This is a genomic window from Micromonospora sp. LOL_025, from assembly GCF_048060285.1.
Lineage (GTDB): Bacteria > Actinomycetota > Actinomycetes > Mycobacteriales > Micromonosporaceae > Micromonospora.
This window is the reverse complement of sequence record NZ_JBHMIR010000003.1, coordinates 115,344-170,012: the sequence shown is the minus strand read 5'-3', so window position 1 is coordinate 170,012 and position 54,669 is coordinate 115,344. Positions and strand designations below refer to the sequence as shown.

Here is a 54,669-nt window from a genome sequence, read left to right as displayed (position 1 = left end):
GTGACCAGCCGGGCGACCACGTTGACCGCGAACAGCGCGACCGCGAGAACCCCGGTCGCGCGCCACCGCTCACTCATCGCACGCCTCCCGCCGTACCGCCCGCTCCAGCGGCGGGCTTCCTGGCAGGAATGTCTACCACCGGAACCTGTGCGCCGTCAGTCCCCCGACCGGACCGGTGGCGGTGCCAGGATCTGCCGGAAACCCATCACCGCGAAGGTCATCGCGCCGGCCACGATCATCGCCAGGCCGACCCAGTTGTCGCCGGTGACGAGCAGGTCCCCCTCGGCGGTGCGGACCGCCGCCACCGCCATCAGGACGAACCAGGGCGTCGCGGGCAGCGCCACGGCCCACCGGCGACCGACGGCCTCGTGCGCGAACCAGCTCAGGGCGATGTTCGCGCCGATGGCGACGAGCACCGAGACGCCGATCAGCTGCCCGCCGACCCGGAGCGTGGCCAGCAGCAGCTCCAGCACCGCGGTGAGGATCCCACCGAGGACGGCGACCAGCCCGCCGGCCATCCGCAGGGCGAGGTCGAGCAGCCGCCGGGACCGCCCGGACGGTGGCGGCGGGGCGGTCTCCTGCGGGGCGGCCGACATCGACGCGACGGGCAGGGTCACCGGATACCGGCCGCCGTGACCGGGGACCGGTCCGGGCCGTCGGCGACGTCGAGGCCGGCGAAGAGGTCGTCCTCCCAGCCGTGCGGGCCGCTGCCCGGCCCCCGCTCGCCCACCGCGAGGGTGTAGTACTCCACGCCCATGAACTCGCTGCCGAAGTTGCCGGCGATCGAGTAGAGCCAGGAGGCGTCGGGGATCTGGGTGGCGTGCGCCCGCATCGCCGCCTCCTTGGCGGCGTGCTGATCGGTGGCGTCGATCCGGACGGCGATCTGCGCGTCCGGGGTGCCGAAGGGCAGCTCCGAGATGTCCTGGATGCCGGCGAAGGGATTGTCCGCCGACTCGGCGAAGTGGGTCAGGCCGGCCTCCAGCACGCTGAGCGGCATCGCCGTCCAGTAGACCTTCGCCGGGGCGAAGCCCTCCGCGCCGGCCAGCTCGTACGCGCGCATCGCCACCCGGTGCGCCTGGATGTGGTCCGGGTGCCCGTAGAAGCCGTTGTCGTCGTACGTGACCATGACCTGCGGGCGTACCTCCCGCATGATCTCCACCAGGTGCCCGGCGGCCTCGTCGAGGTCGGCCTGCCAGAAGGCGCGGGGGTGCTCGTTGGTGGCGAGGCCCATCATGCCGGAGTCGCGGTAACGGCCGGCACCGCCGAGGAAGCGGTGGTCGGTGACGCCGAGCGCGGCGCAGGCGGCGTTCAGCTCGGCGATCCGCCAGCCGCCGAGCTGGTCGGCCTCGGCCGCGGCGAGCTGGGCGAGCGCCGGCACGTGGATCTCGCCCTCCTCGCCGAGGGTGCAGGTCACCAGGGTGACGTGGGCGCCGTCGGCGGCGTAGTGCGCCATCGTCGAGCCGGTGCCGATGGACTCGTCGTCGGGGTGCGCGTGGACCAGCAGGAGGCGGCGGTCAGGCAGCGTCGTCACGCCGGTCACTCTATCCGGCGGTTCTCCTCCGCCGGCCCCGACGCGTCCGCGCAGGTCGGCCACATCACCCCCGGTCACCGCTCTACGATCTGGACTGTGGACTTTCCGGAGCTGGCCGCCCGCACCCGCCGGTTCAGCCGCGGAGCGCCGCGGGCGGTCACCGTGGCCGACGACGGCTCCCGGGTGGTCTTCCTGCGGTCGGCCGGCCCGGAGGACCCGGCCGACGCGCTCTGGCTGCTCGACGTGGCGACCGGCGAGGAGCGGCTCGTCGCCGACCCGGCGGCGCTGCTCGGGGCCGACGCCGACGCCGGCGCGCTGAGCCCGGGCGAGCGCGCGCTGCGCGAGCGGCTGCGCCTGAGCGCCTCCGGCATCGGCTCCTACACGCTGGACGGCGCCGGCCGGGTGGCGGTCTTCGCGCTGGCCGGGCGGCTGTTCCGGGCCGACCTGGTGCACGGCGACGTGGTCGAGGTGGCCACCGTCGGCCCGGTGCTCGACCCCCGGCCCGATCCCACGGGGCAGCGCCTGGCGTACGTCACCGACGCCGCCGAGGGGGTCCGCCGGGGGCAACTACGGGTGGTCGAACACGACGGCACGGACACCCTGCTGGCCGGCGAGGACTCCGGGGTGACCTGGGGGCTGGCCGAGCACATCGCGGCCGAGGAGTTCCACCGGTTCCGCGGCTACTGGTGGGCGCCGGACGGTCGCTCGGTGCTGGCCGCCCGGGTGGACGAGTCCCGCGTGCAGCGCTGGCACCTGCACGACCCGGCCGACCCGGCCAGCCCGCCGACCACCGTCGCGTACCCCCGGGCCGGCACCGCGAACGCCGAGGTCAGCCTGCACCTGCTGGACCTCGGCGACGGCTGGGTCGACGTGCACTGGGACCGGGAGACCTACCCGTACCTGACGGCCGTGCACTGGGCCGAGGGGGGCCCGCTGATCACCGTGCTGCGCCGTTCCCAGCAGCACGGCCTGGTGCTGGCGATCGACCCGCGCACCGGCGAGACCCAGGTGCACGCCGAGCTGGCCGACCCCCGCTGGGTGGAGCCGATTCCCGGCACCCCGGCGCACCTGCCCGACGGCCGGGTGCTCGTCGGCGGCGAACTCGCCCACGACGGGTACGACGCCCGCTGCCTCTTCGCCGACGGCACCCTGCTCACCCCGCCGTCGCTCTACGTACGGCGGGTGGTGGGGCGGCTGCCCGGCGGCAGCGGCCCAGCCGACCTGCTGGTGGAGGCGAGCGACGGCGAGCCGAGCGAGCGGCACCTGTTCCGGGTACGCACCACCATCGGCGGCGGCGTGGACGCGCGCCGGATCACCACCGACCCGGGCTGGCACACCGCCGCGGTGGGCGGGGACGTGCTGGTGGTGGGGAGCGCCTCGCTCGACCACGCGGGCACCCGGTGGACGGTGTGGCGGGGCGAGCAGGAGGTGGCCGTGCTGCGCTCGCTCGCCGCCACCCCGCCGTACGCGCCGCTGCCGCTGCTGGAGCGGGTCACCGACCGGCGGCTGCCGACGGCCGTGCTCTACCCGGACAACCACGTCACCGGCCGGCGGCTGCCGGTGCTGCTGGACGTCTACGGCGGGCCGGGGCACCAGGAGGTGCTCGCGGCCCGCGGGGCGTGGCTGGAACGGCAGTGGTGGGCCGACGCCGGCTTCGCGGTCGTCACCATCGACAACCGGGGCACGCCGGGCGTGGCCCCCTCCTTCGAGAAGGCGATCCACCGGCGGGTGGCCGACGTCGTCCTGATCGACCAGGTGGACGCGCTCACCGCGTTGGCCGGCAAGCACCCCGACCTGGACCTGGAGCGGGTGGCGGTGCGCGGCTGGTCGTTCGGCGGCTGGCTGGCCGGTCTGGCGGTGCTGCGGCACCCGGAGCTGTTCCGGTGCGGCATCGTGGGGGCGCCGGTCACCGACTGGGCGTTGTACGACACGGCCTACACGGAGCGCTACCTGGGCCTGCCGGACGACGGCACGGACATCTACGCGCACCACTCGCTGGTGGAGCTGGCCGGGGAGCCGGTGCAGCGGCCGGACGAGGCCCGTCCGCTGCTGCTGGTGCACGGCCTGGTCGACGACAACGTGGTGGCCGCGCACACGCTGCGGCTGTCGGCGGCACTGCTGGCGACCGGCCGGCCGCACTCGGTGCTCCCGCTGACCGGAGCCACCCACATGGCCGCCGGCGGCACCGCCGAACGGCTGCTCAGGCTCGAACTCGACTTCGTCCGCCGCCACCTCTAGGCGCGCCCGACCTGGCCGTCCCCGCTGCGGGCCGGCCGGAGAACCGATCTCCACCCCGGGCGCCGGCACCCGGTCGGGGAGCCGCCGAGGTGGCGCCGCCGGGCAGGTCGCGGGTGGGCAGCCCACGGACACGGCGACCCCCGGCCGACGACGTTGTCGACCGGGGGTCGGTCCGTGCGTGTCACCGCTGGGGTGTCATCGCGTCACGGGTGGTGTCACTGCTTGACGTAGGCGTCCACGAAGCTCGGCCAGCCGAAGATGCTGCCGATGAAGACGCCGCCGGCCTTCTCGCCGTGCGCGATGGAGACCACCTCGACGTAGAGCGGCACCGCCGGCGCCGTCTCCTTCATCAGCCGCTCGTCGATCTTGCTCCACTCGTCGGCCTGCTTGGCCGGGTCGAGCGCGAGGATCCGGTCGAACTCCGCGTTGAGCCCCTCGTTGTTGAGCTGCGAGGTGTTGCTGTTGCCCTCGGCCTTGATGCTGCGGCCGTCGAAGAGCACCGGCAGGATCGACGCGCCGCTGGGCCAGTCGGCCGCCCACGAGTCGACCCAGAGGTCGTACGGGTTGTCCTTCTTCTTCACCGTGTCGAGGTAGCCGTCCTCGGGGATCGTCTTGATCGTGACGGTGAAGCCGGCCTTCTCCAGGGCGTTCTTGATCTGCGTGGCCCGCTCCTGGGAGCTGGTCACGTCGGAGGTGAGCAGCACCAGGTTCTGCGTCTTGCCGGCGAGCAGCTCCTTGGCCTTCTCCGGGTTGCCGCTGTCGCCGGCCGGGTACGCGTCGAACTGCTTGTAGCCGAGCGTGGTGGGCGGCAGCAGCGTCGTCATCGGCACGGCGCCGTAGGGGCCGCCGAGGTTCTTGGTGATGCTGGCGCGGTCGATCGCGTGGTTGATCGCCTGCCGCACCGACAGGTCGGTGACCCGGGCGGTGTTGATGCTCAGGCGGTACGCGTTCGGCGTGGCCGCGACGATCATCCGCTCCTTGAGCTTGGGGTCGCCGGTGACCTTGGCGATCAGCTCCGGCGGGACACCGCCGGTGGCGACCGCCGCGGCGTCGTTGCCGGTGCCGGCGAGCACCCGGTTGGTCTGGGCGGCCTGGTCCGCGCCCAGCGACCAGACGAACTTGTCCGGGTACTGGTGGCGCACGGCGTCGGTGGCCGGGTCCCAGTGCTCGTTGCGCTCGAGCACGATCTCGACGCCCGGGGTGTGCTTGGTGAACTTGTACGGGCCCGACGAGAAAGGCTGGTTGTCCAGGTTGACGCCGGTGTCCTTGTCGGCCGGCAGCGGCGCGGTGGCCGGCAGCGAGACGGCGAACGGCAGGTCACAGCGGGGCTTGTTGAACTCGAAGCGCAGGGTCCGCTCGTCCGGCGTGGTCAGCCCCGGCGGCAGCGAGGTCTTGTTGGCCTTGAAGTCCCACTTGGTGTCGTACTGCGGGCTGTCGACCAGCCACTCCTGGAGGTAGGTCGGGCCGCCGGTGAGGTCCGGGTCGAAGGACCGGGCGATGCCGTACGCGATCTCCTTGCTGGTGATCGGCCGGCCGTCCTCGAACTTCACCCCCTGCTTGACCTTGAACTCCCAGACCTTGCAGTCGTTGTTGACGTTGGTGCCGGGGGTCTCGGCCAGGTCACCGACCAGGGTGACGTTGCCCTTGCCGTCGTCCTTGAACGTGGTGAGGAAGCGGGCGTAGAGCTGGCTCCCCATCAGGCCGGCGAACGAGTAGATCCGCTGCGGGTCCATGTGGGAGATCTTGTTCTCCCGCAGGATGTAGAACGTGCCGCCCTTGGCCGCGCCGGGCACCTCCGGCGCCGGGCCGAGGGAGTCCTTGGGGTCGGTGGCGATGGCACCGGTGCGCGGCTTGGTGGTGTCCACCCCGCCGGTGTCGTCACCGGTGTTCTCGCTGCACGCACCGAGGGAAACCATCAGTGCGATCGCACCGCCCAGGGCGGTGACGCGTCTTGCTCGCATACTCACTCCTCCGGATCGCCGATGAAGGAAAGCTTCGCCTAGCCTTCAATGACGGTAAATTTCGAGCAGATAACGGGGCTACAACGATCGGCACTCCGCACGCCGCGGGTCAGCCGAGGCGGACCCGGGGGTCGACGAACGCGTAGAGCAGGTCGACGACCATGTTGGCGACGACCACGAACAGCGCGGCGATGAGCACGGTCCCCATGATCGTCGGCAGGTCGCCCTGGCGGACCGCCTCCACCGCCGTACGACCGAGTCCCTGGATGCCGAAGGTGGTCTCGGTGATCACCGTGCCGCCGAGCGCCGCGCCCACGTCGAGACCGGCGATGGTGACGATCGGCGTGATCGCCGCGCGCAGCGCGTGCTTGCCGTAGACCTGCCGCTTCGGCATGCCCTTGGCCCGGGCGGTACGCACGTAGTCCTCGGAGAGCGTCTCCAGCATCTGCGCCCGGGACAGCCGGGCGTAGATCGCGGAGAAGAGCAGCGCCAGGGTGATCCAGGCCAGCACCAGCCCCCGCGCCCACTCCACGGGATTCTCGAACAGCGACGTGTAGCGCGGTGTGGGCAGGATCCGCAGGGTGTAGACGAAGATCAGCAACAGGACCGCGCCGACGAAGTAGAGCTGGAGCGAGGCGAAGGTCAGCGTGAGGCCGATCGAGATCCGGTCCAGCAGCGAGCCGCGCCGCAGGGCCGAGACCATGCCGAGCCCGACCCCGATGGCGAGCCACAGCACCGCCGCGGGCAGGACGATGCTCAACGTCACCGGCAGCACCCGGGCGAAGGTGTCGGTGACCGCCTCGCTGTTGACGTACGAGTAGCCGAGGCAGGGCGCCGCGCACTCGCCGCCCTGCGCGCTGCCCAGGTCGCGGCCGACGAAGATGCCCTTCATGTAGTCGGCGTACTGCTGCACCTTCGGCTCGTTGAGCCCCAGCTCCGTCCGCACCCGCTCCAGACGCTCGGCGTTGCAGTTCTTCGGGCACATGCCGGTCACCGGGTCGGCGGGCAGCGCGAAGAACAGCAGGAAGCTGACCACGCTCACCGCGAACAGCACCGAGATCGCCAGCAGCACCCGCTTCAGCAGGAAGCGCACCATGCGCAGTACCCCTTACCGAGACGACTTCGGGTCGAGCGCGTCACGCAACGCGTCGCCGAAGAGGTTGAACGCCAGCACGAGCGCGAAGATCGTGATGCCGGGGAAGAAGACGTAGGCCGGGTCGGTCTGGAGGTAGTCGATGCTCCGGTAGATCATCCGGCCGAAGCTGGGCACCGACTCGGGCAGCCCGACGCCGAGGAAGGACAGCGCCGCCTCGCTGGTCACGTACGACGGCACCAGCAGCGAGAACGACACCAGGATCGGGGCCCAGATGTTCGGCAGCAGCTGCCGGAAGAGCATGTGCCCCAGCCCCGCGCCGCTGGCCTTGGCCGCCTCCACGAACTCGCGTTCGCGCAGCGACACCACCTGCCCCCGGACCAGCCGGGCCGTGCTGGTCCAGCCGAACGCGGTGAAGACCACGATCAGCGTGGTGACCGCGAACCAGGTCGGCACCTCGTCGCGTGGGCCGTAGAAGCGCAGCGAGAACGTCGGCACCACGGCCAGCGCGAAGATCAGGAACGGCATCGCCAGCGCCACGTCGGTGATCCAGCTGATCACCGCGTCCACCACCCCGCCGAGGTAGCCGGCGAGGATCCCGAGGACCACGCCGATCGTGGTGGTGATCAGGGCCGCGCCGAGCGCGATCAGCAGCGAGGTGCGGATGCCGTAGATCATCCGCATGAAGATGTCCCGGCCCAGGCCGGGCTCCAGGCCGAACCAGTGGTCGCCGCTGACCCCGCCGACGTATCCGAGCGGCATCCCGGTGCTGTCCAGCAGCTCGCCGAACTGCTCGTTCGGCGTCACCCCGTAGAGCCGCTGGACCAGGGGCGCGCCCACCGCCAGCAGCACGAAGAAGACCAGCACCACGCCGCTCACCAGCGCGGTGCGGTCGCTGCGCAGCCGGCTGCGGACGAGCTGGCCCGGCGAGCGGCCGACCAGCGTCTTCTGCTCGCCGGCGTCGCCGCCGGATTCGATCTCGGCCAGCGCCGTGCCCTCGACCGGGGACAGGCTCACTTCGACACCTCCTCGGCGGTCGTGCCGACCCCGGCCGTCCCGGGGTCCGCCGGCCGCGCGTCGTCACCGGCCGGTCCCGTGGCGGCGCCGACCGGCCCCGTCTCGGGGAAGTGGCAGGCGGTGGCCTGGTCGCCGCCGCGCGGCACCAGCGCCGGCTCCTCGGTGGCGCACCGCTCCTGCGCCTTCCAGCACCGGGTGCGGAAGCGGCAACCCGACGGCGGGTCCAGCGGCGTCGGGACGTCCCCGGAGAGCCGGATCCGGCCCGCCGCGCCGAGCTGGGTGACGTCGGGGATGGCCGAGAGCAGGGCCCGGGTGTACGGGTGCTGCGGGCGTTCGTAGATGTCGTCCCGGTCGCCGATCTCGACGACCTTGCCCAGGTACATGACGGCGACCCGCTGGCAGAAGTGCCGCACCACGGCCAGGTCGTGCGCGATGAAGACGAACGCCAGGCCGAGGTCGCGTTGCAGGTCGCGCAGCAGGTTGACCACCTGCGCCTGGATCGACACGTCCAGGGCGGAGACCGGCTCGTCGGCGACGATCAGCTTGGGTTGCAGGGCGAGCGCGCGGGCGATGCCGATGCGCTGCCGCTGGCCGCCGGAGAACTCGTGCGGGTAGCGGTTGTAGTGCTCCGGGTTCAGCCCGACCAGCTCCAGCAGCTCCTGGACCCGATTCTTCACCCCGCCCGGCGGGTCGATCCCGTTGACCTGCAACGGCATCGCCACGATCCGGCCCACGGTGTGCCGGGGGTTCAGCGACGCGTACGGGTCCTGGAAGATGATCTGGAGGTCCTGCCGCAGCGCCCGCAGCTCGCGGCGGCCCGCGTGGGTGATGTCCCGCCCGGCGAACTCGATGCTGCCCGCCGTGGGCTCCAGCAGGCGCACCAGCATCCGCCCGGTGGTCGTCTTGCCGCAACCGGACTCGCCCACCAGGCCGAGCGTCTCGCCCGGCCGCACGTCGAAGTCCAGCCCGTCCACGGCCCGGACCAGGCCGGTGCGCCGCAGGCCGTTGCGCACCGGGAAGTGCTTGGCGAGCCCACGCACCCGCAGCAGCGGCTCAGCGGTCTCGGCCGGTCGCACCGGCGCGGTGTCGGCCTGGGCACTCATCGGGCCACCCCCACGTGTGCGATGTCCTCCGCGTACAGCCGGGTCCGGTCGTCGGCGGAGAGGTGGCAGGCCACCAGGTGGCCGGGCGCGCCCGCCGGGCGCAGCTCCGGGACCTCGGTGCGGGACCGGTCGCCGTTGCGGTCGGCGTAGCGGCAGCGCGGGTGGAAGGCGCAGCCGGACGGCAGGTTGATCAGGCTCGGCGGGTTGCCCCTGATCGGCATCAGGTCCGCGTCGGCGTCGCCGTGCAGCGAGGGCACGCTGGAGAGCAGACCCCAGGTGTACGGGTGCTGCGGCCGGCGGAGCACCTGCTCGACGCCGCCGTGCTCGACGGCCCGCCCGCCGTACATGACCAGCACCTCGTCCGCGACCTGGCTGACCACGCCCAGGTCGTGGGTGATCAGGATGATCGCGGAGTGGAACTCGGCCTGGAGGTCGGCCAGCAGGTCGAGGATCTGCGCCTGCACCGTCACGTCCAGGGCGGTGGTCGGCTCGTCGGCGATCAGCAGGTCCGGGTCGTTGACCAGCGCCATGGCGATCATCGCCCGCTGCCGCATGCCCCCGGAGAACTCGTGCGGATACTGGTCGAAGCGGCGGGCCGGCTGCGGGATGCCGACCCGGCCCAGCATGTCCACCGCGCGCTTGCGGGCCTCGCGCTTGCCGGCCTTCGGGTGGTGCACCCGGTACGCCTCGGTGATCTGCCGGCCGACCGTGTAGTACGGGTGCAGCGCGGACAGCGGATCCTGGAAGATCATCGCCATGTCCCGGCCGCGCAGCCGGCGTACCTCCTCGTCCGGCAGGCCGACCAGCTGGCGGCCGCCGACGGAGATCTCGCCGGTGATGGTGGTCCGCTTGGCGCCGTGCAGCCCGAGGATGGCCAGCGAGGTGACGCTCTTGCCCGAGCCGGACTCACCGACGATGCCGAGCGTGCGCCCCCGCGCCACCTCGAACGACACCCCGTTGACCGCGCGCACCACGCCGTCCTCGGTGTCGAACCGGACCCGCAGGTCGCTCACCCGCAGGTAGGGGTCCTGGCCGGAGCGCTGCTCCGGCACGCTGGGGCGGCCCGGTCTCCCGGACGGCGCCGACTCCGGCCTGTCCACGACCCCTCCCTCAGTGACGAAGAGAACTTACAGGAAAGCACTGAGGGTGAAAATAAGCTACATAACCGGAGCTGTCAGCGGGCCACAGCGTAACGACTCTGCAACGGGCGTGAACAGCCCTCACCTCGGCATTCACCGGTGTTGACCTCCCGCGCCCGGACAGCGGGTGCGACGATGGGCGCGGCAGTCCCGCAAGGATGTCCCCCGGCACGAGGTGGAGGTGACGATGACCGCGGCGGTGTTCGGCCACGACGGCCCGTGGAGCGAAGAGGAGTACCTCGCCCTCGGCGAGACGCAGCAGCGCGTCGAACTCTTCGACGGGAGCCTTCACGTGACCCCAGCCCCTACGCCCCGCCACCAGAACATCTCCGGTGAGCTGCGGGCCGCCTTGCGAGGACCGGCGCGGGAAGCCGGCCTGCGCGTCCTGGAAGCGGTGAACGTCCGGCTCCGGCCGGGGCGCATCCCCATCCCGGACCTCGTCGTCACGGCGCCGATCGACCTCGACGTCCCCTGGATCGAGGCGGCCGACGTGAAGCTCGTCTGCGAGATCATCTCGCCGGGCAACGCGGCCACCGACAAGGTGCTCAAGATGCACTACTACGCGGCGGCCGGCATCGAGTGCTATCTCCTGGTGGAGCAGGAGACGCTGACCGTGCACGTCTACCGGCGGCGGGGCGCCCACTACGTCGAGCGGTCGGTGACCAAGGCCGGCGAGACGCTGGAGCTGACCGAGCCGGTCCGGGCCACGATCCGGCCGGCGGACCTGCTCGCCTGACGGACCACCGCCGCGGGACGCTTTCGGATGAGCCGCTCCGGTACGCCGGACAGGCCCCCGGTGAGGTTCTTAACATCCGGACATCGATCATCGTTCAGGGCTTTCCACCGGCCGGGACACACGGGACACTGCCTTGCGCGGACGGCTCGCGAAGATCGGCGTAACGTGTGTCACTTAGCTGCGCCGTATCGCCGGCGCGGTCGTTGGTGTGCGCATGACGTGGCAGGCGGGTGCGGGTTCGCCGGTCCGCGTGCCGACCGGAACTTGATCCGCCCGTGAGGGTCCTGTCAGGGAGACGACTCGAATGACATCAACGGCAACGAGGCCGCGGGGAGCGCGGGCGCGCGCCGCCATCGCGGCGAAGACGTTGCGAACCGACCGCTGGTGGCTCGCCCCGCTGATCACCGTGATCGGGCTCAGCGCGTGGGTGGCGTACGCGACGGTCCGGGTCTTCATGCATGACTTCTACTGGGTCGAGGACTACCACTACCTGACCCCGTTCTACTCGCCCTGCGTGACCGACCGGTGCCTGCCGGAGGCCGCGCACTTCGGGCGGTTCCTGCCCGGCTGGTGGATCATCCCGGACGCGGCGCTGACGCTGCCGTTCCTGCTGCTGTTCCGGCTCACCTGCTACTACTACCGCAAGGCGTACTACCGGTCGTTCTGGCTGTCGCCGCCCGCCTGCGCGGTGCCGGACGGGCACCAGTCCTACAGCGGCGAGACCCGGTTCCCGCTGCTCGGGCAGAACCTGCACCGCTACTTCTTCTACGCCGCCGCGATCATCTCGCTGATCAACACCTGGGACGCGATCCTGGCGTTCCACTCCCCCAAGGGCTTCGGCTTCGGGCTGGGCAACATCATCCTGCTCGGCAACGTGGTGATGCTGTGGGCGTACACGATCTCCTGCCACTCGTGCCGGCACATCATCGGCGGGCGGCTCAAGCACTTCTCCAAGCACCCGGTGCGCTACCGGGCCTGGACCTTCGTCTCGGCCCTGAACGTCCGGCACATGCAGCTCGCCTGGATCACCCTCGGCACGCTGGCCCTGACGGACTTCTACGTCATGGCGGTCGCGGCCGGTTGGTTCAACGACCTGCGGTTCATCAACTAGAGGGCCCCTGACATGACGAACACCACGCGAATCGAACGACACCACTACGACGTCGTCGTGATCGGGGCCGGCGGCGCCGGCCTGCGCGCCGCGATCGAGGCCCGCCTCGCCGGCAAGAAGACCGCGATCATCTCCAAGTCGCTCTTCGGCAAGGCGCACACGGTGATGGCCGAGGGCGGCGCCGCCGCCGCGATGGGGAACGTGAACAGCCGGGACAACTGGCAGGTGCACTTCCGCGACACGATGCGCGGCGGCAAGTTCCTCAACAACTTCCGGATGGCCGAGCTGCACGCCAAGGAGTCGCCGCAGCGGATCTGGGAGCTGGAGACGTACGGCGCGCTCTTCGACCGCACGAAGGACGGGAAGATCTCGCAGCGCAACTTCGGTGGCCACGAGTACCCCCGCCTGGCGCACGTCGGCGACCGGACCGGCCTGGAGCTGATCCGCACCCTCCAGCAGAAGATCGTGTCGCTCCAGCAGGAGGACAAGCGCGACCACGGCTCGTACGACGCCCGGATCAAGGTCTTCTCCGAGACCACGATCACCGAGCTGCTGCTCGACGGCGACCGGATCGCCGGCGCGTTCGGCTACTACCGGGAGTCCGGCGAGTTCGTCCTGTTCGAGGCGCCGGCGGTGGTGCTGGCGACCGGCGGCGTCGGCCGCTCCTACAAGGTCACCTCGAACTCCTGGGAGTACACGGGCGACGGGCACGCGCTGGCGCTGCGGGCCGGCGCGACTCTAATCAACATGGAGTTCCTCCAGTTCCACCCGACCGGCATGGTCTGGCCACCGTCGGTGAAGGGCATCCTGGTCACCGAGTCGGTGCGCGGCGACGGCGGTGTGCTGAAGAACTCCGACGGCAAGCGGTTCATGTTCGACTACGTCCCCGACGTCTTCCGCAAGCAGTACGCGGAGACCGAGGAGGAGGCGGACCGCTGGTACACCGACCCGGACAACAACCGGCGCCCGCCGGAGCTGCTGCCCCGCGACGAGGTGGCCCGGGCGATCAACAGCGAGGTCAAGGCCGGGCGGGGCACGCCGGCGGGCGGCGTCTACCTGGACATCGCCTCCCGCAAGCCGGCGGAGGAGATCCGTCGTCGGCTGCCGTCGATGTACCACCAGTTCAAGGAGCTGGCCGACGTCGACATCACGAAGGAGCCGATGGAGGTCGGGCCCACCTGTCACTACGTGATGGGCGGCGTCGAGGTCGACCCGGACAGCGGGGCCGCGTTCGGCCACGTGCGGGGGCTCTTCGCCGCGGGCGAGGTGTCCGGCGGCATGCACGGCTCCAACCGGCTCGGCGGCAACTCCCTGTCGGACCTGCTGGTGTTCGGCAAGCGCGCGGGCGGCCACGCCGCCACGTACGCCGACAGCCTCCCCGCGCGCCCGAAGGTGGGCGTCGCCGCCGTGGAGGCCGCGGTGGAGACGGCCCTGGCCCCGTTGCAGCGGGACACCGGGGAGAGCCCGTACACCCTCCAGCAGGACCTCCAGGCGGTGATGGGCGACCTGGTCGGCATCATTCGCCGCGAGGGCGAGCTGGTCGACGCGCTGGGCAGGCTGGCGGAGCTGCGGGAGCGGGTGGCGAAGGTCAGCGCGAGCGGCGGCCGGCGCTACAACCCGGGCTGGCACCTGGCGCTCGACCTGCGCAACATGCTGGTGGTCTCGGAGTGCACCGCGAAGGCGGCGCTGGAGCGGCGCGAGTCGCGCGGCGGGCACACCCGGGAGGACCACCCCGCGATGGACCCGGCGTGGCGTCGGGTCAACCTGGTCTGCTCCCTCGACGGCGACACGGTGCGCCTGGAGCGCAAGCCGCTGCCGAGGATGCGCCCGGAGCTGATCGGCCTCTTCGACCGCGCGGAGCTGGCCAAGTACCTCACGGACGAGGAACTCGCCGAGTTCGACGCCCAGGTCGCCGACGTCGAGACCGAGAAGGAGCGCTGACGCAATGGGTAACCAGAACCCCCAGGGGCCCGGGAAGCCGGGCGCGAAGCGCCAGTTCCGCATCTGGCGCGGCGACGAGAACGGCGGCGACCTCCAGGACTACATGGTGGAGGTGAACGAGGGCGAGGTGGTCCTCGACGTCATCCACCGGCTCCAGGCGACCGACGCCCCCGACCTGGCCTGCCGCTGGAACTGCAAGGCCGGCAAGTGCGGCTCCTGCTCGATGGAGATCAACGGCAAGCCGCGGCTGAGCTGCATGACCCGGATGTCCACCTTCACGGAGGACGAGACGGTCACGGTCACCCCGTTGCGCACCTTCCCGGTGATCCGGGACCTGGTCACCGACGTCTCGTTCAACTACGAGAAGGCGCGGGAGACGCCGGCGTTCGCGCCGCCGGCCGACCTGGCGCCCGGCGAGTACCGGATGCAGCAGGTCGACGTGGAGCGCTCGCAGGAGTTCCGCAAGTGCATCGAGTGCTTCCTGTGCCAGAACGTCTGCCACGTCATCCGCGACCACGACGAGAACAAGCAGGCGTTCTCCGGGCCGCGGTACTTCATCCGGGCGGCCGAGCTGGACATGCACCCGCTGGACGCGAAGAGCGACCGCAAGGAGTACGCGCAGGCCGAGCAGGGCCTCGGATTCTGCAACATCACCAAGTGCTGCACGGAGGTCTGCCCCGAGCACATCAAGATCACGGACAACGGGATCATCCCCATGAAGGAGCGGGTCGTCGACCGCAGGTACGATCCCCTTGTGTGGCTTGGTAGCAAGATCTTCCGGAGGGGTCAGGTGCCTCAGACCAGCGTGACCAGCGAACACGTCAGCGGTGCGGTGCGCGGCAGCGCGGCGCACGGGGGCGTGCACTCGCACGCGGGCGGCTCCCACGACCCGCGGGCCGAGGCGCAGGCGCAGCGCGGCGTCAACTGGGACCGCGAGGTGCCGAGGCCGACCGCGCCGGCCGTCGACGACCACGGCAAGCTGCCGCTGACGGAGCTCACGTTCGACCGGGCGGCGGCGCCGTCGCCGTTCGGCGACGACGTGACCTTCCCGCTGCCGCCGGAGCACCTGAACTTCGCCCACCCGGAGCAGGACAAGCACTGAGTGCGCTGACGAGGACGGGGGCCGCGGCTGATGCCGCCGGCCCCCGTCCTCATTCGGCTCGGATGTCCGCTTTCGTTCAGGCGGCCAGGATGGGCCGGAGGGCCGCGACGATGGGTGCGTCGGCCGGGAGCCAGGTGACGGTGTCCAACTCGTCGGCGGAGAGCCAGCGCAACGCGGAGTGTTCGAGGGCCCGCGGCTGGTCGCCGTGCAGCAGGCGGGCCGCGTACACCTTGAGCACCGAGCGGCCGTGGGCCATCCGGACGTTGCGGCCCACGCGGTCGCCGACCTCCACGCGTACGGCCAACTCCTCGGCGCACTCGCGGGCGAGCGCGGCGGTCTCGCTCTCGCCCGGCTCCACCTTGCCGCCGGGGAACTCCCACATGCCCGCCACCTCGGGCGGGGCGGAACGGGCGCAGGCGAGCACCCGGCCGTCCCTGATGATCGCCGCCCCGACGATCACCCTGAGGTCCCGTCTCTCGGCCTGCCCGCCGCCATTAGCCCGTTCGGTCCGCACGGGCGTCCAGCGTGCCAGATCAATCGGCGGTTTGGGTAGCGTGGCCGACCGTCAGGGCAGGAGAACCCGGAAGTGTGGGCGTGGACACACCCAGCATGCGAGGACAGACTAGAAGGCACCGACAAGACACGGGACGGCGACGATTTGGCCACAAGCCGGCAACGGCGCCTGGGAGGTGCGGTGATGCGCGCGCTGTTCAGCAGTCGATCCAAGCACGACTACCTCAGCGACGCCCTCACCCTCCTCACCGGCTGGATCCGCGAGGGTGAGCAGATCCGACGCACCCTCGTCATCGACGACTCGCAGCACGCCGCCCTCACCGAGCGGGTGAAGGTGGTCGCCGACGCGCTGCACCTGCGTCCGGAGATCAGCCGCCGGGCCGACCAGACCCAGATCCGGGTGGGGCACGGCAACGCGCCGCTGACCGAGGGGGAGGTCCTGCTGGCCGCCCGCATCGAGGACGCCTACCGCGCGGTCACCCAGCCCTGACCCCCGTTCCACCCGGCCCCGGCGTCTCGCTCCGGCCGGGACGGCGCGGCCGAGGCCGGCTGAGAAGCGGCTGGGAAGTCTGAGGTTTCCCTGAAAGGTGCGCGGGTACCAATCCGACGCGGGAGCAGACAACGGGCCCCGCAACGGACTGAACACCTGATAACGCATTCTTCGGGAGCTGACATGACCACCCCCACCGCGAACCGAGTGACCGACCACGACGGCCACCACGTCGACCACGACGTCCGGCACGCGCACCGGCACGGCGACGAGACCAAGCCGTCGTGGAAGACCACCGAACTGGCCGTCTACCTGCTCTCCGTGATCGGGGTGCTGATCGCCTCGAACGCCGTCGGTGACGGCGCCGCCGACAACGGCGGAGACTACTTCGCGGCCGACAAGGCCTGGTGGTACATCACGCTGCTGACCATCGGTTACCTGGTCAGCCGCGGCCTGGCGAAGTCCGGCAGCCGCAGCCGCGACGCCGACCCGCGCACCAACCGGTAATCCACACCGCGCGCGAAGCCCCGCCGCCCGCGTCCCTCGACGCGTCGGCGGGGCTTCGCGCGTCGCGGGCCGGCCAGCGGGCCGCCCGACCGGTACGCGCTCCGGCGGCGTCGGCCGCTCAGGCGGCGTCCCGGGGGTACCAGCGCAGCTCCACGGAGTTGCCGTCCGGGTCGCGCACGTAGAGCGAGGTGGCGCTGCCCCGCGCGCCGAACCGACCCACCGGCCCCTCGATCACCGTGAAGGAGCCCGACGCGACGACCTCCGCCCAGTCCAGCGGCTCCACCACCAGGCAGAAGTGGTCGACGTTGGATTCGCCCCGGTCCCGGCGGACGAGGTCGATGATGGTCCCCGCGTCGACCCGCACCGAGGGGAACGGGACGGCGCCGGCCCGCCACTGGTCGACCCGCACCGGGGCCAGGCCGAGCAGTCCGCAGTAGAAGTCCAGCGCGCGCTCCACATCGGTCACGTTGAGCACCAGGTGGTCGAAGCCCGTGACCCGTACCGCGCTCACCTCGCCTCCAGGGCGTGGGCCTGGCGCAGCCAGCCGGTGAACAGGGCGGGGTCGACTTCGGCGAGGGTCCGCAGCTTGACGGAGGCCATCCGCCGGGCGCCGGCGACCAGCCGCCCCGAGGGGTCGGTGACCTCGCCGCCGCGCCACAGCCCGAAGGTGACGTACGTGCCGTACGCCTTCACGAGGCAGACGGGACGCCGACCCGGCCGGTCGCCGAGCCCCCAGACCGGGTGTCCGTGCCACATCGCCCCGGCCGCGCCCGGCAGGGCCGCCTCGATGACGGGGCGCAGCTTCTCGCCGATCTCCCGCAGCGGGGCGTCGAGATCGGCCAGGTAGTCGGTGACTGTCGTCGTTTCCATGCCCCTCACGATCCGCCGGCCGGCGACGCCGACCAAGGCGCGATCGCACTACCATCGTTGAGCCGGATTCAACGATGGGGCGGGACGTGCTGGAACGACACGAGCTGGAGACCTTCCTGACCCTCTCCGAGGAGCTGCACTTCGGCCGGACGGCGGAGCGCCTGCGGGTGACCACCGGGCGGGTCAGCCAGGTGGTCAGGAAGCTGGAACGCCGCGTCGGCGCCCCGCTCTTCGCCCGTACCAGCCGGGTCGTCCAGCTCACCCCGATCGGGCGGCAGCTCGCCGACGACCTGGCGCCGCTGGTCGCCGGCACCGACGACGCCGTACGCCGGGCCGTCGAGGCGGGGCGGGGCGTGACCGGGCGGCTGCGGGTCGCCTTCCTCGGCGAGTGGACCGCCCCGACGCTGCTCAAGGCCGTCGCCCTGTTCTCGCGACGCCACCCCGACTGCCAGGTCGAGGTGCGGGAGGTGCAGCTCTTCAACTCCCGGCAGAGCCTGCTCGACGGCTCCGTCGACGTCCTGATGGCCGCGTACCCCTTCGACGGGATGGCCTGCGGGCCGGCGCTGCTTCAGGAGCGGCGGTTGCTCGCGGTGGCCGCCGGGCACCCGCTGACCCGGGAGGAGTCCGTCTCCCTGGAGACGCTCGGCGACCACCCGGTGGTGCAGTACCCGGCCGTGACCTCGGCGGAGTTCAAGCGCGACCGCACGCCCGAGCGGACCCCGTCGGGGCGGCCGGTGCCGAAGGGGCCGGCGAGCAACACGTTCTCGGAGATGCTGACGCTGGTCGCGATGGGGCGCGGGGTGCTGCCGGTGGGCGAGCACACCCGCCGCTACTACCCGCGCCCCGACGTGGCGTACGTGCCGATCCGCGACGCGCCACCGATCCGGCGGGGCCTGGTCTGGCGGGAGAGCAACGGCACGGCCCGGATACACGAGTTCGTCCGGGCCGCGACCGACGCGAACACGGCCTGACGCCGGATCCACGGCGGCTGGGGCGGGGAGCCGGTGGGCCGGGGCGACGGCGAGTTCCTCGTCCTCGCCCGCCGGCAGTGATCTCCGGTTGGCGTGCCCTGCCTACCGTGGGGGTATGGCGAACGCGACGTACGACCGCAAGGAGCAGTTCCAGCAGATCCAGAGCGGCCTGCTCCACGGAGAACAGATCATCGCCGTCTACGACGCCGTCGGCACCGGCACCGGCTTCATCGGCCTGACCGACCGGCGCGTCATCATCCAGGACCGCTCGTTCGTCGGCAAGCGGTACGCCATCACCAGCATCCCGTACTCGAAGATCACCAGCGTCAGCGTGGTCAGCAACAAATCGTGGGGCGGCTCGTTCTTCTCCACCGGGGCCATCGCGATCCACGTCGGCACGCACACCTACGAGGTGGAGTTCCGGGGCTCCGACAAGAGCCACCACGTGCACAACGTGATCCTGCACCACATCAGCTGAGCTGGTCGGCGCGGTCCAGCAGGGCACGGCGTTCCGCCCCACGGTGGGCGTCGGCGGCCCGTCGGAACAGCGCGGCGGCCCGCTCGCGGTCGCCCTGCCGGGCGGTCAGCTCGGCCTCGGCCGCCACGGCGAGCGGGTAGCCGTCCAGCGCCCCGCCGGCTCGGGCGGCGGCCAGCAGCGCCAGCCCCGCCGCCGGCCCGTGCGCGTAACCGTGCGCGACGGCGCGGTTCAGCTCGACCACCGGCGACGGCTGCCACCGGACGAGCCGGTCGTACGCCCCGGCGATCGCGGCCCAGTCGGTGGCCCCGGCGGACGCGGCGGTGGCGTGGCACGCGGCGATCCGGGCCTGGAGGGCGTACGGGCCGTCCGCCGGGACCCGCGCGAGGATGCCGACGCCCTCGGCGATCGCGGCGTGGTCCCAGCGGGCGCGGTCCTGCCGGTCGAGGGTGAGCAGGTTGCCCTCGCGGTCGCGCCGGGCGTCGCGCCGGGAGTGCTGGAGCAGGAAGAGGGCCAGCAGGGCGGCCACCTCGGGCTGGCCCGGCATCAGCCGGTCGAGCAGGCGGGCCAGGCGGATCGCCTCGTCGGCGAAGGCGGGCTCGCCGTCGGCGTCGTAGCCCCGGGTGAAGAGCAGGTACAGCACGGCGAGGACGCCGGGGAGCCGCTCCGCGAGCATCGGACCGGTCGGCACGCGGTACGGGATGCCGGCGGCGGCGATCTTCGCCTTGGCCCGGGTGAGCCGCCGGGCCATGGTCGACTCGGTGACCAGGAGGGCCCGCGCGATGTCGGCGGTCGGCACCCCGCAGACCGTACGCAGCGTCAGGGCGACCCGCGCCTCCAACGCCAGGGCCGGGTGGCAGCAGGTGAAGACGAGCCGCAGCCGGTCGTCCACGATCTCGCCCTCCCCCGCCGCTCCCGGTTCCGGTTCGATCGGCGTGAGCATGGCCAGCTCACGCAGCTTGCGCCGCTCGACCGAGGAGCGCCGGAGCACGTCGATCGCGCGGTTGCGGGCCACCGTCATCAGCCAGCCGCCCGGGTTGGCGGGCACGCCCTCCACCGGCCACCGGGTCAGCGCGAGCGCCGACGCCTCCTGGGCGCAGTCCTCGGCCAGGGTCCAGTCGCCGGTCACCCGGATCAGCGTCGCGACGATCCGGGCGTACGACCCGGTGCTCGCGGCGGCGACGGCGTCGGCCACCGCGAGCCGCTCGGCGGGACCGTCAGCCATCCAGGCTGACGATCGGGCGCAGTTCGAGCCGTCCCTGGCGGGCCATCGGGTGGGCGCGCGCCACCTCGATCGCCTCGTCCAGGTCGGCGCACTCCAGCAGGTCGAAGCCCACGATCACCTCCTTGGTCTCGGTGAACGGACCGTCGGAGAGCAGCAACTCCCCGTTGCGGACGCGGACCGTGGTGGCCGCCGTCGTCTCCGCCAGGGCGTCACCCGTCAGCCGCCGGCCCCGGGCGTCGTTCTCCGCGACCCACGCCTCGACGTCCGGCCAGTCGGCCCGGTCGGTGTCCGGCTCGCCGTCGGTGCAGACGAACATCAGGTACTTCATTGCCGCTCCTCGGTGTCGGGTTCTCACCAGGGTGACGAACGGGCGGACCGGTTCCGGACGACGTAGGACCGGCGTTCTCAGAATCTCGCGGGACGGCGGGTGCCCGCAGTCGACCGTCGAAGCATCTCCCGTTACGCCCACGGGTGGAACACCACGGGTGTCACAGACGGGCGTTGACACCCGTGGCGTTCCACCCGTCAGCCACGACGCCTGGCGGGGCGGCGGAGGGCGGGCTGGCGACGGGCCAGGGCTCGCCGGCCGGCCAGCGCAGCGGCCCGCCGACGTGGATGCCGGCGACCGTGACCGCCCCGGGGCGCGGGGATCATGGCGAGATCGTAGGCCGCCGACGGTGGCCCGGTCAGCCGGCGCCGAGGACGTCGCAGGGGTGGGTGTCGCCCGGGTCGTACGGCGTGTCCGCCAACTCGACGGCCTGCGCGTGCTCCAGCGCGAAGTAGACGTGGGCGCAGCGCGGCTCCACCGTCACCGCGTCGCCCGCCTCGATCGTCAGCTCGGTCCGCTCGCCGGAGTCCAGGTCGCGGAACACCGCCCGGAGCCGCCCGCTGATCACGTACAGCGTCTCCGTCTTGTGGACGTGGTAGTGGTTGCCGCGCGGCCGGGCGGCGTCCGGCCGGAACTCCAGGTACGCCAGGAAGCGGTAGGTGCCGCCGTTGACGATCTGGGCCAGTTCGCCGGCCGGCGACTGGATCCGACCGCCGCCGGCCGGGATCGGCGGTGACGTCACCGGAAGTCGGCGGAGGCGTACCTTCTGCACCGCCCGATGGTAGGCCCGGGCCGGCACCACCGGCCCGCGACGCGCGCAACCACGCGGGCGGCGTCAGCGGTGCCGCCTGCCCAGCCGCCATCCCGCCGCCGTCCAGCACACCCCCCCAGAGCAGGAAGAACGGCGACCACAGCAACAGGTCCCACCACGCCAGGTCGCGGGCCAGGGCGGCGTGCCCGACCGGAGGCGGCCGGACGCCGGTCAGCAGCAGCGCGTCACCGACGAGGCCGTGGCCCAGCGCTCCGACCGACCGGGCGATCATGAGGATGCCGAGCGTCCAGGTGACCGCCAGCAGCAGCCGGCGCGGGAGGGCGGCCCGCCAGGGACGCAGGGTGGCCAGCGCCGCCACGACACCGACCACTGCGGCGACCGCCAGCACCCAGTGGCTCGCCACGAACAGCGGATCGCGGGCGAGCAGTCGTTCGCGCAGCTCCGGAGGGAGCGGGTCCTTGTCGGCCAGCGCGTTGGCCCCCAGCGCCTGCGCGAGCTTCATCGCCCCGTAGGCCGACGCGCACGCCGCCGCGCCGTACGCGCCGACCCGCGCCCGGTCAGTCCGCGACACGTCTCGTCACCACCACGTAGGACCGGATCATCGCCACGAGCAGCCCGAGCATGACGAGCCCGAGGACCCCGTGGTACCACTGCCAGCCCACGCCGAGGCCCACGAACCCGTCCACCACCATGATCGTCGCGCCGGCCCCGACGGCCAGCAGCATGCCCGCCAGCGCCAGCAGCATCAGGGGCCTCGGCACCCGACGCCCCGGCGCCGTGACCGTGGCGAGGGCCAGGCAGGCGCCCGCCACCCCCGACGCGGTCGCCGACCACTGCGCGGTCGCCACGCCCATCACGTCGCGGGCGTAGCGTTCGTGCTCGGCGGCCGGGACGACCGGGCCGCCCGGGAAACCGAGCCGGGATTCGAGGGCGAAGGCGGCCTTGCCCACGGCGTACGCGAGGAAGAGCACCGCCACCGCGTAGGCCGGCCATCGCCGCGCACCAGGAGAAGCGTCCATGGTCCCGACGCTAGGTCCGGCGGGCCGGGCGCCGACTCCCGAGCGCGAGGGGAGCGCCTCCCCCGTGGGAGGGAGCGCGGTGGACCGGTTCTTCCGCGACGCGGTACGCGACGTCACGCGGCTCTCCGCGCGGCACACGTCGACGCCGGCGGCCTCGCCGACCGGGCGGCGACAGCGGCGGGCGGACGGTGGCCGGGTCGACCGGTCTGGCCGTCCTGGTGATGGCGGGGGCCGCCGACAGCACGTGAGGGCGCGCCTCCACCGGTGATCATCGCGGCGTGGAGGCGCGCCCCGCCGACGGTGTCGGCCGTGGAGGAATCCCGTGCGATCCGCTCCAGTTGCCAATATTCCGCAGTTGCCACAACTTTGCAATAAGGCATACTGACCCGGAACAGCATCCACTCGCGGAAGGGTCCCCATGGCCGTCTACAAGCTCCCCGACATGCCCTACGACTACGGGGCGCTCGAACCCGCGATGAGCGGTCAGATCCTGGAGCTGCACCACAGCAAGCACCACGCCGCGTACGTCAAGGGCAGCAACGACGCCCTCGACCAGCTCGCCGAGGCCCGCGACAAGGGCGACTACTCGGCGCTGGTCGGCCTGGAGAAGACCCTGGCCTTCAACCTCTCCGGGCACGTCCTGCACTCGATCTTCTGGAACAACCTCTCCCCCGATGGCGGCGACCGCCCGGACGGCGAGCTGGCCGCCGCCATCGGCGAGCACTTCGGCTCGTTCGACGGCTTCGCCGGGCAGCTCTCCGCCGCCACGAAGAGCGTGCAGGGCTCCGGATGGGGCGTCCTGGCGTGGGAGCCGCTGGCGCAGCGCCTCATCGTCGAACAGGTCTACGACCACCACGGCAACGTCGGCCACGGCTCGACGCCGATCCTGGTCTTCGACGCCTGGGAACACGCCTACTACCTTCAGTACAAGAACGTGCGTCCGGACTACGTCGACCACCTCTGGGACCTGGTCGACTGGGCCGACGTCGCCAGGCGCTTCGACGCCGCGCGCGCCGCCGGCAACCCGCTCACCGTGGCGCCCTGATGGCGGCCGACCCGGGGTCGGCCCTCATCGCTGCACAACGCGCCGCCGGGGTCATCGCCGCCAGATGCCGCGGTGACCTCGACGGCGCGGAACGGCTGCTCGCCATGTTCCCCGACGAGGCCGCCCGCAGCCGCGGCTTCATGTTCCTGGCCGAACTGGCACTCAGCCTCGTGGGGACCCGGACCGGCCAGAGCATGGAGGACGTCGCGCAGGAACTTGCCCTGCACATCGCGGCCGTCGGCGGCGGGCCGCCCGCCCGGTGACCAGGTGAGGCTCCGGCTACCTTCGACCCCATGACAGTGGCCCGCTCCATCCTGCTGTTCCTGCTCGCCGCGCTCGCCGAGATCGGCGGGGCCTGGCTCGTGTGGCAGGGCTGGCGCGAGAACCGGGGGCTGCTGTGGGTGGCGGCCGGGGTCATCGCCCTCGGGCTCTACGGCTTCGTCGCCACCTTCCAGCCCGACCCGAACTTCGGCCGCATCCTGGCCGCCTACGGCGGCGTCTTCGTCGCCGGCTCCCTCGCGTGGGGCATGGTCGTCGACAAGTTCCGCCCCGACCGCTACGACCTCGTCGGCGCGGCCCTCTGCCTGGTCGGGGTCGCCGTCATCATGTACGCCCCCCGCAGCGGCTGAACCACGCGGCGGTGTCGGACACCGCCACTAGGCTGCGCGCCATGATCACAAGACCCACCGAGAAGTGGGGCCGCAGCGTGCGGGAGCAGAGGGCCGCGATCACGGCGGGCAGCCTCACCGAGGACGCCGCGTACGCCCTCCGCCTCTGGCCCGAGCCCTTCGTCACCGCCGTCGACGCCGTTCTCGACGCCTACGAGGCGGACGTTCGCTCGCTCTCCTCGCCGACCGACGAGGAGGTCCTCGCCGCGGTGGAGCGGGTGGTCACCGCCCTCAACACCGTCAACGACGAGCACGGCAGGATCGAGACGGGGGAACGCGAGGACCTGTGCGAGCACATCGACGCCGTGCTGACGGGCGCGGGCCAGGACGTCGAGGCGCTCACCTCCCGGCGCGGCGTCGGGCGCCACGAACTCACCGACGAATGGCGCGACTGGTAGGGGCCACCCGAGCCGGTCGCGCGACGGGGACGCCAGCCGTACGGCAGTCGACCGTCCTCGTCGGCCGGCAGGTTCTCGTCGCCGCGGCAGGTCGCCGGATACCGGGTTGCGTGCTCCCCATGCCTGCGGCAGCCTCGATCGCGTGATCGAGACGCATGTCCTCGGCGAGGACGATTGGAGGACGTGGCGGGAACTGCGCCTCGCCGCGCTGACGGAGGCGGCGTACGCGTTCGGCTCCCAGTTGGCCGACTGGCAGGGCGACGGCGACCGCGAGGAACGCTGGCGCGCCCGGCTGGCCATCCCCGGCTCCCGCAACATCCTGGTGACGCTCGACGGGCAGCCCGTCGGGATGGCCAGCGGGGTGCCGACCGGACAGGACGGCGTCGTCGAGCTGATCTCGATGTACGTGGCGCCGGCGGGACGTGGCCGGGGCGTGGGCGACCACCTCGTGCGGGCGATCGAGCAGTGGGCGCGGCAGGTGGGCTCGGAGACGCTGCGGCTGGCCGTGGCGGCGGGCAACAGGAACGCCTGGGCGCTCTACCAGCGGCACGGCTTCCAGGACACGGGTGAGCTGGGTGACCTCATGCCCGACGGCGTGCGCCGCGAGCACATCCTGACCAAGAGCCTCGTCGGCTAGCGGCGGTGCCCGGCTGCCCGGTGCGCCGGGGCTCAGTACGGCTGGCCACACACCTTCCAGGCCCCGTCCTCCTTCACCAGCATGAACGTGTGCTGGTCGGTGAAGCCGCTGCCCAGCGTCAGGGCCATGTTCACCGTCGCCGACGTGCGGCCGTTGACGCTCGACACGTTGACGCCGTTGACCTTGTGACTGTGGATCCTCGGCTGCTGGGCGACGCCCCGAGCGAACGCCTCCCTCGTGTACCCGCCGCGCGTGTCGCCGCACAACAGCTCGTACGCCGCGTCCGGATCGCCGGCCTCCAGGTGGCTCACGAACGACTCGGCGGCCTGCCGCGCCGGGTCCGTCGCGCCCTTGACCCCCTTGTACAGGAAGAAACGCCGATGCCGGCGCCGCCGCAGCACAGCACGACGACCACGCCGACGACGATCAACACGGTGCGCAGCGTGCGCCGCTTCGGCGGTTGGGGCACCTGGTACGGGTGAGTCATGGGTAGTGACGGTCATCCTGGACGACGTTGCGGGTCAGGACGTTGAAGCGGAACGTCACTACACGTTGAAGCGGAACTCCACGACGTCGCCGTCCTGCATGACGTACTCCTTGCCCTCGATGCGGACCTTGCCGGCGGCCTTGGCCGCCGCCATCGATCCGGCCGCGACCAGGTCGCCGAAGGAGACCACCTCGGCCTTGATGAAGCCGCGCTGGAAGTCGGAGTGGATGACCCCCGCGGCCTCCGGCGCGGTCGCGCCGACCGGAATGGTCCAGGCGCGCGCCTCCTTGGGGCCGGCGGTGAGGTACGTCTGGAGCCCGAGCGTGCGGAACCCGACGCGGACGAGCTGGTCCAGGCCCGGCTCGTTCTGCCCGATCGACTCCAGCAGCTCGCGGGCCTCCTCGTCGGGCAGGTCCACCAGCTCGGACTCGATCTTGGCGTCCATGAAGACCGCCTCGGCCGGCGCCACCAGGGCGCGCAGCTCGTCGAGGAACTCGGCGTTGCCCAGCTCGGCCTCGTCGACGTTGAAGACGTACAGGAAGGGCTTGGTGGTGAGCAGGTGCAGCTCGCGCAGGTGTTCCAGCTCGATGCCCGCGTCCTTGGCGCCCGCGTAGAGGGTGACGCCGGTGTCGAGCAGCTCCACGGCCTGCTTGGCGGCGGTGACGGCGGCGGCCCGGTCCTTGCGGAGCTTGGCCTCCTTCTCCAGCCGGGGCAGCGCCTTCTCCAGGGTCTGGAGGTCGGCGAGGATCAGCTCGGTGTTGATCGTCTCGATGTCGTCGGCCGGGGAGACCTTGCCGTCGACGTGCACCACGTTCGGGTCGGAGAAGGCCCGGACGACCTGGCAGATCGCAGAGGCGTCGCGGATGTTCGCCAGGAACGCGTTGCCCCGGCCCTGCCCCTTGGAGGCGCCGCGCACCAGGCCGGCGATGTCGACGAACGACACCGGGGCGGGCAGCACCTTCTGCGAGCTGAAGATCTCGGCGAGCGTGTGCAGCCGCTCGTCCGGCAGCCCGACGACGCCGACGTTGGGCTCGATGGTGGCGAACGGGTAGTTCGCCGCGAGCACGTCGTTCTTGGTCAGCGCGTTGAACAGGGTGCTCTTGCCGACGTTGGGCAGGCCGACGATGCCGATGGTGAGACTCACGACGAGCCAGCTTACGCCGGTGCTGTCGCACGCCGGCACGCGGTGCGTCGTCGCCGGGCCGGGGCATACCGGATCTTGGTACGGAGCGGCCGTCGGAGGGGCGCGACCGTACCAGGATCGGCCGGGGGTTCGGCTCGGGTCAGCCGAGCAGGCGCGGCGGGATAGGGGTCTCCCGCACCGTGCCGTCCTCGGCGCGGCTGACCTCGTACGCCGAGGGGCCCTCGCGGTCGGCGACCGCCTCGACCAGGCGGGTGCCCCGGTAGAGCAGCCCGGTGCCGTCGTCGGTGCAGTGGGCGGTCGGCAGTGTGCCGTCGCCGACCAGCCGGTGCATCAGCGGCCGGCGCTGCTCCTCGCTGTCGTAGTGCACGCCGTTGCCGTAGGGCAGCCAGCCCAGCCCGTCGGTGAAGCCGCGCAGGGTGGTGCCGAAGCTGTCGGTGGCCCCGCCGGCGTGCCAGCAGATCGAGCCGGCGGAGACGCCGCCGAGCACCACCCCGGCCTCCCAGCACTCGCGCAGGATCTCGCCGAGGCCGTGCACCCGCCAGACCGCGCAGAGGTTGGCGACGCTGCCGCCCCCGACCCAGATCACGTCCTGGGCGAGCAGGTGGGCGCGGACGTCGTCGACGTTCGGCATCGGGAACAGCGCCAGGTGCGTCATCCGGAACCGGCTGCCGGCGAACGCCTCGTAGACGCGGGCGAGCGTGGTCGGCTGGTCCCCCTCGGCCTGGTTGAGGAAGCAGATCCTCGGCTCCGGTCCGGCCTCGGCCAGCTCGGCGGCGAGGTCGAAGACGGGGTTGACCCGTCGGGGCCCGCCCTCGTGGCGCGGCGCGTAGATGCCCATGCTGGTGGCGAGGATGGTCGGTTCGCTGGCGGGCACGGTCGTCCTTCCGTCGGGGTCGGCGGTGCCCATCCTGCCCGAGGCCGGCCGCCGGGCGCCGGTCACCCGCCTGCCGGGCTCACCGCCCGCCGTCGGTGACCGCGCCCAGCAGCGTACGCAGCAGGTCGGCGAGGCGCCGCTGGTCGTCGGCGGGCAGCGCGTCGAGCAGCCGACGCTGGACGGCCAGCCCCGCCTCGGCGGCCTCCTCCACCAGTTCGAGGCCGGCCGGGGTGAGCGTGACCTGGAGCCCGCGCCGGTCCGCCGGGTCGGGTGAGCGGCGGAGCAGCCCGGCGCGTTCCAGCCGGTCGAGCCGGCCGGTCATCCCTCCGGAGGTGAGCATCAGCGAGGCGGTGAGCGCCTTCGGCGCCAACGTGTAGGGGGTGCCGGCGCGGCGCAGGGCGGCGAGCACGTCGAACTCGCCCCGGCTGATCGACCAGCGGGCGTAGGTGCGTTCCTGCTCGTCGCCGACGAGCCGGGCCAGCCGGTAGATCCGGCCGAAGACCGCCATCGGCTCGGGGCGCATCCCGGGCCGCTCCCGCTGCCACTGCTCGACGATGCCGTCGACGTCGTCCCGCTCGGTCACCCCCGGATTGTGCCGCACCTCGCACTCCCGCTTTACCTCGCCACAAAGTAGCTTAGTGGCAAGATACTTAGCCTCAAGAATTAGCGAGGAACCGTGGACCGACGCCGGCTCGACATCCTGCTCACCGCCGCCGCGCCGACCGCGTGGGGCACGACGTACCTGGTCACCAGCGAACTGCTGCCGCCCGACCGGCCGCTCTGGTCCGGCGTGATCCGGGCCCTCCCCGCCGGCCTGCTGCTGCTCGCGCTGACCCGGCACCGGCCGCACGGCGCCTGGTGGTGGCGCGCGGCCGTGCTCGGCGCGCTGAACATCGGGGCGTTCTTCCCGCTGCTCTTCTTCGCCGCGTACCACCTGCCCGGCGGTGCCGCCGCGGTGCTCGGCGCCACCCAGCCGCTGCTGGTGGCGGGGCTGACGGTGCTCGTGCTCCACGAGCGGCCCCACCCTCGGGCGCTGGCCGCCGCGCTCGCGGCGCTCGCCGGGGTCACCCTGGTCGTGCTGCGGCCCGACGCGGGCCTCGACCCGACCGGCGTCGCCGCCGGGCTGACCGCCACCGCCGCGATGGGCGCGGGCCTGGTGCTGACCCGTCGCTGGGGCCGGCCACCGGGCGTCGGCACGCTCACCGCCACCGGCTGGCAGCTCACCGCCGGCGGACTGATGGTGGTGCCGGCGGCCCTGCTGGTCGAGGGGACGCCGCCCGTGCCCGACCCGCCGGCGCTGGCCGGGTACGCGTGGCTGACGCTGGTCGGGACGGCACTGGCGTACGCGCTGTGGTTCCGGGGCGCGGCCCGGCTGCCGGTCACCCAGGTCTCGCTGCTCGGCGCGCTCAGCCCGCTGACGGCCGCCGCGCTCGGCTGGGCCGTGCTCGGGCAGGCGATGACCGGCTGGCAGCTCGCCGGCTTCGCCGTGGCGGTCGGCGCCACCGTGGCCGGGCAGCTGCCGGTGCGCCGGCCCGGCCCGGTGGGTCAGTCGCGTGGCCCGGCGGGTCAGTCGCCTGACCCGGTCGGTCAGTCGCGTGGCCCGGCCTGGCGGGGAACCACCGCCTCGATCGGCAGGGCGCCGGGAGCCAGCTCCCCGGCGGCGGCCAACGGCAGGGTGAAGCGGGCCTCGGCGGCGGGACCGGCCGCGTACGACTCGCGGAGCATCCAGCGCACCTCGTCGGCCGTCCAGCCCAGCCCGGCGCGGCCGGCGATCTCCCGGACCAGGCGCAGCGCCACCCGGGTGTCGTCGTCGTAGAACCGCATGCACCAGTGGTGCACCCACATGCCCAGCGCGCGCAGGCCGTCGGCGTCGAGCGACCGCACCAGCCGGCCGCAGGCGGTGTCACCGAACGCCCGCCCCGGGTCGCCGGCCCGGTCCCGTTCGATCGCGCCGACGGCGGCCGGGGCGACCGCGCGCATCCGGTCGTAGAAGCGCTGCACCACCACGCCGTCCAGCGGAGGGTGCCCGTCCCGTGTCGACGCCGCCCGCCGACCCGCCACGCTCGCCATCGCCGCACCCCTTCTTGAGTTGGTGGCCGGACGGTACCGGCCACAACCGACACTTTCGGCTCCGGACGTCCCGTTCACGCCCGCACGGCCAGGTCCGATTCCCGCGAGCCCGGGGCGCCGAGCAGGGGCATCATCGGTGACGTGGAGTTGGACTTCGAGCGGTGCTACCGGGCGGTCGACAGCCGCGACCAGCGGTTCGACGGCTGGTTCTACACCGGCGTCACGTCGACCGGGATCTACTGCCGGCCGTCCTGCCCGGCGATGACGCCGAAGCGGCAGAACGTCCGGTTCTTCCCCTCGGCCGCCGCCGCGCAGACGGCGGGGCTGCGCGCCTGCCGGCGCTGCCGGCCGGACGCCGCCCCGGGCTCCCCGCAGTGGGACGTACGGGCCGACGTCGTCGGTCGGGCCATGCGGCTGATCGCCGACGGGGTGGTGGACCGCGACGGCATCCCGGGGCTGGCCGCCCGGCTGGGCTACACCGAGCGGCACCTGCACCGGATGCTGCGGGCCGAGATGGGCGCCGGCCCCCTGGCCCTGGCCCGGGCACAGCGCGCGCAGACCGCCCGCACCCTGATCGAGACCACCGGGCTGGGCATGGCGGAGGTCGCGTTCGCCGCCGGGTTCGGCAGCGTGCGGCAGTTCAACGACACGGTCCGGGAGGTGTTCGGGGCGGCCCCGTCCGAGCTGCGCACCGCCCGCCGCCAGCACCCCGTTCCGGGCGGGGCGGGCACGATCACGCTGCGGCTCGCGTACCGCCCGCCGTTGCACGCGGAGGCGCTGCTGGACTTCCTCGCGCTGCGCGCGCTGCCCGGCGTCGAGGAGGTGCGCGACGGGACGTACCGGCGGGGCCTGCGGCTGCCGCACGGCCCGGGCGAGGCGGCCCTGACCCCGGCGGACGGGCACGTGACGGCGACGCTGCGGCTGACGGACATGCGCGACCTCGCCCCCGCCGTGGCCCGCTGCCGGCGCCTGCTCGACCTCGACGCCGATCCGACCGCCGTCGACGGCACGCTCGCCGCCGACCCGGCGCTGGCCGGGGTGGTCGCCGCCGAGCCGGGCATCCGGCTCCCCCGCTCGGTCGACGGCTTCGAGATGGCCGTGCGCGCGATCGTCGGCCAGCAGGTCTCCGTGCGCTCGGCCCGCACCACCCTCACCCGCCTCCTGACCCACCTGCGCCCACCCGCCCCCACCCCCGGCCCCGCCGGCGTCGATCAGGAGGTCCGGGCACCCGGGGAGCGCTCTCGGGAGCCCGAACCTCTGGATCGACCGGCCGAGGGGGCGGGGAGCGCGGCCGGAACCGGCCGGTTGCAGGGGTTTCCGAGTGCCGAGGAGGTGCTCGGGGTGCCGGACGAGGTGTTCGGGATGCCGGCGGGGCGGCGGGAGACGATTCGCGGGCTGGCCCGTGCCGTCGCCGACGGGTCGCTGGACCTGGCGCCCGGCGGGGACCGGGAGGAGAGCGTCCGGCGGCTGCTGGCGCTGCCCGGGATCGGGCCCTGGACGGCGGGCTACGTCGCCATGCGCGCCCTCGGCGACCCGGACGTCCTGCTTCCCACCGACCTCGCCGTACGCCGGGGCGCCGCCGCCCTCGGCCTCCCCGACGCCCCCACGACCCTCGACACGTACGCCGACCGCTGGCGCCCCTGGCGCTCGTACGCGGTGATCCGACTCTGGAGAGCAGCATGAGCATGAACGACAGCACCGTCATCGCCACCCCCGCCGGCCCGCTCAGCATCGTGGCCGGCCCGGACGGGGCGGTCCGGGCGGCGGGCTTCACCGGCGACCCGGAGGGCCTGATCCCCCTGATGCACCCGGCCCTGCGGGCGCCGCTGCGGCACCGGGGCGACCTCGGCCCGGTCAGCGTCGCCGTGGCGTCCTACCTGGACGGCGAGCTGGCCGCGATCGACGCCGTGCCGGTGGAGCAGCACACCGGGGGCGCGTTCATGGCGCACGCCTGGCAGGTGCTGCGCGAGGTGAAACCGGGAGACCCGGTGACGTACACCGGTTTCGCCGGGCTGGCCGGCCGCCCCGCCGCGGTACGGGCCGCCGCGGCGGCCTGCGCCCGCAACGCCGCCGCCCTCTTCGTCCCCTGCCACCGGGTGCTGCGTACCGACGGGACGCTCGGCGGCTACCGCTGGGGGCTGGACGTGAAGAAGTGGCTTCTCGGGCACGAGCGGCGATGACGGGAAACCGACACCTGCGCCGCCCCCGTTTGAGGCTACCGTCGGGTAGTGCCTGCGGAAGGTGACGGCAACCCGGCCTCCCGGGTCGAGGCCGGCCGGCACCCGCTGCACAACCTCTGGCGACTGCGCCACTACCTGCGCCCGCACGCGGCCGAGTTCGGCTGGCTGCTGCTCGCCGGCCTCGCCGCCACCGGGGCGGGCATCGCCGTACCGCTGGTCGCGCAGCGGGTGGTCGACGGCCCGGTGGCCCGGCAGGACCCGGCCGGGCTGTTCCGGCTGGCCGGGCTGGCGCTGCTGCTCGGCCTGGTCGAGGCGCTGCTGATCTTCATCCGGCGCTGGGTGCAGTCGTCGTCCTCGATGCGGATCGAGGCGGCCATCCGCGAGGACGTCTACGCCCACCTGCAACGGCTGCCGACCAGCTTCCACGACCGCTGGCAGTCCGGCCAACTGCTCTCCCGGGTCACCAGCGACCTGTCGGTGCTGCGCCGGTTCCTCTCCTTCGGCCTCTTCTTCCTGATCCTCAACCTGGTGACCTACCTGGCCGTGGTCACCCTGCTGATCCGGCTGCACCCCGCGCTGGGGCTGCTGGTGGCGGGCAGCGCGGTGCCGCTGTTCCTGATCAGCCGCCGCTTCGCGCGGCACTACCACGCGGCCTCCCGACGGATGCAGGACCAGCAGGGCGACGTGGCCACGCTGGTCGAGGAGACCGCGCAGGGGCTGCGCACGATGAAGGCGTACGGGCGAGGGCCGGAACTCGCCGCCCGCTTCGCCGCCGGCGCGCGGGCGCTGCACGACACCGGGGTCGGCAAGGGCCGGCTGCTGGCCCGCACCTCCGCCCTGCTCGACCTCGTGCCCAACCTGACCCTCGGCGTGGTGCTGGTCGCCGGCGCGGCGGCCGCCGCGGGCGGGGTGCTGACCATCGGCGAACTGGTCGCCTTCGTCAGCCTCCAGCTGATGCTGATCTGGCCGGTGCAGTCGCTGGGCTGGATCATCGCCAACGGGCAGGAGGCCGCCACCGCCGCCGACCGGGTACGCGAGGTGCTGGACACCCCGCCGGCGATCGTGGACGCCCCGCACGCGCTCGCCCTGCGCCGCGCCGACGTACGCGGGCGGCTCCGCTTCGAGCGGGTCTCGTTCCGCTATCCGGGCACGGCCGCGCCGGTGCTGCGGGAGATCGACCTGACCGTCGAGCCGGGCGAGACCGTGGCCCTGGTCGGGGCGACCGGCTGCGGCAAGAGCACACTGCTCTCCCTGGTGCCCCGGCTGCACGAGGTGACCGGCGGGCGGATCACGCTGGACGGGCACGACCTGCGCGACCTGCGGCTGTCCGCCCTGCGTCGGCTGGTCGGGGTCGCCTTCGAGGAGCCGACGCTGTTCTCCATGTCGGTGTGGGAGAACCTCACGCTCGGGCGGCCGGAGGCCGGCGAGGACGAGGTGCGCGCCGCGCTCGCCCTCGCCCAGGCCGACTTCGCGTACGAGCTGCCGTGGGGGTTGGCCACCCGGGTGGGCGAGCAGGGGCTGTCGCTCTCCGGCGGGCAGCGGCAACGGCTGGCGCTGGCCCGGGCGGTGCTCGGCCGCCCCGCGCTGCTCGTGCTGGACGACCCGCTGTCGGCCCTGGACGTGCACACCGAGGCGCTGGTCGAGACCGCGCTGAAGCGGGTGCTGCGCACCACCACCGCCCTGCTGGTCGTGCACCGACCCTCCACGATCGCCCTCGCCGACCGGGTGGCGCTGCTGGAGCAGGGCCGGATCACGGCCGTCGGGCAGCACTCGGAGCTGCTCGCCGGCGTGCCGGCGTACCGCGCGGTGCTCTCCGCCGAGCCCGCCCCCGCGCCGCCCGGCGACCGCGGCCTGGTGCGTTCGTGACCGGCGACGCCGCCCGGCGCACGAACGGGGCGGACCTCGCCCGGTGGCGCGGCGTCGCCACCGACCCGGACGCGGACCGCAGCCGCGCCGAGGACACCGACCCCGAGGCGGTGGCCCGGCTCCGCGCCCGCAGCCGGGTGCTGCTGCGCGACCTGCTGCGCCCGCACCGGCGCCCCCTGGGGCTGGCCGTCGCGCTGCTGCTCGGCCAGAACGCCGCCGCGATGGCCGGGCCGTACCTGGTGATGCTCGGCATCGACCGGGCGATCGCGCCGCTGCGGGCCGGCGATCCCGGCCCGCTGCTGGTCGTCGCCGGCGGATTCGCCGCCGCCACCGCCGTCGAGTACACCGCCCGCCGGGGCTTCCTCACCCTCTCCGCGCGGATCGGTCAGGCCGTCCTGCTCGACCTCCGCCAGCGGGTGTACGCGCACTTCCTGCGCCTGTCGGTGGCGTTCCACGAGCGGTACACCTCCGGCCGGATGGTCTCCCGGCTCACCAGCGACCTGGACTCGATCGGCGAACTGGTCGGCGGCGGCATCGACGGCCTGGTGCTGGCCGTGCTGTCGATCCTCTCGGTCGCCGGCATCCTGCTCTGGCTGGACCTGCCGCTGGCCGCGGTGACGCTGCTCGCGTTCCCGTTCCTGTTCTGGCTGAGCCGCTGGTTCGCGCGGGCGTCGGCGGACGCGTGGCGGCGCACCCGGGAGACGGTGGCGCTGGTCATCGTCCACTTCGTCGAGTCCATGCGCGGCATCCGGGCGGTGCAGGCGTTCCGCCGGGAGCCGCGCAACCAGCAGATCTTCGGGACGGTCAGCGACGACTACCGGCGGGCCAGCCGGGACGCGTTCCGGCTGATCGCGACGTACTCGCCGGGGATCAAGGTGATCGGCAACGTGACCGTGGCGGTGGTGCTCTGCTACGGCGGCTGGCGGGTGCTGGGCGGGGCGACCGGGATCGGGGTGCTGGCGGCGTTCCTGCTCTACCTGCGGCGGTTCTTCGAGCCGATGCAGGAACTGAGCCAGTTCTACAACTCGCTCCAGTCGGCCACGGCCGCGCTGGAGAAGCTCGCCGGGGTGCTCGACGAACGGCCGTCGGTGGCCGAACCGGCGCGGCCCGTGCCGCTTCCCGCCGGGCCGGGGCGCGGGGCGGTCGTCTTCCGGTCGGTCACCTTCGGCTACCGGCCGGACGCGCCGATCCTCGCCGGGCTGGACCTCGCCGTCCCGGCCGGCCAGACCGTGGCGCTGGTCGGCGCGACCGGCGCCGGCAAGTCGACCGTCGCCAAGCTGCTCGCCCGGTTCCACGACCCGTTCTCGGGCGCGGTCACCCTCGACGGGGTCGACCTGCGCGAGGTCGCCGACGCGGAGCTGCGGCGCGCCGTGGTGCTGGTGACCCAGGAGACCCACCTGTTCGGCGGCACGGTCGCGGAGAACATCCGGTTCGGCCGTCCCGACGCGGACGACGCCGCCGTGGAGGCCGCCGCGCGGGAGATCGGCGCGCACGACTTCATCGCCGCCCTCCCCGACGGGTACGCCACCGGGGTGCAGCGGCGCGGCGGCCGGCTCTCCGCCGGGCAGCGGCAACTGGTCGCCTTCGCCCGGGCGTTCCTGGCCGACCCGGCGGTGCTGATCCTGGACGAGGCCACCTCGTCGCTGGACGTGCCCACCGAGCGCCTGGTGCAGCACGCCCTCGGCACCATCCTGGCCGACCGCACCGCGCTGGTGATCGCGCACCGGCTCTCCACCGTGGAGACGGCCGACCGGGTGCTCGTGCTCGACGACGGGCGGATCGTCGAGGACGGCCCGCCCGGCCGGCTCGCCGTCGCCGGTGGCCGGTACGCCGCCCTGCACCGGCAGTGGCGCGACTCCCTGCTCTGAGCGCTGGCGGGAGCGGCCGGGCACGGGACGAAACCACGTGCTCCGGCCCCCGGCCGCTGCCTACCATCGACGGATGACCGACACGGAGAGGACGGCCCGCGCCGGCGTCCCCGAGCGTCCGAGCCTGGACGGCATCGAGGAGACCTGGGCGCGCCGCTGGCAGGAGGACGGCACGTACGCGTTCGACCGCGCGAAGACGACCGTTCGGGGGCGCAGCGCGGCGTCAGAAGCGCCGAGCCCGAACGGTCGCAGCGCCGACGTGTACGCGATCGACACCCCGCCGCCGACCGTATCGGGCGAGCTGCACATGGGGCACGTCTTCTCGTACACGCACACCGACGTGGTCGCCCGGTTCCAGCGGATGCGCGGGCGGACGGTCTTCTACCCGATGGGCTGGGACGACAACGGCCTGCCCACCGAGCGCCGGGTGCAGAACGTGTACGGCGTGCGCTGCGATCCGGCGCTGCCGTACGACCCGGACCGGCAGGCCCCCGGAACCCCCGTGGGCGAGGCCGCCCGCAAGGACCCGACCCCGGTCTCCCGGCGCAACTTCATCGAGCTGTGTGAGCGGCTGACCGCCGCCGACGAGCAGGTCTTCGAGGCGCTCTGGCGGCGGCTCGGGCTGTCCGTGGACTGGTCGTTGACGTACACGACGATCGGCGCGGCGGCCCGGGCGGCCTCGCAGCGGGCGTTCCTGCGGAACCTGGCCCGGGGCGAGGCGTACCAGGCGGAGGCGCCGACGCTCTGGGACGTCGGCTTCGCCACCGCCGTCGCCCAGGCGGAGCTGGAGGACCGGGAGCGGCCCGGGGCGTACCACCGGCTGCGGTTCGCCGGGCCGGGCGGGCGGGAGGTGCTCATCGACACCACCCGACCGGAGCTGCTGCCGGCCTGCGTGGCGCTGGTCTGCCACCCCGACGACGAGCGGTACGCCGACCTGGTGGGCGGCACCGCGCGTACGCCGGTCTTCGGGGTGGACGTGCCGGTGCGGGCGCACCCGCTGGCGGACCCGGCCAAGGGCACGGGCATCGCGATGGTCTGCACCTTCGGCGACCTGACCGACGTGACCTGGTGGCGGGAGCTGCGGCTGGACACGCGCGTGGTGATCGGCCGGGACGGCCGGCTGCTGCCCGAGCCGCCGGCCGGCGTGCCGGCGCAGCCGTACGCGGCGCTGGCCGGGCAGACCGTCAACGGTGCCCGGCGGACGCTGGTGGAGCTGCTGGCCGACGCCGGCGACCTGGTCGGCGAGCCGCGGCCCGTCACCCACCCGGTGAAGTTCTACGAGCGCGGCGACCGGCCGCTGGAGATCGTCTCGACCCGGCAGTGGTACCTGCGCAACGGCGGACGCGACGCGGGCCTGCGCGAGGAGCTGCTGGCCCGGGGCGGGGAGCTGCGCTGGGTGCCGGAGCACATGCGGCACCGCTACGCGCACTGGGTGGGCGGCCTGACCGGCGACTGGCTGGTCAGCCGGCAACGCTTCTTCGGCGTGCCGGTGCCGGTGTGGTACCGGCTCGACGACGCTGGCGAGCCGGACTGGTCCCAGCCTCTCACGCCGGCGGAGTCCGCGCTGCCGATCGATCCGTCCACCGACGCCCCGCCGGGGTTCGAGGAGTCGCAGCGAGGCCGCCCGGGGGGCTTCGTCGGCGATCCCGACGTGCTCGACACCTGGGCCACCTCGTCGCTGACCCCGCAGATCGCCGGCGGGTGGGAGACCGACCCGGACCTGTTCGCCCGGGTCTTCCCGATGGACCTGCGCCCGCAGGGGCAGGAGATCATCCGCACCTGGCTGTTCTCCACCGTGGTCCGCTCGCACCTGGAGCACGGGGTGCTGCCCTGGCGGGACACGGTGCTCTCCGGTTGGATCCTCGACCCCGACCGGAAGAAGATGTCCAAGTCCAAGGGGAACGTGGTCACCCCGATGGCGCTGCTGGAGCAGCACGGCTCCGACGCGGTGCGGTACTGGGCGGCGAACGGCAGGCCGGGCATGGATCTCGCCTTCGACCCGGCCCAGATCAAGGTCGGCCGGCGACTGGCGACCAAGCTGCTGAACGCGTCCAAGTTCGCCCTCGGGCTGGGCGCCGCCGACGCGCTGCGGGCGCCGGCCACCGAGCCGCTGGACCGGGCGATGCTCGCCGAACTCTCCGGCGTGGTCGCCGCCGCGACGTCGGCGTTGGAGGCGTACGACCACACAGCGGCGTTGCAGGTCGCCGAGGGCTTCTTCTGGCGGTTCTGCGACGACTACATCGAGCTGGTGAAGGAGCGCGCCTACAGCACCGGGTCGGGGGCGGACTCCGCCCGGGCGGCGCTGGCCACCGCGCTCTCGGTGCAGCTGCGGCTGTTCGCCCCGGTGCTGCCGTACGCGACCGAGGAGGTGTGGTCGTGGTGGCGGTACGGCTCGGTGCACCGCGCGACCTGGCCCACCACGTACGAGGTGGACCGGGCGATCCAGGGCGCCGGCGAACCGGAGCTGCTGCGGCTGGCCGCCGACGCGCTCAGCCAGGTGCGCCGGGCCAAGTCGGAGCGGAAACTGTCGATGAAGGCGGAGGTGCCGCTGGCCGAGGCGCTCGGCCCGGCGGCCCTGCTGGAACAGCTGACCGTGATCGCCGACGACGTCCGGGCCGCCGGCCGGATCACGAAGCTGGACCTGCTGCCCGACCGCACCCCGGAGCTCGTGATCGCCTGCGCGTTCTGACCGGCCGGCCCCGTCGCGCCCCCCACGGCGCGGCGGGGCTCACCAGCCGCGCAGCAGGCGCAGGCCGAGCAGGAAGGCGACGACGGCGGGGCCGACCAGCAGGGTGATCGCCTGGAGGCGGTACGGCATCCGGTGCCGGGTCAGCTCCACCGCGTTGCCCAGCACGATCACCCCCGCCAGCATCAGGAACGCGCCCCACATCGGGGCGGCACCGACGTCGACCAGGCCGACGCGGGTCAGTTGCAGCGTCCCGCCGAGCAGCAGGGCGCCGGCCAGCGCCAGCAGGGAGACCGTCCGGTGCAGCCCCCGGGCCAGCGGGTGGACCAGCCGCCAGCGGTAGGTGCCCGCGACCGCCAGGCAGGGCAGGACGACCATCAGGGGCCAGCCCCGCCCGAACACGCCGAACATCAGCAGCGCCCCGACGGCGAACACCAGCGCGCCGAGGCAGGCGACCACGTAGCCGGCGAAGGCCCGCCCGCCGCCCCTGGCCAGCAGCGGCCCCCCGGTGGCGGCGATCAGCGCGCCGGGGATCAGCACGAACCCCGCCCACCAGTGGAAGTGCCCGGTGGACTGCGCGGCCGTGGTGGTCGCCGCCGCCGCCAGCCCGGCCACCGCCAGGCTGACCATCCAGTGCCGGCCGGCACCCGGATAGGACTCCCGCGACATCACCAGCCCCGTCTCCGCGCTCACGCCGACAGCCTCGCCCAGCCGCCCGGCCCGGTCCATCCGGGCAGCCCTACCATCGCGAGGTCGGGCTGTCCTGAAGGGCCGTCAGGTCAGAGGTCAGCTCGTCTCGCCGGCCACGCTGAAGGAGCGGAGCCGGTCGACGGCCAGCAGCGTGAAGCCCGCGCTGATCAACGCGGCCATCACCGCCGCCACCGGCACCGAGACGCCGGCCTCCAGCAGCCCGGTGGGGGCCATCCGGTCGGCGAGGGCGATCACGTACTGCTGGATGGAGAGCACCTTGGTGCCGCTGACGACGTTGCCGAGCAGCCCCTCCCAGATCAGCACGTAGACCAGGCCGAGCAGCACCGGCCGCCGGGTGAGCAGGCTGAGCGCCACGAACAGCGCCGAGTACGCCAGCGCACCGACCGCCGACGCGGCGGCGAGCGACAACCCGAGGCGTACGGAGTCGGCCAGCACGCCCGCCACGTAGAGCGGCACGGCGACGGTGACCGCGGTGACGCCGGCGGCCACCGCCAGCTTGGGCAGCACGATCTGCCAGCGCGGCAGCGGCTTGGTCAGGATGTGCACGACCGTGCCGTCGTCGATCTCGGCGCCCAGCACGCCGGTGCCGACGATCAGGGCGACCACCGGGAGCACCACGGCCAGGCCCAGGCCGACCAGCACCGGCGGGCCCCACTCGCCCGGGTCCACCCCGAGCGCGCGGGAGAGCACGGCGAGCAGCACCAGCACCACGGGCAGCGGCAGCAGCAGGAGGAACCGGCGACGCCCGAACAGCCCCCGCACGGTGATCCAGGAAACGGTAGACATGGGTTCAGGCCTCCACGAGGTAGGAGAAGACGCTCTCCAGGGATTCGTCCTCGGGCACCAACTGCCGCACCCGGATGCCCTCCGCCAGGGCGATCTTCGGCAGGACGCGGGTGAACGCGCCGTAGTCGCCGGCCCGCACGGTCAACCCGGCGCGACCCAGCTCGACCCCCGTCACCGACGCCTCCGCCATCAGCGCGACGGCGAGCGCGCGGTCGTCGGTGGAGTGCACGGCGAAGACGTGCGGCCGGTTGGTCATCAGCCGGCGGATCGTGCGGAAGTCACCGGAGGCGGCCAGCCGGCCGGCGACCATCACCTGGACGGTGCCGGAGACCTGCTCGACCTCCTCCAGGATGTGCGAGCTGAACAGGATGGTGCGGCCGGCGTCGCCGAGGCGGTGCAGCAGCTCCATCATGTGCAGCCGCTGGCGCGGGTCCATGCCGTTGAACGGCTCGTCGAGCAGCAGCACCTGCGGCTCGTGCACCAGCGCCGCGGCCACCCGGGCGCGCTGCCGCATGCCCTTGGAGTACGTGCCGATCCGGCGGTCCTGCGCGCCCTCCATCTCCACCAGGGCGATCGCCCGGCGGGCCGCCTCCGCCGGGTCCGGCAGCCGGTGCAGCTTCGCGCTGGCCAGCACGAACTCGTGCGCGGTGAGGAAGGTGTGCACCGCCTCGCGCTCGCTGACCAGGCCGAGCCGCCGGTAGACCTCGGGGTTGCGCCAGGTGGGCCGGCCGTCCAGGCTGACCACCCCGCGCGACGGGGCCAGGAAGCCCGCCATCATGTGCAGCAGGGTGGTCTTGCCCGCGCCGTTCGGGCCGAGCAGCCCGGTGACGCCGGGGCCGAGGCTCATGCTGACGTCGTTGACGGCCACCACGTTGCCGTACCAGCGGGAGACGCCGGCGAGGTCGAGGGTGCTGGCGGCGACGGCCGGCGGGCCCGTCACCTGGTCGGTGCTGATCGTGGTCATCGGGCGGCCACCTTCCGGTATCGCAGCATCAGCAGGGCGACGCAGCCGGTCACGAGCAGCACGGCGGCGACCGCGTAGACGGGACCGAAGTCGCCGATCGGCACTCCGCCCTCCCCCTCGAACAGCAGCAGGTCGCCGAGCGCCCAGGTGCCCACTCCGCCCACCAACGTCGAGGGCGAGGCGAGGAAGGCCAGTTCGTTGACCGTCTGGGAGGGCATGATCGACAGGGTGCCGACGATCGGGGTGGTCATCAGGAACACGGCCACGATCCCGCCGGCCGCGAACGCCCGCTTGCCGGTGGACGAGGCGACCAGCAGCCCGACCGAGGCGAAGACCGCCGCCCAGAGCCCGGCGTAGAGCAGGCTGGGCAGCAGGTCGAGCAGCTCGTTCCAGACCCCGCGCATGCCGTCGCCCGTGGTGAACGCGGCGCCCAGGAACATCACCAGCTGCGGCCCGCCGAGCAGCAGCCAGAGCGCGGTGGCCAGCGCCAGCAGCTTCGCCAGCGGGTAGTCCGAGCGCGGCAGCGGCCGGGAGAAGTAGAGCGGCAGCACCCCGCTGCGCAGGTCCCGCGAGACCAGCTCGGGGGCGACCACCGCGACGAAGAAGATGACCAGCCAGCTCATGTTGTCGGCGAACTGGGCGTACGTCATCACCGCCTCGCCGACCTGGCTGCGTACCGCGGCGAGGCCGGCGGCCACCACGGTGACGATGGCGACCACCAGCCAGGGGAAGATCTTGGCCTTCGCGCTGCGGCCCAGCCCGAACGCCGTCCGCAGGCCGTGCAGGTAGAGCGCGCCGAAGACGGCCCGGCGGCCCAGCCGGGGGCCGGTGTAGCGCTGGTAGCCGATGTCGTGGATGACGCCGGTCGGCTCAGGCATGGCTGGGCTCCCTCGTGGCGAAGAGTTCGGCCACCCGGTGCCGGCGCTGGTCCAGCCGGTGCAGCGGCAGGTTCAGCTCGGCGACCGCGCCGAGGATCAGGTCGTAGGTGGCGTCGTCGGCGAGCTCGACGAGCAGCAGCCGGCCGTCCCGGCGTACCGGCAGGTCGAGCGCGGCCAGCCGGGCGGCCAGTTGGTCGGTGCCCTCGCTGACCTCGACGGCGAGCACGTCGGTGGCCGAGGTCATGGCGGAGATGTGGTCGGCGCGCAGCAGCCGCCCGCCGTCGATGGCGACCAGGGTGTCGCAGATCCGCTCGACCTCGCCCAGCAGGTGCGAGCAGACCAGCACGGAGATGCCGAACTCGGTGCCGATGCGGTGCACCAGCGCCAGCATGGCGTCGCGGCCGGCCGGGTCGAGCCCGTTGGTCGGCTCGTCGAGCATCAGCAGGTCGGGGTCGTGCACCAGCGCCTGGGCGAGCTTGACCCGCTGCTTCATGCCGGTGGAGTAGCCGCCGACCGGGCGGTAGCGCTCCTCGTAGAGCCCGACGTGCCGCAGCGCCTCGGAGGCCCGTTCGCGGGCCACCGTACGCGGCAGGCCGCTCATCCGGCCGAGGTGGGTGACCAGCTCGGCGGCGGAGAGGTCCGGCGGCAGGGCGTCGTGCTCGGGCATGTAGCCGACCCGGGCGCGGACCTGGGCGGAGTCGGTGGTCGGGTCGAGGCCGAGCACCCGGACCCGGCCGCTGGTCGGGGCGAGGAGGCCGAGCAGGATCTTGATCAGGGTGGACTTGCCGGCGCCGTTCGCGCCGACCAATCCGATGATCCCCGGCTCGACCGCGACGGTCAGGTCGGCCAGCGCGGTGACCCCACCCCCGTACGTCTTGGTCAGCGACTCGGTCGCGATGAGTGTCACGTCGTACAGCGTAGGAGGCGACGACCGCCCTGGGCAGCGGCTCGCCCCGGGCGCTTCCCTGATCCTGGCGGTCCGCGTCCCCTAGGGTCCCCGGCGACGACAGGCTGCCCGTGGGCCTGTCGCGGCGTTCGCGGACGGACTCGTCCCCGGCGCGTCCGCCACGCCGGGGCAGACACGACGGCGACCGGCACGGCACACTGTGCCCATGCGTAGCCGACTGTTCCGCGCGCCGCTGACGTGGGTGGTGGTGGTCGTCCTCGCCGCCGGCTCCGCGCTCGGCCTCTACTGGTTCCAGCCGTGGAGGCTGGTGACCGACGCCGAGGTCGACGAGGCGCTCTCGAGCGTGGCGCCCACGCCGGCTCCGGTCGGTTCCGCCCCGGGCGCGACGGCCTCCCCCGCCGGACCGGTCCTCGTCGGGCAGGGCGACTTCGTGACCCACGAGCACGACACGTCGGGCAGTGCGCGGATCGTCCGCGCCCCCGACGGGCGGCACCGGCTCGAACTGGTCGGTCTGGCCACCTCCAACGGCCCGGACCTGCGGGTCTGGCTCACCGACCAGCCGGTGCGCAACGGCACCGCCGGCTGGCGGGTCTTCGACGACGGCCGGTGGGTCGAGCTGGGCCGGCTCAAGGGCAACCGGGGCGACCAGGGCTACGACATCCCGGCCGACGTCGACCTGACCGGCCTGACCAGCGTCTCCATCTGGTGCAAGCGGTTCGCCGTCTCCTTCGGTGCCGCACCCCTGGCCGCGCTCCGCTGACCGATCGGCCACCCCCTACCGGCGCGCGCGGGGTGGAGTGGCGCTCTCGACCGATCGCCGGCCGGCTGAGAAACTGTGTGCCGGTCAGTGTCGTTTGGGGGATGGATGAGCAACAGCTGGGTGCTGCCCGACGAGGTGCTCCGGGACGCGCCGGCGTACACGCCGCGCCCCGGCGAGCTGGCTGACCTGGAGCTGCTGCTGATCGGGGCGTACGCCCCGCTGGCCGGCTTCATGACCCGCGCCGACCTGGTCTCGGTGAGTCGGCGGGGCCGGCTCGCCGACGGCTCACCGTGGCCGGTGCCGGTGACCCTCCAGGTGCCGACGGCGCTCGCCCAGGGTCTCGACCCGCGCGACGAGGCACGCCGCACCCTGGTGCTCACCGACGGGGAGGGCGCGCCGGTCGCGGCGCTGGAGGTCGCCGACGCGTGGCAGGTCCGCGACGGGGTGGCGGGCGTCGGGGGCACGGTCCGCCGGCTCGGCGACGGCGGCCACGGTCCCTTCCAGCGGCTGCGCCGCACCCCGGAGGAGGTACGCCCGCTGCTGCCGTCCGGTCGGGTGCTCGGGGTGATCGCCGACCGCCCGCTGCACCGGCCGCAGCTCGCCCAGATCGCCCACGCGGTGCGCACGCTCGGCGCCCACCTGCTGGTGATGATCCCGGTCGGCGAGGACGGCCTCGGCGGGTTGCCGCCGGAGGCGCTCGTGCGCAGCGTCTTCGCCGCCCGCGACCGGATGCCGCCGGCGACGCTGGTCGCCGTGCCGCTGTCCCGCCGGCGCGACGAGATCAGCGACGCGCTGCTGCGGGCCCGGGTGTCGGCGGCCTACGGCGTCACGCACCTGCTCTCCACCGGCGAGATGCTCTCCGGCGCCGGCCTGCGGGTGCTGGTGCCGCGCGAGCTGGCCTACGACAACCGCGACGGGCAGTGGCGCTGGCGGGAGGACATCCCGCCACGCAACCGGCGCCTGGCACTGAACCAGCCGGAGATCGACGACCTGCTGGACCGGGGCTTCCCGCTGCCCGAGTGGCACACCCCGCCGGCGGTGGCGAAGGAGCTGGTTCGGGCCCGGCCGCCTCGGCGGCACCGGGGCCTGGTGGTCTTCCTGACCGGGCTCTCGGGCTCCGGCAAGTCGACGATCGCCCGGGGCCTGGCCGACGTGCTGCGCGAGCAGGGCGACCGGAGCATCACCCTGCTCGACGGCGACGTGGTGCGCCGCGAACTCTCCGCCGGGCTGGGCTTCAGCAAGGCCGACCGGGACCTCAACGTGCGGCGGATCGGCTGGGTGGCGGCGGAGATCGCCCGGCACCACGGCGTGGGCATCTGCTGCCCGATCGCCCCGTACGCCCAGGCCCGGGCGACCGCCCGGGAGATGGCGCTGGCCGCCGGTGCGGGCTTCGTGCTGGTGCACGTGGCGACGCCGCTGGAGGTCTGCGAGCAGCGCGACCGCAAGGGCCTCTACGCCCGGGCCCGGGCCGGCCTGCTCACCGGGATGACCGGCATCGACGACCCCTACGAGGTGCCGACCGACGCGGACCTGGTGGTCGACACCAGCGAGCTGACGGTCGACGAGGCGGTCGAGGCCGTCCTGCACCACCTGAACGAGACGGGCTGGGTGGAGCCCCGGCTCCAGTCGTTCTGATCGCACCCTCCGCCTACCGGTGATCCCCCCCCTTGGCGCTAGTGTTCATCTTTGTTCGAACACGTTCGACCGCGTGACGGTACGCGGCTGGCACGGAGGTAGGGCGGATGCTCGCTCAGCAACGGCAGGCGGCCATCCTGGACCGGGTCCGCGCCACCGGGGGCGTGCGGGTCACCGAGCTGGCCGCCGAGTACGGCGTATCGGACATGACCATCCGCCGCGACCTGGAGGCGCTGCACGAACGCGGCCTGCTGGCCAAGGTGCACGGCGGTGCCACGGTGGCCGGCCCCGGCTCGACCGACGAACCGGGCTTCCGGGCCAAGTCGGTGCGGCAACTGGCGGAGAAGGCGGCCATCGCCGGCCGCGCCGCCGAGCTGGTCCGGCCCGGGGCGGCGGTCGCCCTCTCCGCCGGCACCACCACCGCCGAGCTGGCCCGTCGGCTGGTCGACGTGCCGGGCCTGACCGTGGTCACCAACTCGCTGCCGGTGGCCGAGATCCTGCACGCCGGCGGCCGGTCCGACCAGACCGTGGTGCTCACCGGCGGGGTGCGTACGCCGTCGGACGCGCTGGTCGGGCCGCTGGCCGTCGCCGCCATCCGGTCGCTGCACCTGGACCTGCTCTTCCTCGGCGTGCACGGGATCACCGAGCGGGCGGGGTTCACCACCCCGAACCTGATGGAGGCGGAGACCGACCGCGCCCTGGTGGCCGCCGCCGACCGGCTGGTCGTGCTCGCCGACCACACCAAGTGGGGCACCGTCGGCATCTCCTCGATCGTTGAGCTTTCCGCCGCCCACGTGCTGGTCACCGACGACCAGCTGTCCTCAGACGCGCGGCGGGCGCTCGACGACCGGGTGGGCGAACTGGTGGTCGTGCCCCCCGCCACCGGCGCGGGACGGACGGCCACGACGACAGATGAGGGGATGGCGAGGTGAAGCGCACCGCGATCGCGCTGGCCGACGGCCGGGAGCTGATCTACTTCGACGAACGGGACGACGCCGTCCGGGACCAGCCGGACCGGCGCGAGCTGCCGCCGCCACCGCCCGCGTCGCAGCTGCGCCTGGACCCGCTGACCGACGAGTGGGTGGCCGTCGCCGTGCACCGGCAGACGCGCACCTTCCTCCCGCCGGCCGACCAGTGCCCGCTCTGCCCCAGCACCGGCGGCCGGCAGAGCGAGATCCCGGCGCCCGACTACGACGTCGCCGTCTTCGAGAACCGGTTCCCCTCACTGAGCGGCCGGGTGGCCGAGGAGCCCGCCGAGATCACCCCGTTCACCCCGGTCCGGCCCGGCATGGGCCGCTGCGAGGTGGTCTGCTTCACCGACGACCACAACGCGTCCTTCGGGTCCCTCCCGCCGCGCCGGGTGCGCACCGTCCTCGACGCGCTCGCCGACCGCACGTCGGCGCTCGCGGAGCTGCCCGGGGTGGAGCAGGTGTTCTGCTTCGAGAACCGGGGCGTGGAGATCGGTGTGACCCTGCACCACCCGCACGGCCAGATCTACGCGTACCCCTTCGTGACCCCGCGGACCCGGTCGCTGCTGGCCGCCGCCCGCCGGCACGCGGAGGGCACCGGCGGGCGCAACCTCTACGCCGACGTGCTCGCCGCCGAGCGGGCCACCGGCGACCGGGTGGTCGCCGCCAACGAACACTGGACGGCGTACGTCCCGGCGGCGGCCCGCTGGCCGTTCGAGGTGCACGTGGCCCCGCACCGGCCGGTGCCGGACATCCCCGCGCTCGACGACGCCGAGCGGGACGCGTTCGGGCCGCTCTACCTGGACCTGCTGCGTCGCTTCGACGGGCTGTTCGACGTGCCGATGCCCTACATCGCCGCCTGGCACCAGGCGCCGGTACGCGTCGACCGCGAGCTGGGCCACCTGCACCTGCAGCTGTTCAGCGTCCGGCGTGCGAAGGACAAGCTGAAGTACCTGGCGGGCTCGGAGTCCGCGATGGGCGTCTTCATCAACGACATCGCACCCGAGCGCGCCGCCGAGCTCCTCCGCGCCGCCTGAGCCCCTGCACAGGTCGATCATGCAGTTCTGGTGGGAGTCGTGTCCTGGATCGAGTCTTGTGCGGGGCGCCACAACTGCATGATCGGCGCCGGCCGCGGGCGACGGTGGTTGGGCGGAGACAGGGCGCGGGGGGCCCGGGACAGGGCCCCCCGCAGGGAAGGGACGGCTGGCTGCGCGCGACAGCCGGGAAGGCTGGCTGATCGGCGCGCTTGCCGCGTGGCGACCGCGGTCAACCTTCCTGGACGCGACTGGCATCTCGTCCACCCAGGTCAACGAGGCGCGCCGAAGTAGGTGACGCGACCGGCGTGTCCCCCGCCGACACGCCGCCGCCTGCGGAGAACCGAGCGGATCTTGGCAGGGAACGGCCCCCGGAGGGGCACTCCGGTACCAAGATCTGCACCGCTCGACGGCCGCACCGCGGCCGTCGAGCGGCGAGCGGCGAGCGGCGAGCGGCGAGCGGCGAGCGGCGAGCGGCGAGCGGGGAGCGGGGAGCGAGCGAGTGGAACGGCAGGAGCCCGCCGGCGGGTGCCGGCGGGCTCCTGTGCGACGCGGCGGCGCTGCGTGCCGTCCCGGGTGGACGAGGATCAGGCGGAGAGCTTGCGCGCCAGGTTCTCGTCGAGCGCGTTCATGAACTCGTCGGTGGTCAGCCACGGGGCGTCCCGCGAGATGAGCAGCGCGAGGTCCTTGGTCATCTGACCGCCCTCGACGGTGTCGACGATGACCTGCTCCAGCGTGTCGGCGAACTCGGTGACCGCCGGGGTGCCGTCCAGCTTGCCCCGGTGGGCCAGGCCCCGGGTCCAGGCGTAGATCGACGCGATCGGGTTGGTCGAGGTCTTCTCGCCCTTCTGCCACTGCCGGTAGTGCCGGGTGACCGTGCCGTGCGCGGCCTCGGCCTCGACGGTACGGCCGTCCGGGGAGAGCAGCACCGAGGTCATCAGGCCCAGCGAGCCGAAGCCCTGCGCGACGGTGTCGGACTGCACGTCACCGTCGTAGTTCTTGCAGGCCCAGACGTAGCCGCCCTCCCACTTGAGCGCGGCGGCGACCATGTCGTCGATGAGCCGGTGCTCGTAGGTGATGCCGGCGGCGTCGAACTCGGCCTTGAACTCGTTCTCGAACACCTCGGCGAAGATGTCCTTGAACCGGCCGTCGTACGCCTTGAGGATGGTGTTCTTGGTGGACAGGTAGACCGGGTAGTTGCGGTCCAGGCCGTACCGGAACGAGGCGCGGGCGAAGTCCCGGATCGACTCGTCGAAGTTGTACATGCCCATGGCGATGCCGCCGCCGGAGAAGTTGGCGACCTCCATCTCCATCGGGGCGCCGCCGTCGGCCGGGGTGTAGGTGACGGTCACCTTGCCCGGGCCGGGGACGACGAAGTCGGTGGCCTTGTACTGGTCACCGTGGGCGTGCCGGCCGATGATGATCGGCTTGGTCCAGCCGGGGACCAGCCGCGGCACGTTGGACATGATGATCGGCTCACGGAAGACGACGCCGCCGAGGATGTTGCGGATCGTGCCGTTCGGCGACCGCCACATCTTCTTCAGGCCGAACTCCTCCACCCGGGCCTCGTCCGGGGTGATGGTCGCGCACTTGACGCCGACGCCGTGCTCCTTGATGGCGTTGGCGGCATCGACGGTGACCTGGTCGTCGGTCTCGTCGCGGTGCTGGATCGACAGGTCGTAGTAGTGCAGGTCGACGTCGAGGTAGGGCAGGATCAGCTGCTCCCGGATCTGCTTCCAGATGATCCGGGTCATCTCGTCGCCGTCGAGCTCAACGACCGGGTTGTTTACCTTGATCTTCGCCATCGGCCGGCGCTCCTCTCGGGGGACTCGTGCTCAAGCAGTACGAGCGTACTGGAAACTGATCGGCAGTCCCCAGCCGGCCTCGGTCGGGCCGGAACAAACGACGTGCACGGCGTACGGGGCCACTGACATGATCGCCGGATGCCGTCGAGCCGCATCCTCGGGTCTATCACGGTCACCGCGCTCACCGACGGCGAGGGGCCGTTCTTCCAGCCCCGCGCCGAGGCGTTCCCCGACGCCGGGCCGGAGCACTGGCGCGCGGCCGACCGGCGGGACCCGGGCACGGTGACCGCCGACGGGCGGTGGTGGCTGCCGTTCCGCAGCTTCGCCATCCGTGCCGGGGACGGGCCGGTGACCCTGGTCGACGCCGGGATCGGCCCGGCCGGCTCCCCCGCCGCGAGCTGGGCGCCGGTGCCCGGCCGGCTGCCGGCCGAGCTCGCCGCCGCCGGCATCGCGCCGGCCGACGTGCGCACGGTGGTGCTCACCCACCTGCACACCGACCACGTCGGCTGGGCGGTCACCGGCTCGCCGGGCACGCCGTACTTCCCCAACGCCGACTACCTGCTCCAGCGGGCCGAACTGGCCGCCGTGGGGCACCTCAACCCGGGGCTGTCGGCCGGCCTGGTCGCGCCGTTGCGCGCCGCCGGCCAGCTCCGGGTGGTCGACGGCGCGGAGAGGCTCGACCCGACCGTACGGCTGCTGCCGACGCCGGGACACACGCCCGGGCACCAGTCGGTGCTACTGGAGGTCGGTGACCAGCGGCTGCTGCTCACCGGCGACCTGCTGGTGAACGCCGTGCAACTGGTCGAGCCCGGGCTGGCGTACGCCCACGAGGAGGACGCCGCCGTGGCGCGTGCCTCGCGGGTGGGGCTGCTGCGCGACCTGGCCGCGCGCGGTGCCACGATGCTCGCCACCCCGCACCTGGGCGAGGCGTTCGTGACGCTGTAGCCGGACACGACGCGAGGGGGCCGCCGGCGACCGGCGTGCCCCCTCGACGGGTGGATCACATGCTGGCGACGTCGCCCTGCTTGGCGCGGACGGCCTCGGCGGCCTCCTTCAGGCTGGCCAGCTCGTCGGCGTCCAGGTCGGTCTCGACGACCCGCTTGACGCCCTCGGCGCCGATCGCGGCCTCGACACCCAGGTAGACGCCGGAGATGCCGTACTCGCCGTCGACCCAGGCGCAGACCGGCATGACCTCGCCGGAGTCCTCCGCGACGGCCTTGGCCATCCGGGCGGCGGCGGCCGACGGCGCGTAGTACGCCGAACCGGTCTTGAGCAGCGCGACCACCTCGGCGCCGCCGTTGCGGGTCTTGACCACCAGTTCCTCGATCTGCTCCGCCGGCATGGCCTCACGCAGCGGCTTGCCGTCGACGGTGCTCTGCGACGGCACCGGCACCATCGTGTCGCCGTGCGAGCCGAGGGTCAGCGTCTTGACCGACTTCACCGGTACGCCCAGCGCCTCGGCCACGAAGTTGGTGAACCGGGCGGTGTCCAGCATGCCGGCCTGGCCGAGCACCCGGTTCTTCGGGAACTGGGTGGCGAGCTGGGCCAGCGCGGTCATCTCGTCGAGCGGGTTGGACACGACGATGACGACGGCGTTCGGGGCGTACTTGGCGACGTTCTCGGAGACCTGACGGACGATCTTGGCGTTCGTCTCCAGCAGGTCCATCCGGCTCATGCCCGGCTTGCGCGGCAGGCCGGCGGTGATCACCACGACGTCCGAGCCCTCGATGGCCTCGTAGCCCTCGCCGTTCTGGCCGGTGGTCACGCCGACCACCTTGGTCTCGAAGCCCTCGATGGCCCGCGACTGGTTGAGGTCCAGGGCGAGACCCGCGGGCTTGCCCTCCACGATGTCGGTGATCACGACGGTGTCGAAGACGTCGTACTCGGCCAGGCGCTGTGCGGTGGTGGAGCCGTAGAAGCCGGCCCCGACGACAGTGACCTTCTTACCCATGGTCGTCCCACTCCCTGCTACCAGTCGGTTTTCCGGACCGTATCAGTCATCCTGGCACCGAACAGGCCAGGGGCGGCGGCCATCGCCGGGATGGGGCGAACGTCACCGCCGTCCGGCTCCGGGCGGGGCCCGGCGGGCGCTCAGTCGCGCTCGGCCCGCTCCACGACGTTCGTCAGCAGCATCGCGCGGGTCATCGGGCCGACGCCGCCCGGCATGGGCACCAGCTTGCCGGCCACCTCCGCCGCGTCACCGGCGACGTCGCCGGTGTAGCGGCCCTTGCCGTCCGGGCCGATGACCCGGGTGATGCCGACGTCGACCACGACCGCGCCCGGCGTGAGCATGTCGGCGGTGAGCAGGCCCGGCACGCCGGCGGCCACGATGACGATGTCGGCGGCCCGGGTGTGCGAGGCCAGGTCGAGGGTGCCGGTGTGGCAGAGGGTCACGGTGGCGTTCTCGCTGCGCCGGGTGAGCAGCAGACCGAGCGGACGGCCGACGGTGTTGCCGCGACCGACCACGGCGACCTTGGCGCCGCGCAACGGCACGTCGTGCCGGCGGAGCAGCTCGACGATGCCGCGCGGGGTGCAGGGCAGCGGGGCGTCGTAGCCCAGGACGAGCCGGCCGAGGTTGACCGGGTGCAGGCCGTCGGCGTCCTTGTCGGGGTCGATCAGCTCCAGCACCCGCTGGGTGTCGAGGTGCCCCGGCAGCGGCAGCTGGACGATGTAGCCGTGGCACGCCGGGTCGGCGTTCAGCTCGGCGAGCACGCCGTCGACCTGCTCCTGGGTCGCGTCGGCCGGCAGTTCCCGGCGGATCGAGGCGATCCCCACCTCGGCGCAGTCGCGGTGCTTGCCGTTGACGTACGCCTGGGAGCCGGGGTCCGCGCCCACCAGGACGGTGCCGAGCCCGGGGGTGATGCCGCGCTCCGCCAGTGCCTTGACCCGTGTCCGCAGCTCGTCCTTGATCTCGGCCGCGGTCGCCTTGCCGTCCAGAAGCGTCGCCGTCACGCCCAGATCGTCTCACGGTCGACGGCCGGCGATCCGACGACCTGCGCCAAGCCCGCAATGTGACCACGAAGGGTGACGTGCCCTTAATCACTCTGCGTGACGAATCGGCCGCTGAGACCCGCCCGGATCCGGACGTCGGGGCGATTCGCAGGGCGGGCCGGCACGGTCGGGCCGGGACGGCACAGCGGGGCGGAGCGGTCGCGACGGGCACCGGGCGCGTCGAGAGCTCCGGCAGCCCATGGCCATTCTCGCAGCCCGCACGGCATTACCAGGACCGGCCCCTCGAGGCAAGGCCCCGGCGGTGACTCCGTTACCGGTTCGCAACCCGCCCGTTGTCGATCGCCAGCCGGCGACCTACCGTTGCCCAACGTTGCGCAGCGTAAACCCAGCGCCGGGCCTGACTGCGCAGCGTGAGGAGATGAGGAGGCTACATGCGTGTTCGTAGGCTCGCTGCCTGGACCGCCCTCCCGCTCGCGGTGACCCTGGGCCTGGTGGCCTGCGGCTCGGGCGGCGACGGTGGATCCGGCGAGAGCAACCCCGACGCGGCCGTGCGGATCGAGATCGCCGAGCCGCAGCACCTGGTGCCGACCAACACCAACGAGACGAGCGGCTCGCAGGTGCTCGCCGCCCTGTTCAGCCCGCTGGTCGACTACGACGAGGCCAACAAGCCCTACGAGGTGGCGGCCGAGTCGGTGACGTCCGAGGACAACACGACCTGGACGGTCAAGCTGAAGGACGGCTACACCTTCCACAACGGCGAGAAGGTCACCGCCGACAACTACGTCGACGCCTGGAACTACGGCGCCTACGCCCCGAACGGCCAGAACTCCAGCTACTTCTTCGAGAAGATCGCCGGCTACGAGGACGTGCAGGGCGAGACCCCGAAGGCCAAGACGCTCAGCGGGCTGAAGAAGGTCGACGACCTGACCTTCACCGTCACGCTGTCCCAGCCGTACAGCGAGTTCAAGACCATGCTCGGCTACACCGCCTTCTACCCGATGCCGAAGGCCGCGTTCTCCGCGCCCGGCGTGCTGGCCGAGGGGTACGAGCAGGCGCCCGTGGGTCAGGGCCCGTTCAAAATGAAGGGCGCCTGGCAGCACGACGCCAAGGTCGAGGTCGAGAAGTACGACGCCTTCCCCGGCGAGAAGCCGAAGGTGGCCGGCGTCGAGTTCCGGATCTACCAGCAGCCGACCGCCGCGTACGCGGACGTGCTCTCGGACAATCTGGACGTCATCAAGACCGTCCCGACCGAGAACCTCTCGACGGCCGCCACCGACCTCGGTGACCGGTTCAAGCAGAGCTCCGCCTCGTCGCTCCAGGTGCTGGCCTTCCCGACGTTCCAGAAGGAGTTCAGCAACCCGGACGTGCGCAAGGCCATCTCGATGGCGGTCGACCGGGACGAGATCACCAAGTCGATCTTCAAGGACTCGCAGCAGCCGGCCCGCTCGTTCGTCTCGCCGGTCGTCGCGGGCTACCGCGACAACACCATCGGCGAGGCCGGCGAGTTCGACCCGGCCAAGGCCAAGAGCCTGTACCAGGCCGCGGGCGGCCCGGCGAGGATCGAGCTGTCCTACAACGGCGACGGCGGCCACAAGGACTGGATCGACGCGACCTGCAACCAGCTCAAGACCAACCTGGGCGTGGACTGCGTGGGCACCGCCGAGCCGAAGTTCGCGGACCTGCTGACCAAGGTGAAGGCCAAGCAGCCGGTCGGCCTGTTCCGGATGGGCTGGGTCATGGACTACCCGTCCATGGAGAACTACCTGGGCCCGCTGTACAGCAGCAACGGCTCGTCGAACTACTACGGCTACAGCAACCCGGAGTTCGACAAGCTGGTCGCCGAGGGCACCAGCGCCGCGAACGAGGAAGAGGCGGTCAAGAAGTACCAGGCGGCCGAGGACCTGCTCGCGAAGGACCTGCCGGTGATCCCGCTGCGGTACGGCCAGAACAACTTCGGCCACTCCACCAAGGTGACGAACGTGGAGATGGATCTCTTCGACCGGATCGACCTGTTGAAGATCGAGGCCGTCAAGTAGCACCACGCGGCACGACGGGTCGGGCCATCGGCGGACGGTGGCCCGACCCGCCATCCTCTTCGCCCTTTTTCAGAGAGACTGCCAAGTATGTTCCGCTTCGTTCTGCGGCGTCTGCTCCAGATGGTCCTCGCGTTCTTCGGGACCACGCTGATCGTCTACGCGCTGATGTTCGCCGGCCAGGGCGACCCCATCCAGGCGCTCGCCGGCGAACGCCCGGTCACGGCCGCGCAGCGGGCATACCTGACGGAGAAGTTCCACCTCGACCGGACCGGGGTCGGCGGCTTCTTCTACCGGTACTTCGACTACCTCAAGAACCTGCTCCAGGGCGACCTCGGGCAGTCCCTCACCGGACGCTCGATCGGCGACATCCTGGCCGCCGCCTGGCCGGTCACGGTCAAGCTGGCGCTGATCGCCATGGCGGTCACCATTCTCTTCGGCGTCACCGCGGGCGTGCTCGCCGGCATCCGGCGGGCCAGCATCTTCGACAACTCGACACTGCTGCTGACGCTGCTGGTGCTCGGCATCCCGACGATCGTGCTCGCGCCGCTGGCGCAGTACCTCCTCGGCGTCAGGTGGCGGCTCTTCCCAGCCACCGCCGGAGCCGACCCGGACCTGTACGCGCTCCTGCTGCCGGGCATCGTGCTCGGCTCGCTCTCGCTGGCCACCGCCCTGCGGCTGACCCGGACGTCCGTGGCCGAGAACCTGCGCGCCGACTACGTCCGCACCGCCCGGTCGAAGGGACTGGTGAAGCGGCGGATCGTCAGCGTCCACGTGCTGCGCAACTCGCTCATCCCGGTGGTCACCTTCCTGGGCGTCGAGCTGGGCAACCTGATGAGCGGCGCGATCATCACCGAGGGCGTGTTCAACATCCCCGGCGTCGGCTTCAACCTCTTCCGCGGCATCCGCACCGAGGACGGCCCGCTGGTGGTGGGCATCGTCAGCGTGCTCGTCGTGGTCTACCTCGTCTCCAACCTGGTGGTGGACGTCCTGTACGCCGTACTCGACCCGAGGATCCGCTATGAGTGAGCGCAGCGAACGAATCGGCAACGCGGTGGGAATCGGGCATGAGTGACTTCGAGACCGTCGCCGCGAGCGAGAACCAGGCCGCGCGGCGAGGGCCGTCGGGTGAGCCCGGCGCCCCGAACCAGGTCGGCGTACCGCAGAAGCC

Annotated in this window: 55 protein-coding genes and 2 pseudogenes (2 of these 57 running past the window's edge); 28 read left to right on the top strand and 29 right to left on the bottom strand. The window is 72.8% G+C overall.

Annotation, left to right across the window (positions count from 1 at the left end; genetic code table 11):
- The 3 genes from ACFHW0_RS05710 to mshB form a co-directional block, all read right to left on the bottom strand.
- A protein-coding gene (locus ACFHW0_RS05710) for a hypothetical protein (protein WP_416605928.1) crosses the window boundary here: on the bottom strand, positions 1 to 77 show its start. It extends 391 nt beyond the left edge of the window; the window shows 77 of its 468 coding nt (coding positions 1-77); it begins with the start codon at positions 75 to 77; its stop codon lies beyond the left edge, outside the window.
- Between the two features lie 78 nt (positions 78 to 155).
- Positions 156 to 596 (bottom strand): hypothetical protein, encoded by a 441-nt coding sequence (locus tag ACFHW0_RS05705; protein WP_416606146.1) that lies wholly within the window; start codon positions 594 to 596, stop codon positions 156 to 158.
- 17 nt (positions 597 to 613) lie between these two features.
- Positions 614 to 1,540, bottom strand: a complete 927-nt coding sequence (gene mshB, locus ACFHW0_RS05700) for an N-acetyl-1-D-myo-inositol-2-amino-2-deoxy-alpha-D-glucopyranoside deacetylase (protein WP_416605926.1) — start codon at positions 1,538 to 1,540, stop codon at positions 614 to 616.
- A gap of 87 nt (positions 1,541 to 1,627) precedes the next feature.
- Here mshB and ACFHW0_RS05695 point away from each other — a divergent pair, with 87 nt between their 5' ends.
- Positions 1,628 to 3,769: a prolyl oligopeptidase family serine peptidase gene (locus ACFHW0_RS05695; RefSeq protein ID WP_416605924.1), complete on the top strand. Its 2,142-nt coding sequence runs from the start codon at positions 1,628 to 1,630 to the stop codon at positions 3,767 to 3,769.
- A 215-nt stretch (positions 3,770 to 3,984) separates the two neighbouring features.
- On the opposite strand, the gene ACFHW0_RS05690 is transcribed toward ACFHW0_RS05695, so the two are convergent.
- The 5 genes from ACFHW0_RS05690 to ACFHW0_RS05670 all read right to left on the bottom strand — a co-directional run bounded on the left by ACFHW0_RS05690 (position 3,985) and on the right by ACFHW0_RS05670 (position 9,995).
- A complete protein-coding gene (locus ACFHW0_RS05690; protein ID WP_416605922.1) occupies positions 3,985 to 5,730 on the bottom strand; it encodes an ABC transporter substrate-binding protein in 1,746 nt (581 codons plus the stop codon).
- Between the two features lie 109 nt (positions 5,731 to 5,839).
- Entirely contained in the window at positions 5,840 to 6,826 is a 987-nt protein-coding gene (locus ACFHW0_RS05685; RefSeq protein WP_416605920.1) for an ABC transporter permease, read from the bottom strand.
- Positions 6,827 to 6,838: 12 nt separating this feature from the next.
- Complete coding sequence (locus ACFHW0_RS05680) at positions 6,839 to 7,840, bottom strand: ABC transporter permease (RefSeq protein WP_416605918.1); 1,002 nt, start codon at positions 7,838 to 7,840, stop codon at positions 6,839 to 6,841.
- Entirely contained in the window at positions 7,837 to 8,943 is a 1,107-nt protein-coding gene (locus ACFHW0_RS05675; RefSeq protein ID WP_416605916.1) for an ABC transporter ATP-binding protein, read from the bottom strand. The genes ACFHW0_RS05680 and ACFHW0_RS05675 overlap by 4 nt, the downstream gene beginning before the upstream one ends.
- The gene (locus tag ACFHW0_RS05670; RefSeq protein WP_416606144.1) at positions 8,940 to 9,995 is read right to left on the bottom strand and encodes an ABC transporter ATP-binding protein; all 1,056 of its coding nucleotides are present in this window, start codon (positions 9,993 to 9,995) and stop codon (positions 8,940 to 8,942) included. The genes ACFHW0_RS05675 and ACFHW0_RS05670 overlap by 4 nt, the downstream gene beginning before the upstream one ends.
- Positions 9,996 to 10,269: 274 nt before the next feature.
- On the opposite strand from ACFHW0_RS05670, the gene ACFHW0_RS05665 reads away from it, so the two are divergent.
- The 4 genes from ACFHW0_RS05665 to ACFHW0_RS05650 all read left to right on the top strand — a co-directional run bounded on the left by ACFHW0_RS05665 (position 10,270) and on the right by ACFHW0_RS05650 (position 14,972).
- Positions 10,270 to 10,818: a Uma2 family endonuclease gene (locus ACFHW0_RS05665; RefSeq protein WP_416605915.1), complete on the top strand. Its 549-nt coding sequence runs from the start codon at positions 10,270 to 10,272 to the stop codon at positions 10,816 to 10,818.
- Positions 10,819 to 11,122: 304 nt separating this feature from the next.
- A complete protein-coding gene (locus ACFHW0_RS05660; protein ID WP_416605914.1) occupies positions 11,123 to 11,929 on the top strand; it encodes a hypothetical protein in 807 nt (268 codons plus the stop codon).
- A gap of 12 nt (positions 11,930 to 11,941) precedes the next feature.
- Positions 11,942 to 13,870, top strand: coding sequence for a fumarate reductase/succinate dehydrogenase flavoprotein subunit (locus ACFHW0_RS05655; protein ID WP_416605913.1), 1,929 nt, complete (start codon positions 11,942 to 11,944; stop codon positions 13,868 to 13,870).
- A gap of 4 nt (positions 13,871 to 13,874) precedes the next feature.
- Entirely contained in the window at positions 13,875 to 14,972 is a 1,098-nt protein-coding gene (locus ACFHW0_RS05650) for a succinate dehydrogenase/fumarate reductase iron-sulfur subunit (RefSeq protein ID WP_416605911.1), read from the top strand.
- Positions 14,973 to 15,048: 76 nt separating this feature from the next.
- Here ACFHW0_RS05650 and ACFHW0_RS05645 read toward each other — a convergent pair whose 3' ends face one another.
- Positions 15,049 to 15,486 carry a (deoxy)nucleoside triphosphate pyrophosphohydrolase gene (locus ACFHW0_RS05645; protein WP_416605910.1) on the bottom strand — a complete coding sequence of 146 codons (438 nt, stop codon included), beginning with the start codon at positions 15,484 to 15,486 and terminating at the stop codon, positions 15,049 to 15,051.
- A 183-nt stretch (positions 15,487 to 15,669) separates the two neighbouring features.
- On the opposite strand from ACFHW0_RS05645, the gene ACFHW0_RS05640 reads away from it, so the two are divergent.
- Positions 15,670 to 15,975: a pterin dehydratase gene (locus ACFHW0_RS05640; RefSeq protein ID WP_366639537.1), complete on the top strand. Its 306-nt coding sequence runs from the start codon at positions 15,670 to 15,672 to the stop codon at positions 15,973 to 15,975.
- A gap of 183 nt (positions 15,976 to 16,158) precedes the next feature.
- Positions 16,159 to 16,482, top strand: coding sequence for a hypothetical protein (locus tag ACFHW0_RS05635; RefSeq protein WP_416605909.1), 324 nt, complete (start codon positions 16,159 to 16,161; stop codon positions 16,480 to 16,482).
- A 118-nt stretch (positions 16,483 to 16,600) separates the two neighbouring features.
- On the opposite strand, the gene ACFHW0_RS05630 is transcribed toward ACFHW0_RS05635, so the two are convergent.
- Together ACFHW0_RS05630 and ACFHW0_RS05625 are read right to left on the bottom strand one after the other, a co-directional pair.
- Positions 16,601 to 16,993, bottom strand: coding sequence for a VOC family protein (locus tag ACFHW0_RS05630; protein WP_416605908.1), 393 nt, complete (start codon positions 16,991 to 16,993; stop codon positions 16,601 to 16,603).
- Positions 16,990 to 17,352: a DUF1801 domain-containing protein gene (locus tag ACFHW0_RS05625; RefSeq protein WP_416605906.1), complete on the bottom strand. Its 363-nt coding sequence runs from the start codon at positions 17,350 to 17,352 to the stop codon at positions 16,990 to 16,992. Before ACFHW0_RS05625 ends, ACFHW0_RS05630 begins: the two co-directional genes overlap by 4 nt.
- 86 nt (positions 17,353 to 17,438) lie before the next feature.
- Between ACFHW0_RS05625 and ACFHW0_RS05620 the strand changes: the two genes are divergently transcribed.
- On the top strand, positions 17,439 to 18,323 hold the full coding sequence (locus ACFHW0_RS05620; protein WP_416605904.1) for a LysR family transcriptional regulator: 885 nt from the start codon (positions 17,439 to 17,441) through the stop codon (positions 18,321 to 18,323).
- Positions 18,324 to 18,438: 115 nt separating this feature from the next.
- Positions 18,439 to 18,801 carry a PH domain-containing protein gene (locus ACFHW0_RS05615; protein WP_121399755.1) on the top strand — a complete coding sequence of 121 codons (363 nt, stop codon included), beginning with the start codon at positions 18,439 to 18,441 and terminating at the stop codon, positions 18,799 to 18,801.
- On the opposite strand, the gene ACFHW0_RS05610 is transcribed toward ACFHW0_RS05615, so the two are convergent.
- From ACFHW0_RS05610 to ACFHW0_RS05590, 5 genes and pseudogenes are all read right to left on the bottom strand, one after another.
- Entirely contained in the window at positions 18,794 to 20,023 is a 1,230-nt protein-coding gene (locus ACFHW0_RS05610; RefSeq protein WP_416605902.1) for an RNA polymerase sigma factor, read from the bottom strand. The genes ACFHW0_RS05615 and ACFHW0_RS05610 overlap by 8 nt on opposite strands.
- On the bottom strand, positions 20,016 to 20,351 hold the full coding sequence (locus ACFHW0_RS05605; RefSeq protein ID WP_416605901.1) for a YciI family protein: 336 nt from the start codon (positions 20,349 to 20,351) through the stop codon (positions 20,016 to 20,018). Before ACFHW0_RS05605 ends, ACFHW0_RS05610 begins: the two co-directional genes overlap by 8 nt.
- A 358-nt stretch (positions 20,352 to 20,709) precedes the next feature.
- A complete protein-coding gene (locus ACFHW0_RS05600) occupies positions 20,710 to 21,123 on the bottom strand; it encodes a cupin domain-containing protein (RefSeq protein WP_416605900.1) in 414 nt (137 codons plus the stop codon).
- Positions 21,124 to 21,241: 118 nt separating this feature from the next.
- Positions 21,242 to 21,625, bottom strand: a pseudogene (locus ACFHW0_RS05595) (DUF3995 domain-containing protein); the annotation flags it as partial.
- A gap of 55 nt (positions 21,626 to 21,680) precedes the next feature.
- Positions 21,681 to 22,142 (bottom strand): hypothetical protein, encoded by a 462-nt coding sequence (locus tag ACFHW0_RS05590; RefSeq protein ID WP_416605899.1) that lies wholly within the window; start codon positions 22,140 to 22,142, stop codon positions 21,681 to 21,683.
- A gap of 418 nt (positions 22,143 to 22,560) precedes the next feature.
- On the opposite strand from ACFHW0_RS05590, the gene ACFHW0_RS05585 reads away from it, so the two are divergent.
- From ACFHW0_RS05585 to ACFHW0_RS05565, 5 genes are all read left to right on the top strand, one after another.
- Positions 22,561 to 23,187: a superoxide dismutase gene (locus ACFHW0_RS05585; RefSeq protein WP_416605897.1), complete on the top strand. Its 627-nt coding sequence runs from the start codon at positions 22,561 to 22,563 to the stop codon at positions 23,185 to 23,187.
- Entirely contained in the window at positions 23,187 to 23,450 is a 264-nt protein-coding gene (locus tag ACFHW0_RS05580) for a superoxide dismutase (RefSeq protein ID WP_416605895.1), read from the top strand. Before ACFHW0_RS05585 ends, ACFHW0_RS05580 begins: the two co-directional genes overlap by 1 nt.
- Before the next feature lie 30 nt (positions 23,451 to 23,480).
- Positions 23,481 to 23,816 carry a YnfA family protein gene (locus ACFHW0_RS05575; protein ID WP_416605894.1) on the top strand — a complete coding sequence of 112 codons (336 nt, stop codon included), beginning with the start codon at positions 23,481 to 23,483 and terminating at the stop codon, positions 23,814 to 23,816.
- A gap of 41 nt (positions 23,817 to 23,857) precedes the next feature.
- The gene (locus ACFHW0_RS05570) at positions 23,858 to 24,253 is read left to right on the top strand and encodes a hypothetical protein (RefSeq protein ID WP_416605892.1); all 396 of its coding nucleotides are present in this window, start codon (positions 23,858 to 23,860) and stop codon (positions 24,251 to 24,253) included.
- A 142-nt stretch (positions 24,254 to 24,395) separates the two neighbouring features.
- Complete coding sequence (locus tag ACFHW0_RS05565; protein ID WP_416605890.1) at positions 24,396 to 24,890, top strand: GNAT family N-acetyltransferase; 495 nt, start codon at positions 24,396 to 24,398, stop codon at positions 24,888 to 24,890.
- Between the two features lie 32 nt (positions 24,891 to 24,922).
- Here ACFHW0_RS05565 and ACFHW0_RS05560 read toward each other — a convergent pair whose 3' ends face one another.
- From ACFHW0_RS05560 to ACFHW0_RS05545, 4 genes are all read right to left on the bottom strand, one after another.
- Positions 24,923 to 25,291 (bottom strand): hypothetical protein, encoded by a 369-nt coding sequence (locus tag ACFHW0_RS05560; protein ID WP_416605888.1) that lies wholly within the window; start codon positions 25,289 to 25,291, stop codon positions 24,923 to 24,925.
- A 144-nt stretch (positions 25,292 to 25,435) separates the two neighbouring features.
- Positions 25,436 to 26,521 (bottom strand): redox-regulated ATPase YchF, encoded by a 1,086-nt coding sequence (gene ychF / locus ACFHW0_RS05555; RefSeq protein WP_121400143.1) that lies wholly within the window; start codon positions 26,519 to 26,521, stop codon positions 25,436 to 25,438.
- A gap of 139 nt (positions 26,522 to 26,660) precedes the next feature.
- Positions 26,661 to 27,428 (bottom strand): Type 1 glutamine amidotransferase-like domain-containing protein, encoded by a 768-nt coding sequence (locus ACFHW0_RS05550; protein ID WP_416605886.1) that lies wholly within the window; start codon positions 27,426 to 27,428, stop codon positions 26,661 to 26,663.
- Between the two features lie 46 nt (positions 27,429 to 27,474).
- Entirely contained in the window at positions 27,475 to 27,978 is a 504-nt protein-coding gene (locus ACFHW0_RS05545) for a MarR family winged helix-turn-helix transcriptional regulator (protein ID WP_416605884.1), read from the bottom strand.
- A gap of 93 nt (positions 27,979 to 28,071) precedes the next feature.
- Between ACFHW0_RS05545 and ACFHW0_RS05540 the strand changes: the two are divergent.
- Positions 28,072 to 28,839, top strand: a pseudogene (locus tag ACFHW0_RS05540) (EamA family transporter); the annotation flags it as partial.
- A 143-nt stretch (positions 28,840 to 28,982) separates the two neighbouring features.
- On the opposite strand, the gene ACFHW0_RS05535 reads toward ACFHW0_RS05540, so the two are convergent.
- Positions 28,983 to 29,465 carry a hypothetical protein gene (locus ACFHW0_RS05535; RefSeq protein ID WP_416605883.1) on the bottom strand — a complete coding sequence of 161 codons (483 nt, stop codon included), beginning with the start codon at positions 29,463 to 29,465 and terminating at the stop codon, positions 28,983 to 28,985.
- Between the two features lie 141 nt (positions 29,466 to 29,606).
- Here ACFHW0_RS05535 and ACFHW0_RS05530 point away from each other — a divergent pair, with 141 nt between their 5' ends.
- From ACFHW0_RS05530 to valS, 5 genes are all read left to right on the top strand, one after another.
- A complete protein-coding gene (locus tag ACFHW0_RS05530; RefSeq protein ID WP_416605882.1) occupies positions 29,607 to 31,148 on the top strand; it encodes a DNA-3-methyladenine glycosylase 2 family protein in 1,542 nt (513 codons plus the stop codon).
- Positions 31,145 to 31,645, top strand: a complete 501-nt coding sequence (locus ACFHW0_RS05525; RefSeq protein WP_416605881.1) for a methylated-DNA--[protein]-cysteine S-methyltransferase — start codon at positions 31,145 to 31,147, stop codon at positions 31,643 to 31,645. Before ACFHW0_RS05530 ends, ACFHW0_RS05525 begins: the two co-directional genes overlap by 4 nt.
- Before the next feature lie 48 nt (positions 31,646 to 31,693).
- Positions 31,694 to 33,511, top strand: coding sequence for an ABC transporter ATP-binding protein (locus ACFHW0_RS05520; protein WP_416605880.1), 1,818 nt, complete (start codon positions 31,694 to 31,696; stop codon positions 33,509 to 33,511).
- The gene (locus ACFHW0_RS05515; RefSeq protein WP_416605878.1) at positions 33,508 to 35,379 is read left to right on the top strand and encodes an ABC transporter ATP-binding protein; all 1,872 of its coding nucleotides are present in this window, start codon (positions 33,508 to 33,510) and stop codon (positions 35,377 to 35,379) included. Before ACFHW0_RS05520 ends, ACFHW0_RS05515 begins: the two co-directional genes overlap by 4 nt.
- A gap of 73 nt (positions 35,380 to 35,452) precedes the next feature.
- A complete protein-coding gene (valS, locus tag ACFHW0_RS05510; RefSeq protein ID WP_416605877.1) occupies positions 35,453 to 38,068 on the top strand; it encodes a valine--tRNA ligase in 2,616 nt (871 codons plus the stop codon).
- Positions 38,069 to 38,107: 39 nt separating this feature from the next.
- Here the strand turns inward: valS and ACFHW0_RS05505 are convergent, their stop codons facing one another.
- The 5 genes from ACFHW0_RS05505 to ACFHW0_RS05485 all read right to left on the bottom strand — a co-directional run bounded on the left by ACFHW0_RS05505 (position 38,108) and on the right by ACFHW0_RS05485 (position 42,311).
- On the bottom strand, positions 38,108 to 38,758 hold the full coding sequence (locus ACFHW0_RS05505) for a hypothetical protein (protein ID WP_416605876.1): 651 nt from the start codon (positions 38,756 to 38,758) through the stop codon (positions 38,108 to 38,110).
- 93 nt (positions 38,759 to 38,851) lie between these two features.
- Positions 38,852 to 39,562 (bottom strand): ABC transporter permease subunit, encoded by a 711-nt coding sequence (locus tag ACFHW0_RS05500; protein ID WP_416605874.1) that lies wholly within the window; start codon positions 39,560 to 39,562, stop codon positions 38,852 to 38,854.
- Positions 39,563 to 39,566: 4 nt separating this feature from the next.
- The gene (locus ACFHW0_RS05495; RefSeq protein WP_416605873.1) at positions 39,567 to 40,526 is read right to left on the bottom strand and encodes an ABC transporter ATP-binding protein; all 960 of its coding nucleotides are present in this window, start codon (positions 40,524 to 40,526) and stop codon (positions 39,567 to 39,569) included.
- On the bottom strand, positions 40,523 to 41,404 hold the full coding sequence (locus tag ACFHW0_RS05490; RefSeq protein ID WP_416605872.1) for an ABC transporter permease: 882 nt from the start codon (positions 41,402 to 41,404) through the stop codon (positions 40,523 to 40,525). The genes ACFHW0_RS05495 and ACFHW0_RS05490 overlap by 4 nt, the downstream gene beginning before the upstream one ends.
- Positions 41,397 to 42,311: an ABC transporter ATP-binding protein gene (locus ACFHW0_RS05485; RefSeq protein WP_416605871.1), complete on the bottom strand. Its 915-nt coding sequence runs from the start codon at positions 42,309 to 42,311 to the stop codon at positions 41,397 to 41,399. Before ACFHW0_RS05485 ends, ACFHW0_RS05490 begins: the two co-directional genes overlap by 8 nt.
- 205 nt (positions 42,312 to 42,516) lie before the next feature.
- Between ACFHW0_RS05485 and ACFHW0_RS05480 the strand changes: the two genes are divergently transcribed.
- From ACFHW0_RS05480 to galT, 4 genes are all read left to right on the top strand, one after another.
- Positions 42,517 to 43,071 (top strand): DM13 domain-containing protein, encoded by a 555-nt coding sequence (locus ACFHW0_RS05480; protein WP_416605869.1) that lies wholly within the window; start codon positions 42,517 to 42,519, stop codon positions 43,069 to 43,071.
- A gap of 105 nt (positions 43,072 to 43,176) precedes the next feature.
- Positions 43,177 to 44,706: an adenylyl-sulfate kinase gene (gene cysC, locus ACFHW0_RS05475; RefSeq protein ID WP_416605868.1), complete on the top strand. Its 1,530-nt coding sequence runs from the start codon at positions 43,177 to 43,179 to the stop codon at positions 44,704 to 44,706.
- A gap of 107 nt (positions 44,707 to 44,813) precedes the next feature.
- A complete protein-coding gene (locus tag ACFHW0_RS05470; protein ID WP_416605867.1) occupies positions 44,814 to 45,638 on the top strand; it encodes a DeoR/GlpR family DNA-binding transcription regulator in 825 nt (274 codons plus the stop codon).
- Positions 45,635 to 46,711: a galactose-1-phosphate uridylyltransferase gene (galT, locus tag ACFHW0_RS05465; protein WP_416605865.1), complete on the top strand. Its 1,077-nt coding sequence runs from the start codon at positions 45,635 to 45,637 to the stop codon at positions 46,709 to 46,711. Before ACFHW0_RS05470 ends, galT begins: the two co-directional genes overlap by 4 nt.
- Before the next feature lie 584 nt (positions 46,712 to 47,295).
- Here the strand turns inward: galT and ACFHW0_RS05460 are convergent.
- Entirely contained in the window at positions 47,296 to 48,513 is a 1,218-nt protein-coding gene (locus ACFHW0_RS05460; RefSeq protein ID WP_357876305.1) for an NADP-dependent isocitrate dehydrogenase, read from the bottom strand.
- Positions 48,514 to 48,651: 138 nt separating this feature from the next.
- On the opposite strand from ACFHW0_RS05460, the gene ACFHW0_RS05455 reads away from it, so the two are divergent.
- Entirely contained in the window at positions 48,652 to 49,458 is an 807-nt protein-coding gene (locus ACFHW0_RS05455; RefSeq protein ID WP_416605863.1) for an MBL fold metallo-hydrolase, read from the top strand.
- A 55-nt stretch (positions 49,459 to 49,513) separates the two neighbouring features.
- On the opposite strand, the gene mdh is transcribed toward ACFHW0_RS05455, so the two are convergent.
- Positions 49,514 to 50,464, bottom strand: a complete 951-nt coding sequence (gene mdh, locus ACFHW0_RS05450; protein WP_416605861.1) for a malate dehydrogenase — start codon at positions 50,462 to 50,464, stop codon at positions 49,514 to 49,516.
- Between the two features lie 140 nt (positions 50,465 to 50,604).
- On the bottom strand, positions 50,605 to 51,465 hold the full coding sequence (locus ACFHW0_RS05445) for a bifunctional methylenetetrahydrofolate dehydrogenase/methenyltetrahydrofolate cyclohydrolase (protein ID WP_121399784.1): 861 nt from the start codon (positions 51,463 to 51,465) through the stop codon (positions 50,605 to 50,607).
- A 431-nt stretch (positions 51,466 to 51,896) separates the two neighbouring features.
- Between ACFHW0_RS05445 and ACFHW0_RS05440 the strand changes: the two genes are divergently transcribed.
- The 3 genes from ACFHW0_RS05440 to ACFHW0_RS05430 all read left to right on the top strand — a co-directional run.
- Positions 51,897 to 53,501 carry a peptide ABC transporter substrate-binding protein gene (locus ACFHW0_RS05440; RefSeq protein ID WP_416605858.1) on the top strand — a complete coding sequence of 535 codons (1,605 nt, stop codon included), beginning with the start codon at positions 51,897 to 51,899 and terminating at the stop codon, positions 53,499 to 53,501.
- 87 nt (positions 53,502 to 53,588) lie between these two features.
- Positions 53,589 to 54,527: an ABC transporter permease gene (locus tag ACFHW0_RS05435; protein ID WP_416605857.1), complete on the top strand. Its 939-nt coding sequence runs from the start codon at positions 53,589 to 53,591 to the stop codon at positions 54,525 to 54,527.
- Between the two features lie 38 nt (positions 54,528 to 54,565).
- Positions 54,566 to 54,669: the 5' end (the start) of an ABC transporter permease gene (locus ACFHW0_RS05430; protein WP_416605856.1), read on the top strand. It continues 853 nt past the right edge of the window; 104 of the gene's 957 nt are visible here — the first part of the coding sequence; it begins with the start codon at positions 54,566 to 54,568; its stop codon lies beyond the right edge, outside the window.

Excerpts from the sequence above, each read along its gene's own strand:
- ACFHW0_RS05705 (WP_416606146.1), bottom strand. The coding sequence starts at position 596 with ATGTCGGCCGCCCCGCAGGAGACCGCCCCGCCGCCACCGTCCGGGCGG.
- ACFHW0_RS05690 (WP_416605922.1), bottom strand. The coding sequence starts at position 5,730 with ATGCGAGCAAGACGCGTCACCGCCCTGGGCGGTGCGATCGCACTGATG.
- ACFHW0_RS05685 (WP_416605920.1), bottom strand. The coding sequence starts at position 6,826 with ATGGTGCGCTTCCTGCTGAAGCGGGTGCTGCTGGCGATCTCGGTGCTG.
- ACFHW0_RS05675 (WP_416605916.1), bottom strand. The coding sequence starts at position 8,943 with ATGAGTGCCCAGGCCGACACCGCGCCGGTGCGACCGGCCGAGACCGCT.
- ACFHW0_RS05665 (WP_416605915.1), top strand. The coding sequence starts at position 10,270 with ATGACCGCGGCGGTGTTCGGCCACGACGGCCCGTGGAGCGAAGAGGAG.
- ACFHW0_RS05660 (WP_416605914.1), top strand. The coding sequence starts at position 11,123 with ATGACATCAACGGCAACGAGGCCGCGGGGAGCGCGGGCGCGCGCCGCC.
- ACFHW0_RS05655 (WP_416605913.1), top strand. The coding sequence starts at position 11,942 with ATGACGAACACCACGCGAATCGAACGACACCACTACGACGTCGTCGTG.
- ACFHW0_RS05650 (WP_416605911.1), top strand. The coding sequence starts at position 13,875 with ATGGGTAACCAGAACCCCCAGGGGCCCGGGAAGCCGGGCGCGAAGCGC.
- ACFHW0_RS05640 (WP_366639537.1), top strand. The coding sequence starts at position 15,670 with ATGCGCGCGCTGTTCAGCAGTCGATCCAAGCACGACTACCTCAGCGAC.
- ACFHW0_RS05635 (WP_416605909.1), top strand. The coding sequence starts at position 16,159 with ATGACCACCCCCACCGCGAACCGAGTGACCGACCACGACGGCCACCAC.
- ACFHW0_RS05625 (WP_416605906.1), bottom strand. The coding sequence starts at position 17,352 with ATGGAAACGACGACAGTCACCGACTACCTGGCCGATCTCGACGCCCCG.
- ACFHW0_RS05615 (WP_121399755.1), top strand. The coding sequence starts at position 18,439 with ATGGCGAACGCGACGTACGACCGCAAGGAGCAGTTCCAGCAGATCCAG.
- ACFHW0_RS05610 (WP_416605902.1), bottom strand. The coding sequence starts at position 20,023 with ATGGCTGACGGTCCCGCCGAGCGGCTCGCGGTGGCCGACGCCGTCGCC.
- ACFHW0_RS05605 (WP_416605901.1), bottom strand. The coding sequence starts at position 20,351 with ATGAAGTACCTGATGTTCGTCTGCACCGACGGCGAGCCGGACACCGAC.
- ACFHW0_RS05590 (WP_416605899.1), bottom strand. The coding sequence starts at position 22,142 with ATGGACGCTTCTCCTGGTGCGCGGCGATGGCCGGCCTACGCGGTGGCG.
- ACFHW0_RS05585 (WP_416605897.1), top strand. The coding sequence starts at position 22,561 with ATGGCCGTCTACAAGCTCCCCGACATGCCCTACGACTACGGGGCGCTC.
- ACFHW0_RS05580 (WP_416605895.1), top strand. The coding sequence starts at position 23,187 with ATGGCGGCCGACCCGGGGTCGGCCCTCATCGCTGCACAACGCGCCGCC.
- ACFHW0_RS05575 (WP_416605894.1), top strand. The coding sequence starts at position 23,481 with ATGACAGTGGCCCGCTCCATCCTGCTGTTCCTGCTCGCCGCGCTCGCC.
- ACFHW0_RS05570 (WP_416605892.1), top strand. The coding sequence starts at position 23,858 with ATGATCACAAGACCCACCGAGAAGTGGGGCCGCAGCGTGCGGGAGCAG.
- ACFHW0_RS05550 (WP_416605886.1), bottom strand. The coding sequence starts at position 27,428 with ATGGGCACCGCCGACCCCGACGGAAGGACGACCGTGCCCGCCAGCGAA.
- ACFHW0_RS05535 (WP_416605883.1), bottom strand. The coding sequence starts at position 29,465 with ATGGCGAGCGTGGCGGGTCGGCGGGCGGCGTCGACACGGGACGGGCAC.
- ACFHW0_RS05525 (WP_416605881.1), top strand. The coding sequence starts at position 31,145 with ATGAGCATGAACGACAGCACCGTCATCGCCACCCCCGCCGGCCCGCTC.
- valS (WP_416605877.1), top strand. The coding sequence starts at position 35,453 with ATGACCGACACGGAGAGGACGGCCCGCGCCGGCGTCCCCGAGCGTCCG.
- ACFHW0_RS05500 (WP_416605874.1), bottom strand. The coding sequence starts at position 39,562 with ATGTCTACCGTTTCCTGGATCACCGTGCGGGGGCTGTTCGGGCGTCGC.
- ACFHW0_RS05495 (WP_416605873.1), bottom strand. The coding sequence starts at position 40,526 with ATGACCACGATCAGCACCGACCAGGTGACGGGCCCGCCGGCCGTCGCC.
- ACFHW0_RS05490 (WP_416605872.1), bottom strand. The coding sequence starts at position 41,404 with ATGCCTGAGCCGACCGGCGTCATCCACGACATCGGCTACCAGCGCTAC.
- ACFHW0_RS05480 (WP_416605869.1), top strand. The coding sequence starts at position 42,517 with ATGCGTAGCCGACTGTTCCGCGCGCCGCTGACGTGGGTGGTGGTGGTC.
- cysC (WP_416605868.1), top strand. The coding sequence starts at position 43,177 with ATGAGCAACAGCTGGGTGCTGCCCGACGAGGTGCTCCGGGACGCGCCG.
- ACFHW0_RS05470 (WP_416605867.1), top strand. The coding sequence starts at position 44,814 with ATGCTCGCTCAGCAACGGCAGGCGGCCATCCTGGACCGGGTCCGCGCC.
- ACFHW0_RS05460 (WP_357876305.1), bottom strand. The coding sequence starts at position 48,513 with ATGGCGAAGATCAAGGTAAACAACCCGGTCGTTGAGCTCGACGGCGAC.
- ACFHW0_RS05455 (WP_416605863.1), top strand. The coding sequence starts at position 48,652 with ATGCCGTCGAGCCGCATCCTCGGGTCTATCACGGTCACCGCGCTCACC.
- mdh (WP_416605861.1), bottom strand. The coding sequence starts at position 50,464 with ATGGGTAAGAAGGTCACTGTCGTCGGGGCCGGCTTCTACGGCTCCACC.
- ACFHW0_RS05440 (WP_416605858.1), top strand. The coding sequence starts at position 51,897 with ATGCGTGTTCGTAGGCTCGCTGCCTGGACCGCCCTCCCGCTCGCGGTG.
- ACFHW0_RS05435 (WP_416605857.1), top strand. The coding sequence starts at position 53,589 with ATGTTCCGCTTCGTTCTGCGGCGTCTGCTCCAGATGGTCCTCGCGTTC.